Origin of the sequence: Sphaerisporangium melleum (assembly GCF_014646695.1) — a bacterium.
In the GTDB taxonomy this organism is placed as follows: Bacteria; Actinomycetota; Actinomycetes; order Streptosporangiales; family Streptosporangiaceae; genus Sphaerisporangium; species Sphaerisporangium melleum.
The window spans coordinates 1-57,226 of sequence record NZ_BMNT01000044.1 but is presented as its reverse complement, the minus strand read 5'-3'; the positions used below and the strand labels follow the sequence as shown (position 1 = coordinate 57,226).

Annotated in this window: 51 protein-coding genes (1 of these 51 cut by a window edge); 28 read left to right on the top strand and 23 right to left on the bottom strand. The window is 73.4% G+C overall.

Features of this window, described 5'->3' with window-relative positions:
• Window positions 1–360, top strand: partial view of a S8 family peptidase gene (locus IEY93_RS31245; protein ID WP_203968976.1) — the final stretch only. The gene continues 3,444 nt to the left of window position 1, outside the view; 360 of the gene's 3,804 nt are visible here — the last part of the coding sequence; its start codon lies off the left edge, out of view; the stop codon is at window positions 358–360.
• A 78-nt stretch (window positions 361–438) separates the two neighbouring features.
• On the opposite strand, the gene IEY93_RS31240 is transcribed toward IEY93_RS31245, so the two are convergent.
• Entirely contained in the window at window positions 439–951 is a 513-nt protein-coding gene (locus IEY93_RS31240) for a CGNR zinc finger domain-containing protein (protein ID WP_189166745.1), read from the bottom strand.
• 95 nt (window positions 952–1,046) lie between these two features.
• Between IEY93_RS31240 and IEY93_RS31235 the strand changes: the two genes are divergently transcribed.
• The 3 genes from IEY93_RS31235 (at window position 1,047) to IEY93_RS31225 (ending at window position 4,419) form a co-directional block, all read left to right on the top strand.
• Complete coding sequence (locus IEY93_RS31235) at window positions 1,047–1,931, top strand: alpha/beta fold hydrolase (protein WP_189166744.1); 885 nt, start codon at window positions 1,047–1,049, stop codon at window positions 1,929–1,931.
• Between the two features lie 206 nt (window positions 1,932–2,137).
• Window positions 2,138–3,070: an aminoglycoside phosphotransferase family protein gene (locus IEY93_RS31230; protein WP_203968978.1), complete on the top strand. Its 933-nt coding sequence runs from the start codon at window positions 2,138–2,140 to the stop codon at window positions 3,068–3,070.
• 623 nt (window positions 3,071–3,693) lie between these two features.
• Window positions 3,694–4,419, top strand: coding sequence for a fasciclin domain-containing protein (locus tag IEY93_RS31225; protein WP_189166743.1), 726 nt, complete (start codon window positions 3,694–3,696; stop codon window positions 4,417–4,419).
• A gap of 94 nt (window positions 4,420–4,513) precedes the next feature.
• Here the strand turns inward: IEY93_RS31225 and IEY93_RS31220 are convergent, their stop codons facing one another.
• The 7 genes from IEY93_RS31220 to IEY93_RS31190 form a co-directional block, all read right to left on the bottom strand.
• Complete coding sequence (locus tag IEY93_RS31220; RefSeq protein WP_189166742.1) at window positions 4,514–5,155, bottom strand: hypothetical protein; 642 nt, start codon at window positions 5,153–5,155, stop codon at window positions 4,514–4,516.
• A gap of 18 nt (window positions 5,156–5,173) precedes the next feature.
• Entirely contained in the window at window positions 5,174–6,688 is a 1,515-nt protein-coding gene (locus IEY93_RS31215; protein ID WP_189166741.1) for a hypothetical protein, read from the bottom strand.
• Window positions 6,689–6,796: 108 nt separating this feature from the next.
• Window positions 6,797–7,432: an SgcJ/EcaC family oxidoreductase gene (locus IEY93_RS31210; protein ID WP_189166740.1), complete on the bottom strand. Its 636-nt coding sequence runs from the start codon at window positions 7,430–7,432 to the stop codon at window positions 6,797–6,799.
• A 401-nt stretch (window positions 7,433–7,833) separates the two neighbouring features.
• Window positions 7,834–9,192: a M20/M25/M40 family metallo-hydrolase gene (locus IEY93_RS31205; protein WP_189166739.1), complete on the bottom strand. Its 1,359-nt coding sequence runs from the start codon at window positions 9,190–9,192 to the stop codon at window positions 7,834–7,836.
• A gap of 36 nt (window positions 9,193–9,228) precedes the next feature.
• Complete coding sequence (locus tag IEY93_RS31200) at window positions 9,229–11,100, bottom strand: S9 family peptidase (RefSeq protein ID WP_229691632.1); 1,872 nt, start codon at window positions 11,098–11,100, stop codon at window positions 9,229–9,231.
• Window positions 11,097–12,212, bottom strand: coding sequence for a C39 family peptidase (locus tag IEY93_RS31195; protein ID WP_229691631.1), 1,116 nt, complete (start codon window positions 12,210–12,212; stop codon window positions 11,097–11,099). The genes IEY93_RS31200 and IEY93_RS31195 overlap by 4 nt, the downstream gene beginning before the upstream one ends.
• A gap of 131 nt (window positions 12,213–12,343) precedes the next feature.
• Entirely contained in the window at window positions 12,344–13,063 is a 720-nt protein-coding gene (locus IEY93_RS31190; protein ID WP_203968981.1) for a carboxymuconolactone decarboxylase family protein, read from the bottom strand.
• A gap of 76 nt (window positions 13,064–13,139) precedes the next feature.
• On the opposite strand from IEY93_RS31190, the gene IEY93_RS31185 reads away from it, so the two are divergent.
• A complete protein-coding gene (locus IEY93_RS31185; protein ID WP_189166736.1) occupies window positions 13,140–13,778 on the top strand; it encodes a TetR/AcrR family transcriptional regulator in 639 nt (212 codons plus the stop codon).
• 323 nt (window positions 13,779–14,101) lie between these two features.
• Here IEY93_RS31185 and IEY93_RS31180 read toward each other — a convergent pair whose 3' ends face one another.
• The gene (locus tag IEY93_RS31180) at window positions 14,102–15,211 is read right to left on the bottom strand and encodes a DUF5925 domain-containing protein (RefSeq protein ID WP_229691630.1); all 1,110 of its coding nucleotides are present in this window, start codon (window positions 15,209–15,211) and stop codon (window positions 14,102–14,104) included.
• Window positions 15,212–15,461: 250 nt separating this feature from the next.
• On the opposite strand from IEY93_RS31180, the gene IEY93_RS31175 reads away from it, so the two are divergent.
• The 7 genes from IEY93_RS31175 to IEY93_RS31145 all read left to right on the top strand — a co-directional run bounded on the left by IEY93_RS31175 (window position 15,462) and on the right by IEY93_RS31145 (window position 25,655).
• The gene (locus IEY93_RS31175) at window positions 15,462–16,235 is read left to right on the top strand and encodes a peptidoglycan recognition protein family protein (RefSeq protein WP_189166735.1); all 774 of its coding nucleotides are present in this window, start codon (window positions 15,462–15,464) and stop codon (window positions 16,233–16,235) included.
• Window positions 16,236–16,458: 223 nt separating this feature from the next.
• A complete protein-coding gene (locus IEY93_RS31170) occupies window positions 16,459–18,276 on the top strand; it encodes a methylmalonyl-CoA mutase subunit beta (RefSeq protein WP_189166734.1) in 1,818 nt (605 codons plus the stop codon).
• Entirely contained in the window at window positions 18,273–20,462 is a 2,190-nt protein-coding gene (gene scpA / locus IEY93_RS31165; protein WP_189166733.1) for a methylmalonyl-CoA mutase, read from the top strand. Before IEY93_RS31170 ends, scpA begins: the two co-directional genes overlap by 4 nt.
• The gene (gene meaB, locus IEY93_RS31160; RefSeq protein WP_189166732.1) at window positions 20,449–21,429 is read left to right on the top strand and encodes a methylmalonyl Co-A mutase-associated GTPase MeaB; all 981 of its coding nucleotides are present in this window, start codon (window positions 20,449–20,451) and stop codon (window positions 21,427–21,429) included. Before scpA ends, meaB begins: the two co-directional genes overlap by 14 nt.
• Window positions 21,430–21,606: 177 nt before the next feature.
• Entirely contained in the window at window positions 21,607–23,688 is a 2,082-nt protein-coding gene (locus IEY93_RS31155) for a CehA/McbA family metallohydrolase (protein ID WP_229691629.1), read from the top strand.
• A 152-nt stretch (window positions 23,689–23,840) separates the two neighbouring features.
• Entirely contained in the window at window positions 23,841–24,140 is a 300-nt protein-coding gene (locus IEY93_RS31150) for a hypothetical protein (protein WP_189166731.1), read from the top strand.
• 57 nt (window positions 24,141–24,197) lie between these two features.
• Window positions 24,198–25,655, top strand: coding sequence for a bifunctional phosphatase PAP2/diacylglycerol kinase family protein (locus tag IEY93_RS31145; RefSeq protein ID WP_189166730.1), 1,458 nt, complete (start codon window positions 24,198–24,200; stop codon window positions 25,653–25,655).
• Between the two features lie 142 nt (window positions 25,656–25,797).
• Here the strand turns inward: IEY93_RS31145 and IEY93_RS31140 are convergent, their stop codons facing one another.
• Window positions 25,798–26,058, bottom strand: a complete 261-nt coding sequence (locus tag IEY93_RS31140; RefSeq protein WP_189166729.1) for a TFIIB-type zinc ribbon-containing protein — start codon at window positions 26,056–26,058, stop codon at window positions 25,798–25,800.
• Window positions 26,059–26,093: 35 nt separating this feature from the next.
• The gene (locus IEY93_RS31135) at window positions 26,094–27,116 is read right to left on the bottom strand and encodes an aminoglycoside phosphotransferase family protein (RefSeq protein ID WP_229691628.1); all 1,023 of its coding nucleotides are present in this window, start codon (window positions 27,114–27,116) and stop codon (window positions 26,094–26,096) included.
• 48 nt (window positions 27,117–27,164) lie between these two features.
• On the opposite strand from IEY93_RS31135, the gene IEY93_RS31130 reads away from it, so the two are divergent.
• Window positions 27,165–28,070: a TIGR03619 family F420-dependent LLM class oxidoreductase gene (locus tag IEY93_RS31130; protein WP_189166728.1), complete on the top strand. Its 906-nt coding sequence runs from the start codon at window positions 27,165–27,167 to the stop codon at window positions 28,068–28,070.
• Here IEY93_RS31130 and IEY93_RS31125 read toward each other — a convergent pair.
• Entirely contained in the window at window positions 28,067–28,846 is a 780-nt protein-coding gene (locus tag IEY93_RS31125; RefSeq protein WP_189166727.1) for an aminotransferase class IV family protein, read from the bottom strand. The genes IEY93_RS31130 and IEY93_RS31125 overlap by 4 nt on opposite strands.
• A gap of 120 nt (window positions 28,847–28,966) precedes the next feature.
• On the opposite strand from IEY93_RS31125, the gene IEY93_RS31120 reads away from it, so the two are divergent.
• Window positions 28,967–29,749, top strand: coding sequence for an HAD-IIA family hydrolase (locus IEY93_RS31120; protein ID WP_203968983.1), 783 nt, complete (start codon window positions 28,967–28,969; stop codon window positions 29,747–29,749).
• A gap of 86 nt (window positions 29,750–29,835) precedes the next feature.
• Complete coding sequence (locus IEY93_RS31115) at window positions 29,836–30,474, top strand: hypothetical protein (protein WP_189166726.1); 639 nt, start codon at window positions 29,836–29,838, stop codon at window positions 30,472–30,474.
• Between the two features lie 78 nt (window positions 30,475–30,552).
• Here IEY93_RS31115 and arfB read toward each other — a convergent pair whose 3' ends face one another.
• Complete coding sequence (arfB, locus tag IEY93_RS31110) at window positions 30,553–30,978, bottom strand: alternative ribosome rescue aminoacyl-tRNA hydrolase ArfB (protein WP_189166725.1); 426 nt, start codon at window positions 30,976–30,978, stop codon at window positions 30,553–30,555.
• 284 nt (window positions 30,979–31,262) lie between these two features.
• Between arfB and IEY93_RS31105 the strand changes: the two genes are divergently transcribed.
• The 4 genes from IEY93_RS31105 (at window position 31,263) to IEY93_RS31090 (ending at window position 34,878) form a co-directional block, all read left to right on the top strand.
• Window positions 31,263–32,123, top strand: coding sequence for an alpha/beta hydrolase family protein (locus IEY93_RS31105; RefSeq protein ID WP_189166724.1), 861 nt, complete (start codon window positions 31,263–31,265; stop codon window positions 32,121–32,123).
• A 10-nt stretch (window positions 32,124–32,133) separates the two neighbouring features.
• The gene (locus tag IEY93_RS31100; protein ID WP_189166723.1) at window positions 32,134–32,736 is read left to right on the top strand and encodes an HAD family hydrolase; all 603 of its coding nucleotides are present in this window, start codon (window positions 32,134–32,136) and stop codon (window positions 32,734–32,736) included.
• 96 nt (window positions 32,737–32,832) lie between these two features.
• Window positions 32,833–33,105, top strand: coding sequence for a GlsB/YeaQ/YmgE family stress response membrane protein (locus IEY93_RS31095; RefSeq protein ID WP_189166722.1), 273 nt, complete (start codon window positions 32,833–32,835; stop codon window positions 33,103–33,105).
• 192 nt (window positions 33,106–33,297) lie between these two features.
• A complete protein-coding gene (locus IEY93_RS31090; protein WP_189166721.1) occupies window positions 33,298–34,878 on the top strand; it encodes an alkaline phosphatase D family protein in 1,581 nt (526 codons plus the stop codon).
• Between the two features lie 197 nt (window positions 34,879–35,075).
• Here the strand turns inward: IEY93_RS31090 and IEY93_RS31085 are convergent, their stop codons facing one another.
• Entirely contained in the window at window positions 35,076–36,311 is a 1,236-nt protein-coding gene (locus tag IEY93_RS31085) for a beta-ketoacyl-[acyl-carrier-protein] synthase family protein (RefSeq protein ID WP_189166720.1), read from the bottom strand.
• A gap of 70 nt (window positions 36,312–36,381) precedes the next feature.
• On the opposite strand from IEY93_RS31085, the gene IEY93_RS31080 reads away from it, so the two are divergent.
• A complete protein-coding gene (locus tag IEY93_RS31080; protein WP_203968985.1) occupies window positions 36,382–36,975 on the top strand; it encodes a TetR/AcrR family transcriptional regulator C-terminal domain-containing protein in 594 nt (197 codons plus the stop codon).
• A gap of 246 nt (window positions 36,976–37,221) precedes the next feature.
• Here IEY93_RS31080 and IEY93_RS31075 read toward each other — a convergent pair whose 3' ends face one another.
• On the bottom strand, window positions 37,222–38,769 hold the full coding sequence (locus IEY93_RS31075; protein ID WP_189166719.1) for an FG-GAP repeat protein: 1,548 nt from the start codon (window positions 38,767–38,769) through the stop codon (window positions 37,222–37,224).
• A 241-nt stretch (window positions 38,770–39,010) separates the two neighbouring features.
• Between IEY93_RS31075 and IEY93_RS31070 the strand changes: the two genes are divergently transcribed.
• On the top strand, window positions 39,011–42,457 hold the full coding sequence (locus IEY93_RS31070) for a phosphodiester glycosidase family protein (RefSeq protein ID WP_189166718.1): 3,447 nt from the start codon (window positions 39,011–39,013) through the stop codon (window positions 42,455–42,457).
• A 9-nt stretch (window positions 42,458–42,466) separates the two neighbouring features.
• Here IEY93_RS31070 and IEY93_RS31065 read toward each other — a convergent pair whose 3' ends face one another.
• Window positions 42,467–42,679, bottom strand: coding sequence for a hypothetical protein (locus IEY93_RS31065; protein ID WP_189166717.1), 213 nt, complete (start codon window positions 42,677–42,679; stop codon window positions 42,467–42,469).
• A gap of 56 nt (window positions 42,680–42,735) precedes the next feature.
• The gene (locus IEY93_RS31060; RefSeq protein ID WP_189166716.1) at window positions 42,736–43,464 is read right to left on the bottom strand and encodes an ATP-binding protein; all 729 of its coding nucleotides are present in this window, start codon (window positions 43,462–43,464) and stop codon (window positions 42,736–42,738) included.
• A 250-nt stretch (window positions 43,465–43,714) separates the two neighbouring features.
• Between IEY93_RS31060 and IEY93_RS31055 the strand changes: the two genes are divergently transcribed.
• The 3 genes from IEY93_RS31055 (at window position 43,715) to IEY93_RS31045 (ending at window position 47,446) form a co-directional block, all read left to right on the top strand.
• Entirely contained in the window at window positions 43,715–45,085 is a 1,371-nt protein-coding gene (locus IEY93_RS31055) for a helix-turn-helix domain-containing protein (protein WP_203968987.1), read from the top strand.
• Window positions 45,082–45,993, top strand: a complete 912-nt coding sequence (locus IEY93_RS31050) for a phosphotransferase family protein (protein ID WP_189166715.1) — start codon at window positions 45,082–45,084, stop codon at window positions 45,991–45,993. The genes IEY93_RS31055 and IEY93_RS31050 overlap by 4 nt, the downstream gene beginning before the upstream one ends.
• 205 nt (window positions 45,994–46,198) lie before the next feature.
• On the top strand, window positions 46,199–47,446 hold the full coding sequence (locus IEY93_RS31045; protein WP_189166714.1) for a cytochrome P450: 1,248 nt from the start codon (window positions 46,199–46,201) through the stop codon (window positions 47,444–47,446).
• An 87-nt stretch (window positions 47,447–47,533) separates the two neighbouring features.
• Here the strand turns inward: IEY93_RS31045 and IEY93_RS31040 are convergent, their stop codons facing one another.
• Window positions 47,534–48,082, bottom strand: coding sequence for a TetR/AcrR family transcriptional regulator (locus IEY93_RS31040; protein ID WP_203968989.1), 549 nt, complete (start codon window positions 48,080–48,082; stop codon window positions 47,534–47,536).
• Between the two features lie 80 nt (window positions 48,083–48,162).
• On the opposite strand from IEY93_RS31040, the gene IEY93_RS31035 reads away from it, so the two are divergent.
• Together IEY93_RS31035 and IEY93_RS31030 are read left to right on the top strand one after the other, a co-directional pair.
• Complete coding sequence (locus IEY93_RS31035; RefSeq protein WP_189166713.1) at window positions 48,163–49,089, top strand: SDR family NAD(P)-dependent oxidoreductase; 927 nt, start codon at window positions 48,163–48,165, stop codon at window positions 49,087–49,089.
• Window positions 49,090–49,199: 110 nt separating this feature from the next.
• Window positions 49,200–49,583, top strand: coding sequence for a PPOX class F420-dependent oxidoreductase (locus tag IEY93_RS31030; RefSeq protein ID WP_189166712.1), 384 nt, complete (start codon window positions 49,200–49,202; stop codon window positions 49,581–49,583).
• Between the two features lie 48 nt (window positions 49,584–49,631).
• On the opposite strand, the gene IEY93_RS31025 is transcribed toward IEY93_RS31030, so the two are convergent.
• The 3 genes from IEY93_RS31025 to IEY93_RS31015 form a co-directional block, all read right to left on the bottom strand.
• Entirely contained in the window at window positions 49,632–50,609 is a 978-nt protein-coding gene (locus IEY93_RS31025; protein ID WP_203968991.1) for a TAXI family TRAP transporter solute-binding subunit, read from the bottom strand.
• Window positions 50,606–52,720: a TRAP transporter permease gene (locus IEY93_RS31020; RefSeq protein ID WP_203968993.1), complete on the bottom strand. Its 2,115-nt coding sequence runs from the start codon at window positions 52,718–52,720 to the stop codon at window positions 50,606–50,608. The genes IEY93_RS31025 and IEY93_RS31020 overlap by 4 nt, the downstream gene beginning before the upstream one ends.
• A gap of 165 nt (window positions 52,721–52,885) precedes the next feature.
• Window positions 52,886–53,296: a RidA family protein gene (locus IEY93_RS31015; protein WP_189166710.1), complete on the bottom strand. Its 411-nt coding sequence runs from the start codon at window positions 53,294–53,296 to the stop codon at window positions 52,886–52,888.
• A 202-nt stretch (window positions 53,297–53,498) separates the two neighbouring features.
• Between IEY93_RS31015 and IEY93_RS31010 the strand changes: the two genes are divergently transcribed.
• Window positions 53,499–54,017, top strand: coding sequence for a hypothetical protein (locus IEY93_RS31010; protein WP_189166709.1), 519 nt, complete (start codon window positions 53,499–53,501; stop codon window positions 54,015–54,017).
• 115 nt (window positions 54,018–54,132) lie between these two features.
• Here IEY93_RS31010 and IEY93_RS31005 read toward each other — a convergent pair whose 3' ends face one another.
• Window positions 54,133–55,089 (bottom strand): NAD(P)H-binding protein, encoded by a 957-nt coding sequence (locus tag IEY93_RS31005; RefSeq protein ID WP_189166708.1) that lies wholly within the window; start codon window positions 55,087–55,089, stop codon window positions 54,133–54,135.
• A 172-nt stretch (window positions 55,090–55,261) separates the two neighbouring features.
• Here IEY93_RS31005 and IEY93_RS31000 point away from each other — a divergent pair, with 172 nt between their 5' ends.
• Complete coding sequence (locus IEY93_RS31000) at window positions 55,262–56,398, top strand: aminotransferase class V-fold PLP-dependent enzyme (RefSeq protein WP_189166707.1); 1,137 nt, start codon at window positions 55,262–55,264, stop codon at window positions 56,396–56,398.
• Window positions 56,399–56,753: 355 nt separating this feature from the next.
• Here IEY93_RS31000 and IEY93_RS30995 read toward each other — a convergent pair.
• Window positions 56,754–57,226 (bottom strand): cellulose binding domain-containing protein (locus IEY93_RS30995; protein WP_229691627.1); only part of this gene is annotated, 473 nt, incomplete at its 5' end.

The following is a 57,226-nucleotide window of genomic DNA, read 5'->3' as shown; positions in this document are numbered from 1 at the left end:
AACTTCACCAGCGGATACGTCGAGACCGACCACACGCTGACGCTGCCGATCATCCAGGTGGACTACGACGTCGACCTGGACGCCGACGGCCGGGCCCACCGCAAGGCCGACCTGACGGTCACTCCCCGGCAGCTGCCGTACGCGGTGGACGCCGGGCCGATCAGCACCGTCACCGTCGAGCTCTCCTACGACGACGGCGCCACCTGGCGCAAGGCCCCGCTCACCCGGAGGGCCGGCGGGTGGACGACGCGGCTGGACGCCCCGCGCTCGGCCGGTACGGTGACCCTGCGCACCCACGCGGGGGACACCAAGCACAACACCGTCACCCAGACGATCGTGCGCGCCTTCGGCCTGAAGTGAGCCGGCGGCGAGCCCGATGACAAGAAGGCCCGGACCGCACGGTCCGGGCCTTCGCGCGTCCCGGCGCATGTCGCGGGGTCAGCGGTCCTGGGCTCTGGAGCGCTCGTGGTGGCGGCGGGCCTTCATCCGGTTGCCGCACACCGCCATGGAGCACCAGCGGGCGGTGCCGGCCTTGCTGTGGTCGATCAGGAACAGCAGGCACTCGTCGTTGGCGCAGGGCCGCAGCCGCCCGGGGTTGTGCTCGGCCAGATGAGCCCAGGTCAGGACCGCCCGTACGGCCAGCTCGCGGCCGGGCGGGGCCTCCAGTGACCAGCGGACGCCCTCGCCGGTCACCACCGGCACACGGGTGACGCCCGCCAGCAGGGGCGCCAGCGCGGTCGCCGGCTCCTGCCCGCGCACCACCGCCTGCAACGCCCGCCGCGCCGAGAGCACCGCGCCCAGCTCCTCCGCCGTGCCGCGGCCGCCCAGAGCGGCGAGGCGGGCGCGGGCCTGATCGGCGTCGGCGTACATGTCGCGGACCCGGCCGTCCACGACCGGGGTGCTGTTGAGCACCTCCAGCAGCAGATCCTCGTCCGGCGTCGTCTCCGCCATTCCCACTCCTAACCACATTCACTAACTTGACAGGTTACCCGACGCGATGCTTGGCTGTGTCTTGTAACCGGTGAAATGAGCCATGGAGGTTAGAAATGACCGCAGTCCACCACCGCTACGCCGACGTCCAGGGGCACCGGATCTTCTACCGCGAGGCCGGTCCGGCCGGCGCGCCCGTCGTCGTGCTGCTCCACGGCTTCCCGACCAACTCGTTCATGTTCCGTGACCTGATCCCGGCCCTGGCGCACCGCTACCACGTCATCGCGCCCGACCACCTGGGCTTCGGCCTGTCCGACGCCCCGCCGGTCACCGAGTTCGCCTACGGCTTCGACGCCCTGGCCGGCCTCACCGCCGGGCTGCTGGCACGGCTCGGCGTCACGCGTTATGCGATTTATGTCCAGGACTACGGCGCGCCGGTGGGATGGCGCCTCGCCCTGGACGACCCCGGGGCGATCACCGCGATCATCACCCAGAACGGCAACGGCTACGAGGCCGGGCTGGTCGAGGACTTCTGGCGGCCGGTCCGGGCGTACTGGGCGGATCGCAACGCCGAGACCGAGGCGGGCGTGCGGGCGGCGCTGACCCTCGACGCCATCAGATGGCAGTACCTGCACGGCGTCCCCGACCCGAGCCTGGTCAGTCCCGACACCTGGCTGCACGACCACGCCCTGGTCTCCCGGCCCGGCAACGACCTGGTCCAGCTCGCCCTGTTCGCCGACTACGCGACCAACCTCGCCCTCTACCCCCGGCTGCACGAGTACTTCCGGGCGAGCCGGGTTCCGCTGCTGGCCGTCTGGGGCCGCAACGACGAGATCTTCGGCCCGGACGGCGCCCGCGCGTTCGCCGCCGACCTGCCGGACGCCGAGATCCACCTGCTGGACGGCGGGCACTTCCTGCTGGAGAGCGCGGGGGAGGAGGTCGCCGCCCTCATGCGCGACTTCCTCGCCAGGAGTCTTCCCCAGGTGGCCGCCGCGCTCTGACGCCGCTCCGCCCGCGAGCCCGGCCACACGGTCCGCCCCTGGCGGACCCGGATGCCCGGATGCCCGGGTGGCGGGCGCGGCGCGCTCGCCGGCCGCGGCGGTGCGGCGGCAGTACGGGGCCGATGCGAGCATGAGGAGGACGGAGATGCGGGCCGCGCGCGAGCGCGGGCGTCCCGTGGCGTGCCGAGGAGTCCGGGGGACGACAGGTGACCGACGACCTCTTCCCGCCCACGCTGCCGATCATGGAGACGATGGCGCGGACCGGTGACGGGCGTTCCTGGCTCGCCGCGCTGCCGGCGCTGGTCGATGAGCTGCGGCGCCGCTGGTCGCTGGAGCTGGGCGCACCCTTCCACGGCGGAACCTGCTCGTGGGTGGCGCCCGCCCGGCTGCCGGACGGCGGCGCGGCGGTGTTCAAGGTGAGCTGGCCGCACCGCGAGGCCGCCGGCGAGGCCGAGGCGCTGCGCCGCTGGGACGGACGCGGCGCGGTGCAGGTGTACCGCCACGACCGGGACAGGTACGCGCTGCTGCTGGAGCTCTGCGAGCCGGGCGGCCCGCTGCGCGCGGCCGGCCACATCGCGGCGGAGGAACGCCTGCTCATCGGGGCCGAGGTGCTCGGCGAGCTGTGGTCGGCATCGCCGCCCGCCGAGACCGGCCTGGAACGCCTGGACGCGGTCACCGCCGAGTGGGCGGACCTCGCGGGGGAGCGGATGGACCGGCTGCGGCCCGGCTTCGACCCCGGCCTGGTCGCGCACGGTGTCCGCCTGCTGCGCGAGCTGCCCGGGACGGCCGCCCGGCAGGTCGTTCTGCACGGCGACTTCAACCCCGGCAACGTGCTCGCCGCCCGGCGCCGTCCCTGGCTGGCCATCGACGCCAAGCCGATGGTCGGCGACCCCGCCTACGACCCCTGGCCGCTGGTCGAGCAGATCGACGACCCCTTCCGCCATCCCGTCCCGCGGCCGGTGCTCGCCGCCCGCTGCGCGCTGGTGGCCGGCGCCCTCGGTGAGGACGCGCGGCGGCTGCAGGCGTGGGCGGTGGCCCGCGGCGTCGAGATGGCCCTGTGGATGGCCGAGCACGACGTCCCCGGCGCCGGCCTCGCCATGGCCAGGGTCCGCGTTTTCGCCGGCCTGGCCGGTCTGTGAACGCCCCGGCCGCCCGGGCGCGGGCGAGCGGGACACCGGCCGGGTAGCCGGCCGGCAAAGGGGAAATTGCCGCTTCCAAAGCCGTGTCCGGGTGTGCCGCGCGGAGGCGATGGGACGACAGGGGCTTGCCGGGGCGATGGGGCGGCGGGGGCGCGAGGGCCTCCCGTCATGGGAGAGCCTTGTCGGTTCGCGGTCGTCGCCTTGGGTGTAGGGGGAGGGGCCCCGGCGATAATGAGAGGGACGCTGTGTGCGAAGGGCCCGCCGCCACGATCGCGCACATGGCCGAGTTGATTGAGCGGGGGCCGCTCGGACGGCCCTCTCATAGGGGGCTCCTCGCCGCGGGGATTTCGCGGGGGACGAGGTCCGCCGGAGGGCGGGCCGGGAGCGGCGCCGAACCGCCGCGTCGCCGGTGTGAAGGGCCGGTGACCCCCCCCTCATGGCGAGCCGGGCCGTGATCGAGCTCCGATGATCAGGCCGGTCGCCCCGGCCGTCCCGGATCGCCACAGCCGTTCAGCCGATCTCCCATGCCGTCAGGCGCAAAGTCGAGGAAACCGCCGGTGACCGCTTTCGGTGGCCGCTGACCGGTGACCGCCCTTCCCTAGAACGCAAAAGGGGACAGATCCATGAAGACTCGTCTACTCGTCCTTCCGCTGGCAACGGCGCTCTCGTTCACCACCGCCTCCGCGACCGGAGCCGGCGCCACAACGAGCGGAGGCGGCACGGGAACCGGCGCGCTGATACCAGGAGCCGTCCGGACACCGGTCCCCTCACCCGGCTCCCCCTCGCCCGGCTCACCGTCGCCCGGCTCCCCATCGCCCGGTTCGCCCTCACCCAGCGGGTCGCCGAGCGAGATGTCGCCCTCGCCCGTGCCCACCGCCTCTCCCTCCGGGCCCGGCTGCGCGGCCCTGCCCACCTCCGGGCCGGGCAGCGTGGCGCAACTCGCCGGCCAGCCGCTCGGGACGGCCCTCTCGCAGATCCCGGACCTGTCCACGCTGGCCGACGTCGCCAAGCGCGGGAACCTGGTGGACACCCTCAACTCCGCCAAGGACATCACGGTGTTCGCCCCGGACAACTCCGGCTTCCGGAAGGTCCCGCAGGACCAGCTCAACCGCTTCCTGGGCAACAGGCACGAGCTCGCCCGGCTGCTGACCTACCACGTCGTCCAGGGCCGCAAGTCCCCGGCCGACCTGGAGAAGGGGCAGATCGCCACCCTGGAGGGCGGCAAGGTCACGGTGAAGCGCGAGGACGACACCCTCAAGGTGAACGACGCCAAGGTGACCTGCGGCCCGATCCAGACCAAGAACGCCACCGTCTACATCATCGACTCGGTGCTCAAGCCCCGAGGATGACCCGGACGGTCACGCGGCACCGCTCCACTCCCACGGGCATCGGCGGCCACGGCCGCGCCGGTGCCCGTGCGGCGCGCCGGCGGGCCGGGCGCGCTCAGCCCGGGGACCGGGGCCCGCAGATCGGCAGGCTGTGGTCGGACGGGGCGCACAGCGTGATGCCGAAGGGGACGCGGACGGTGCCCTCGGCACGGCCGGCGCTGTAGGTGATGACGAAGCCCGAGCTCGACGCGCTGACCGCCGCCGGGCGGGAGGTCTGCAGGACGACCTCGCTGAACTCGACCCGTGGCGAGCCGTCCGGAGCGCACACCTGGGTGACCGTGCGCAGGGCGGTGGAGACGCCGCGCCGGCGCAGGCTCCGCGGCTCGCCCCAGCCCACGCCGTCCTCGCCGAAGCCCCGGTAGAACGGCCGGAGCGCGAACTCCTGCACCGACAGCCCGCCGATGGGATTCTCGAAGTCGACGCGGGTCACCTCCACCGCCCCGGCCCGGTCCAGGCAGACGGCGAAGCCGCCGAAGAGGTACGGCGTGCCCTGCCTGGTCAGCCGCAGGGCGAAGGACTGCCGCCCGCCGTCGCCCGGCTCGACCAGCCGGGGGGCGGCCGCCTGCACGGCGTCCGCCGCGCGCAGGTGCGCGCACGCGGCCACCGCGAGCATCGCCAGGCCCGCCTGCACGCAGGCCGGCACCACCCGGCGCGCGGCGTTCTTCCCCGCCGCCGTTCTCTGCCTTTTGGTGGTCATCGTCCGGTCGGAAATGATTCAGCCCTTGTGCGCCTCGACGATGGCCGAAAGCCGTACTCCCACCCCTTTGTCGCCGCAGAGCCGGGTGAGTTTCTTCGGCCGGAACGACAGTTTCGAGCGCACATCGTATCCGCTCTGCGCCGAGGCGCTGAACCCCGCCACGCTGACGCCGCCGCCTATCACGATGTTGCGCGCCTGGTCTTTGTCCCATACCGAGGAATTGCCGTAGAGCGTTATGCATTGCGCCTTCAGCCGGGGGTGGTAGGCGCGGGCGAAGCGCTTGATCGGGTCGCCGAGGCTGAGCGGCACCAGGCCGCGCCGGCCGTCGCACCCGTTCGCGACCACCCCGTAGTTCACCGTCCCGATGGCCCAGGCGTCGGCGACCCGGGAGACGGTGTGGCTGTCGCCCGCCCGCACCGACAGGGTGAGCGAGCCGCTGGAGGACCACCTGCCCCGCCCGGCCGCACCGCCCACGCCGAGCGTGTGGTCGGCGCCGTCGGCCTGGGTCACCGTCGCGAGCGCACCCGACCAGGCGTAGACGCCCATGTAGGTCTCCTCGCGCCCGTTGTACCGCTTGACCACGCGCGGCAGGCACGGGCCGGGGGAGCGGCCGGCGGCCGCCAGCCGGCCCGCCGAGATCTGCGCCGCGGTCACCGCGCCGTCCCGCAGGGCGCCGGAGACGGCGGAGAAGGCCGGAGAACGGGGTACGACCGCCGTCCGGCGCGCCTCGCGGCCGGCGGCGCCCATCCGCGTGGACGGGGCGGGCGGCGGGCCGGCGGGCGGCCGCCACCCGGCCCCGCCGGGCACGGGGGTCACCGGTTCCCCGGCCGGCGCGGTCATCCAGGCGGCCGGGTCGTCGTTGGCGTCGGCCACCGACGGATGGCCGCCGAGGTCGGCGACGAGCTGCCGGGGGACCGACACCCCGGCCGTCTCGGCGGCGGCGGTCGACCACACCGGCACCACCGGCCGTCCCTCCGCCGTGCCGACCAGGACGACCAGCCGCTCCGACCCGCCCGCCGCCGGCAGGACGTAGACCGGGTCCCCGGGGTCGCAGGCGCGCGGTGTGCCGGCGCCGCACCGGGCCGCCCGCCCGCCGATGGGCACGGCGTGCTCGGACCGGACCGCGGTGGTCATCCAGCGCACCTCGCGCGTGCCGTCGGTGATCGCCACCTCCAGGTGGACCCGTCCCCGCTCGTCGACGTAGGGCGCGGGCAGCGCGGAGGGGTCGAGGGCGACCGAGAACCGCCCGCGTGCGTCGGTGCCGGCCGCTCCGGCGACGACGGTGCCGAGCGAGCCGCCCTCGGGGACGTCGAGCGCGTCCCCCGCCGGGTAGGCGATGGCCAGGACGGCCGCTCCCTCCAGCGCGGCGCCGTCCCGGGTGACCACACCGCTCACCGCGGTCAGACCGGTCATCCCGGACACCGGGAAGGCGGCGTCCGCGGCCCCTCCGCCGGCCGGGGCCGCCCCGGAGGCGCTCGCCGCCAGCGCGGCGACCGCGCACAGCCGTGCCCGCGCGCGCGTATGCGCCCCCACGCCGTTCTCCTCCCTGCCCGGGCCGCGAGGCCGGGCGTCATCGCGTCGTCCATCGCGCCGCCGTCCCTGCGCCGGTGGTCACCGGCGCAGGGACGGCCGAAGCGGAGGTCAGCTCCGGCCGGGCGGGCGGACCAGGGTGTTGTGGAACGAGGTGAGCAGCCACTCGCCGCCGCTTTTCACCGCGACGGAGGTGTTGACCGACAGGGTGTCCGCGCGGCACGCCTTCTCCGCGCCGTAGAGCACGCATCCCTTGCGGACGATGACCGCTGTCACCGGCGACACGAAGCGCACCGTCTCCTCGGTCACAAGCGGCCGGGTGTGCCGCAGGCTGGTGCGGAAGTAGCGTTGCAGGGCGGTGGCGATGCCCTCGCGGCCGTGCAGGTGCTCGCCGAGGATGTTGACCAGGTCGGCCTCGGGCGCGTACTCCGCGGCGTACGCCCGGCCGTCGCCGCGCACCCAGGCGCTCTCCTGCCGGCTGCGGATGCGGGCCAGCGCCGTGAGGTCCGCCGGAGTCCCGGCCGACGCCTGGACGGAGTCCGCCGACACCGGGGAGGACGCCTTGGCCACGTCGGTGGACGACGGGGTGGCGGGGGAGATGACGGCGGAGGCGCCGACGGCCACCCGCGTCATGAGGTCGGCGGGCGAGGCGGTGGCGGCCGGGGCGGCGGCGCCGATCGAGGCGGTGCCGAGGCCTGCCGCAAGAGCCAGGCGCATCGTCCTGCGCCCGTGTCGATGATTGCGCATCGTGTGCTCCCGTCCGAATGTCGATCTGCAGCAAACGTAACCGCGCGTCGTCCGGCCGACGGTGAAAGCCGTCACGTGTCCTCAGTCGGTCCTCGGCTGATGCCCGGGATGTACGGGCATGGGGATAAGTGGCCGCCGGACGGCCGCGTGCCGCCGGAATCTTCGGAGATCTCCCGGGAAATGGGACGGCAGACGGTTCCCGGGGCGAGGTATTCGAGGTATACGAGGTATTTCGAGCGTTCGACTTCTTCGGAGTGGCACGCCGTGCACGAAACGTGCCGCACGAAGCCCTCTTTATAGGGATCTGATAGCAGTATTCCCCGTAAGTCCGACATAACCACATTTTCCGGGCGGGCGGCTTGGGAGTCACCCCCACCGCCCGCGGAGCCGCGCGGGGCCGGTCAGGCGGCGGAGGAGGCGAGAAGGCGGTCCAGCACGCGGACCCCGAACTCCAGCCCGGCCACCGGCACCCGCTCGTCCACGCCGTGGAACATGCCGAAGTAGTCCAGCCCCGGGTCCAGCAGCAGGGGCGCGAAGCCGTACCCCCGGATGCCGATCTTGGCGAACGACTTGGCGTCCGTTCCCCCGGTCATCACGTACGGCACCGGGCGTCCGGCCGGGTCCTCGGCCAGCAGGGCCGCGCGCAGCTCGTCGAAGAGCCCCGCGGTGGGGGAGGCGACGCCGTGGTCGAGCTGGACCAGCTCCCGGGTGATCTTCGGGCCGAGCAGCCGGTCGATCGTCTCGAAGAACTCCTCCTCGAACCCGGGCAGGAACCTGCCGTCCACGTGTGCCCCGGCCGTGCCCGGGATCACGTTCACCTTGTAACCGGCGTCCAGCATGGTGGGGTTGGCCGAGTTGCGGATCACGCCCTTGAACAGCGTGCCCGCCCTGCCCAGCCGCTCGGCCTCCTCGTCCAGCCGGTCCAGGTCGATGGTCGTGCCGAGCGCACGCCCGAGGCCCTCGATCAGGGCGGCGACCGCCGGGGTGAGCCGCACCGGCCAGCGATGGTCGGCGAGCCGGACGAGCGCCCGGCACAGCTCGGCCACCGGGTTGTCGACCGGCGGCTTGGAGCCGTGCCCGGCCACACCGTGCGCGGTGACCTTCATCCAGGCCGTGCCGCGCTCGCCGACCGCCACCGGGTAGAGCCGCAGCGCCTCCCCGGCCGCGCCGCCGGCGCGCGGGACGGTCACGCTGAACCCGCCCGACTCGCTGATGGCCTCGGTGCACCCCTCGAACAGGTCACGGTGCCGGGTGACGACATGCCCCGCGCCGTACTCGCCGGTGGCCTCCTCGTCGGCCAGGAACGCCAGGACGATGTCGCGCCGGGGCCGCACGCCGCGCCGGGCCCAGTCGCGCACCAGGGCCAGCGTCATGGACAGCGAGCCCTTCATGTCCACCGCGCCGCGCCCGTTGACGCACCCGTCGTCGACCTCGCCGGAGAACGGGTGCATCCGCCACTCCGCCGGGTCGGCGGGGACGACGTCCAGGTGCCCGTGGATCAGCAGCGCGTCCGGGCTGTCGCCGGGGATGCGGGCGACCACGCTGGTGCGCCGCGGCGCCGACTCCAGCACCATCGGCTCGATGCCGGTCTCGGCCAGCAGCCCGGCGACGTACTCGGCGGCCGTGCGCTCGCCCGGCCCGTCCAGCGTGCCGTCGTTGGTGGTGTCGATGCGCAGCAGCTCCGAGCAGATGGCCGCGGCCTCGGCGCCGCTCACTTCCCCGCCGCTCGCCCGGTCGCCGTTCCCGTCCGTCTTGCCCATCCGTCGCTCTCGCCCTCGTCGCTCACGGTCTGTGGATCATTTGCGGCCCCGCAGCTCCAGCGGCGGCACCTCGGGGGTGGGGAAGCCGAAGACGAGCCCGTAGAAGGCGAGCTCGGCCTCCAGCGCCGTGACGATCGTCTCCTCCCTGCGCCAGCCGTGCTGTTCCCCGGGGAAGGTGAGATACGCCCACCGGCCGCCGTGCTCGTCGAGGGCGGCGATGAACCGCCCGGCCTGCCCGGGGTCGACGATGGCGTCCTCCAGGCCGTGCATGAGCAGCGCGGGCCCGGACGCCTTGCCGGCGTGCAGGGTGGGGGAGCGGTCCAGGTAGCGCTGCCGGGTCTGCGGCAGCGGGCCGATGAGGCCGTCCAGATAGCGCGACTCGAAGTCGTGGGTCTCCCGTGCCCAGCCCTCCGGGTCGGTGATCGCGTAGTGCGCCACCGCGCCGCGGAAGACGTCGCTGTGCACCAGCGCGGCGACCGACGTCCAGCCGCCGGCACTGCCCCCGCGGATCGCCACCCGCTCCGGGTCGGCGAGCCCGGCCGCGATCAGCCCGCGGGCGACCGTCTCGCTGTCTTCGACGTCCACCACGCCCCAGTTGTGGCGCAGGCGCTCGCGGTAGGCCCGGCCGTACCCGGTGGAGCCGCCGTAGTTGACCTCGGCGACCCCGATGCCGCGGCTGGTGAAGTAGGCGATCTCCAGGTCGAACACCATCGGGCTGGACCCGGTCGGGCCGCCGTGCACGAAGATCACGTACGGTGACGGGGCGCCCGGCGCGGCGCCGGCCGGCTCGTACACGTGCGCGTGCACCCCGCCGAACTCCATCGCGCGCGGCGTGGGCAGCACGGAGGGGTCGGGCAGCGGCTTGGGGCGGGAGAGCACCTCGTGCGCCCCGGTCGCGAGATCCACCCGGACCACCTCGTACGGCCGGTGCGGCGACCCGCCGACCGCGACGACCGAACGGCCGTCCGGCGCCACCGAGAGGGCGGGGGCCCAGTACGTGTAGGAGCCGCCGACATCGGTGATCTCACCGGTGCCCGGGTCGAGCACCCCGAGCCGTTTGCCGTCGGCCGTGCCGTGCATCGCCACCAGGCGGTCGCCGGCCAGGGCGAACCACTGGTAGCCGAGCTTCCACGCCGCGTCGCCGAACTCCTCCGCCCTCGGGGTGAGGTTGCGGGGCGGGGCGCCGTCCAGCGGGACCAGGTGGAGGTTCCACCAGCCGGACGGGTCGGTGACGGCGTACAGCGCGCCGTCGTCGCGCCACTCGGCCTGCGCCACGGCCTCGGCGGGCCCGCCGGCCACCACGCGGTACGGCCCGGCGGTGCCGTCCTCGCGCAGCGGCGCCACACACAGCGACGTGCCGTCCCAGGGCATGGCGGGGTGGTCGTACCCGATCCAGGCAACCTGGCCGCCACCGGGGGAGACCCGCGGGTTGAAGATGAAGTGCTGCGCCCGGACCACCACGCGCGCCGGGCCGCCGTCCAGCGGCACGGCGACCAGGTCGCGCACGTCGCCGGTCTCGCGCACGCACCACACCTCCCCGCCGTGGACCACCAGGTCGGCGTACCGCGCGGAGCCGGGCGGGGTGAGCGGCACCGGCTCCGCGCCCGGGCGCAGGAGGTAGAGCCGCTGGTCCTGCCAGTTGGTGAAGACCAGGCCGCCGCCGGGGACCGGCCGCCACGACCGGCCGCCGTACTCGATCACCCGGTTGCGGGCGTTCCACCCCGGCGGCAGGACGTCGTGGACCGAGCCGTCCGGGGCGCGCCGCACGACGCAGCGCCGCCCGCCCTCGGCCGGGCGCGGCTCGTCCCACCAGACCTCCTCGCCTCCGGCGGCGGGCACCACCTCCACCCAGAACGGGCGGTCGTCCACCCGGGCGACGTCGACGGCGCTGATAGGAGACCGGATCACCAGTTGCCCTCCGAGGATGGGAGTGGGATGTCGTGCGGGTGCATGACATGGACGATTCCCCCGCTGCTGGTGCTGCGCAACCAGACGTTCTCGAACGCGGCCCGGGGATACACCCTCTTGACCGTGTCGTCGGAGGCGCCCGCCGGATCATTGGCGATCACATCGCCGCCGGCGGTGAAGCCGGTGACCACCATGAGGTGGCCGCGGGTGGAGTAGCCCGAGCCCGGCAGCTCGTGCTCCTTGAACGACTGGGAGGTGATCAGGGGGATGCCGGCCCGGATGAAGCGCTCGGCCTCCGCCAGCGACCGCAGGCGGGTGACGAAACCGCTCAGCCCGTACCGGCCCGCGTAGGCGACGCCGAAGGGCCAGTTGCCGGTGCCCTGGTAGCTGTGGTCGTACATGTCCCGGGCGGCGTGGTCCACCGCCGGGCACGGGTCGGACGGGTCGACGAACAGCAGCTCCTCCGGCGCCGGGCCGCGTCCCCAGTACTGCAGGACCATCGTCGTCGAGGCCGGGCTGCACCACGCCTCGCCGCCCCCGCCCCACTCGGGGTGGTGGCCGGCGTGCGTGCGCTGTGAGCGCGGCGGCACGTCCAGCGCGACCCCGGCGGCCTCGCCGCGCGGGCTCGCGGTGACGTGGCCGCGGGTGGGCAGCGCCGAGGTCATCACCCCCACCGACCGGACCTCCGCCCCCGGGCCGTGCAGGGTGACCCGCACCTGGTAGGCCGAGACCGGCCGCCGGGCGACGTAGGTGTCCACGGCCACGTCGCCGTCCTCGTCACCCTGCCCCGGCAGCGAGGTGCGGTGGATGTCGCCGCCGCCCTCGGCCCAGCGGCCCATGTCGTACCACTTGGTCAGGCCGCCGGTGACCGTCCGGGCCCGCAGCTCGACCCGCAGCCAGGACCCCGGCGGCGCGGCGGCCGTCCACGAGGGCACCAGCTCGGTCGCGGGGAAGCCGATCTCGCGTTCCTCCGACGTCCAGCGGCGGTAGGCCCACGTGGTGGCGGCGCCGCCGAACGGGTCGAGGTAGGACGTGAAGCCGCTCTCCGAGGGGACCACGCCGGTCCATCGGTGCAAGGCCACGGGGATCGTGTCGGCGGACGGCTTGACCACGCTGCCGATTGTGGTTTCGCCCGCAGTGCGGCGCATCGGATGGTTTACGTATCTGACACATCACCACGCCGTGTCCTGGAATCCGGCGGCACATGCCGCCCGCCGGCCTCCCCGAGTCAGGTGAGGGCCGGTCAGCGAGTGGGCGTGAGCTCGGCGAGGTAGGCGTTGAGCGCCTTCCACGCCTGCCACGCCCGTGTCACCCCGAACTGCGCGGTGAAGCGCAGCACGGCGCGCACATCGTCGTGCGACGCGCCGGCCCCGAGAGCCCGGCCCGTGTGGATGCGGAACGTCTCGTCCAGTGTCTGGTAGTGCACGTCGACGCTCATCGTCGTGAACGCCCGCTCCCGGATGGTGAGCGTGCCCGGTCCCTGAACCGAACGCATGCGCGACTGCAGGTCGAAGTACTCCAGGAAATACGGGTCGAGGTCGCTCAGCAGAGCGCGCACCGGTTCCGGCAGCGGGGTGGGGGCCGAGCCTGGCCCGGTCTTCAGCAACTCGGGGGGCAGTGGCTCCGCGGCCGGGCGGGGCAGCCCGGCCGCGGCCTCGATCTCGGTGAGCCGGTCCATCGCGGCCAGCGCCGCGGCGTACCCGCTGTCGTAGGAGATCAGGCGCAGCAGCGCGCGCATGTCGGCCGTGGACACGCCGCGCCGCAGGCCCGCGCGGACGTGCATCTCGAACGGGAGACCGAGGGCCGGCTGGCAGACGTCGGCGACCAGGGCGAGGAACACCTTCTCCCGGTCGCTCAGCTCGGGCACCGCCCAGCAGTGCGCGACGCTGGTGGCCGCCATCTGGGCGAACACCGGGTCCATCTGGGTGATCGCGTCGAGATCCGTCGAGGCGTGGAGGGTCACAGGAATCACTCCTTGAGTGAACGGCTGTAGCGCTACGACTGTAGCGCGATCGGTCTCCTCGTACAATGGGCCTGTCATGGAAGCCGCCACGCCCCCGCCGCCCGCCGCCCGCCGCCGTCCGAACGCACGGGGGCAGGGCGAGCGGCTACGCGAGGAGATCATCGCGGCGGCCATGCGCATGCTCGACGACCTCGCCGACGACGAGGCACTGTCGCTGCGGGCCGTGGCACGTGAGGTGTCGATCGCGGCAACCTCGGTGTACCTGCACTTCCCCGACCGCGACGCGCTCGTGCTCGCGGTGCTGCGGCGCTGTCACGAGGAAGTGGTGCGGGCCGGCGACGAGGCGGATGCGGCGCACGAGCACCCGGCGGCGCGGCTTCGGGCGCGCATCCTCGCGCAGGCCGCCTGGGCCCACGAGCACCCGGGCCTGTACAAGGTGATGCACGAGAGCGGGGTCCACCGGCGGCTCGGCATGCCGTTCAAGGAGGTGCTGGTCGCCCGGACCACGGAGGCCGTGCGGCGGTGCATGGACGCCGGAGTCGCCCCGCCCGATGACGCGGCAACCGTCGCGATCGACCTGCGCACCGCCGTGAACGGCATGCTGGCGCAGCGGATCAACGAGCCCGACCTGTCCTGGCCGCCCGCCGAGGAGCAGCTCGACCGCTTCCTCGCCAAGCTCGTCGGCCTCCCCCCAAGGGGCGGTTCGGCGGCATAGCAGAGCGCTTCACGATCCCGGGAAGCCATGCCTGGGCGGGCCGGGGGCATCGGGGCCGCTCGGGGCGGGTAGGTCCTGCGTATGCGCGATCTTGCCGACGCGCGGGTTCGTCTACCGGCGGTTCGCCGAGCGGGGAGAGCCGCCCTCCCCGGAGGAGGTGGCCGCCGAGTTCGTGCTGCACCCGGCAGGAGCCGTGGAGGCGCTGCCGGCCCCCGGTGGTAGGCCGGGCGGCTCACCAGGGAGTACCGCCGGCGCGGCGCCGACGAGGCTCGGGCCCTGTTCCAGGACCTCGGCCTCGTCGGCCCGTTCTGGGGAGACCCCGGTCAGAGGTAGAGACCGGTGTGCTCGGCCGGAGCGGCGGGGGCCACGGGCGCGCGGCCCGCGCGCAGCGCGAACAGCTCCGCGAGCGTCGCGCCCGCGGGGGAGACGCCCTCGGAGGTGCCGAGCCAGGCGGTGGCCTCCTCGGCCGACAGCCGGCCCGCCTCCACCTGCGACAGGCAGCGCCCGGGGCGGACGACCGCCGGGTGCAGCCGGGCGAGGTCCTCGTTGGTGGTCACCGCCACCAGCACGTCCCTGCCCTGGCCGAGCAGCCCGTCGGTCAGGTTGAGCAGGCGCGACAGGCCCTGGCCGGTCGCCTCCTTGGCCTCGGCGCGGATCAGCTCGTCGCAGTCCTCCAGCACGAGCAGCCGCCACCGGTGCGCGTCGTCGTCGCCGTCGTAGCCGACGGCGACCTCCATCAGGTAGCCGGGGTCGCCGAACAGCCGCTCGGGGTCCAGCACGCAGTCGACCTGGCACCACGCCGACCACTCGCGGGCCAGGGCGCGCAGGGCCGTGGTCTTGCCGGTGCCGGGCGGTCCGTTCAGCAGGATGAGCCGCCCGCTGATCTCGGCCGGGGTGACCGACATCAGCCGTCCCAGGCTCTCGCCCGCCTCGCGTGAGTAGTTCCCGCGGATCGCCTGCCAGCGCGGCGCGGTGATCGGGCGCTGCGTGCGGCGGGGCCCGTGGGCGCCGACCCACCAGAACCCCATGTCCACGTGGTCGGCGTCCTGAGGTGGCGGCTCGACGGCGTCGCGGGTGCACTCCTCCAGCACCGAGGACGCCAGCTCGTCGCTGACGGCGGTGACGCTGACCAGCGCGCTGCGGTTGCGGAACCGGACGACGCGCAGAGTCCAGCCGTCGCCGCACGCCAGGCGCGACTCCCGGCCGTCCTCCTCCTTGGCGGAACGGGTCAGCCGGGCTCCGGCGGGCATGAGCGCGGCGTCGGCGCGCACGCGTTCCAGGTTGGCACTGCGCGCCCAGGGCTGGTCTCCCGTGGCGAACGGGGACAGCGCGAGCGCGTCGATGACATCGACGGGTGAGTCGCCGTCATCGAGCCACACCTTCATGGGCAGGGTCTCGGCGGCGGGGAAACGGACCTCCTCCACAACGGACATGTACTCATGATTCCGGCTGCCTGGCACCCGGTCCATGGATTTTCCAGCCGGGCTGCAGCCGGCGAGGGGGACCGCGGGCACATCGAGCCGCATGCGTAATTGGTAAATCACGCCATGTGGTCATCTGTAGGTCGTTAGGGTGTGCGTACGGATTTGTGGCACTGGACGGGCTTGGGGCTGTTTGGCGGCTCTGGGGATGGACAGTGGCCCTTCGAAGTCCGAGACGTGTACGTACCCCCTGGAGTAGTCCGTGGCCATCGACCTCGTGTCCCGCGCAGCCTGGGGTGCCCGCGCCCCGCGCGGCGCCTATTCGACGTTGTCCTCCACCCTCGGTGTCAAGGTGCACTACACCGGCGGCCGGGTCGATCCCGCCATCGTGAACGACCACGCCAAGTGCGTCGCCATGGTCAAGTCCATCCAGAACTTCCACATGGACGGCAACGGCTGGATGGACATCGGCTACAGCATGGTCTGTTGTCCCCATCGCAAGGTCTTCGTCGGGCGCGGCCCCCGCCACCTGCCCGCCGCCAACGGCGCCGGGCTGAACAGCGGCCACTACGCCGTGCTCGGCCTGGTCGGCAACGCCGGCCTGGTCCAGCCGAACGACGACCTGCTGCACGGCATCCGCGACGCCATCGAGTACCTGCGGCAGAACGGCGGCGCCGGGACGCAGATCAAGGGGCACCGCGACGGCTACTCCACCGACTGCCCCGGCGACGCGCTGTACGCCTGGGTGAAGAAGGGCGCGCCCCGGCCCGGCGGCGCCGACCCCGTCCCCGACCCTGAGCGGCACCCGGAGTGGCCGGGCCGGCTGCTGCGCTACCCGCCCGTCATGCGCGGCGACGACGTGCGCGCCTGGCAGGCCCAGATGGACAAGCGCGGCTGGACCATCGACGTGGACGGCGCCTACGGACCGGCGTCCAAGCAGGTCTGCCAGGACTTCCAGCGCCAGCAGAAGCTGGAGGTCGACGGCGTCGTCGGCAAGGTCACCTGGGACGCCGCCTTCGAGGCCCCCATCCCCTGACGAGAGCTGCCGGGTCGGCCTGACAGGGCGGCTTCCAAGAGACACCCCTGCGACGTCTGACCCACCCGTGCCCCCCGGCGCGGCCCGCGAACCGGTCCGGAAGGCGTCCGGACCGGTGAGTAGAGCCCCGCAGGGCCGCGTCGATCGCCACTTGATCACGGTGTGGTGGCGGAGTGACCTCCCACCGTGAATCCGCCGCGCGGCACGGCCTACGATCCATCACATGACGGTGCACGCTGAGGAGTTCCACCCCGGGGCCGGTTTCCCACCGGGCACCCGGGAGGAGTGGCGGCGGCTGGCGCTGGAGGTGCTGCGCAAGTCGGGGGCCGAGGTCGCCTCCCCCGAGGAGGCGCTGGCGTACGCGACCTACGACGGTGTGACCGTCCGGCCGCTGTACGACGCCTCCGACCTGCCCGCCGACCCCGGGCCGCCGGGATTCCCGCCCTTCGTCCGCGGCACCCGCGCGGTGGGGGGCGCGCTGTCCGGCTGGGACGTGCGCCAGCGCCACGCCCACCCCGACCCCGCGATCACCCGCGAGGCCGTGCTCGCCGACCTGGAGAACGGCGGCACCTCGCTGTGGCTGGTGCTCGGCGAGGGCGGGCTGGACATCGCCGCGCTGCCCGAGGTGCTGGACGGCGTCTACCTCGACCTCGCCCCGGTCGTGCTGGACGCCGGCGCCGGCACCGCCCGCGCCGCCGACGCCTACCTGCGGCTGGCCGACGCGCGCGGCACCGCCCCCGCGGGCGGCAACCTCGGCGCCGACCCGATCGGCCTGCGGGCCAGGACGGGCGCCCCGGTCCCGCTCGACGAGGCCGTCGCGCTCGCCCGGCGCGTCCGCGAGATCCCGGCCCTGCGGGCGATCACCGTGGACGCCACGCCGTACCACGACGCCGGCGGCTCCGACGCCGAGGAGCTCGGCTGCTCCCTGGCCACCGGCGTGGCCTACCTGCGCGCCCTGACCGACGGCGGCCTGAGCGTGCAGGAGGCGCTCGGCCAGGTCGAGTTCCGGTACGCCGCCACCGCCGACCAGTTCCTCACCATCGCCAAGTTCCGGGCCGCGCGGCTGCTGTGGGCCCGCGTCGCCGAGGCGTGCGGGGCCCCCGGCCACGGCGGGCAGGTCCAGCACGCGGTCACCTCCTCGGCGATGATGACCGCCCGCGACCCGTACGTGAACATGCTGCGCACCACGCTGGCCTGCTTCGGCGCGGGCGTCGGCGGCGCCGAGGCGATCACCGTGCAGCCCTTCGACGCCCGCCTCGGCCTGCCCGACGCGTTCGCCCGGCGCATCGCCCGCAACACCCACGCCCTGCTGGTGGAGGAGGCCCACGTGGCCCGGGTCGCCGACCCGGCCGGCGGCTCCTGGTACGTCGAGCGGCTCACCGCCGACCTCGCCGCCGCGGCGTGGGAGTGGTTCCAGGCGATCGAGGCCGCGGGGGGCGCCGAGGCGGCCCTGGAGCGGCTGATCCCCGAGCGCCTGGCCGCCACCCGGGACCGCCGCTCCCGCGACATCGCCCGCCGCACGTGGCCGATCACCGGTGTCAGCGAGTTCCCCCTCCTCGACGAGCGCCGCCCCGTCCGGCGGCCGGCGCCCGAGCCGGCCACCGGCGGCCTGCCGCGCATCCACTACGCGCAGGGGTTCGAGGCCCTGCGCGACCGCGCCGACCGGGCTCCCGAGCGGCCCCTGGTGTTCCTGGCGACCATCGGCCCGGTGGCCGCGCACACCGCCCGCGCGACCTTCGCCGCCAACCTGTTCCAGGCCGGGGGCATCGCCACGGTCGCGGGCGGCGCCACCACCGACCCCGCCCAGATCGCCGAGGCGTTCACCCGCAGCGGCGCCGCGGCCGCCTGCCTGTGCTCCGGCGACAAGCTGTACGCCGAGCACGCGGCCGCCGTCGCCGCGGCGCTGGCCGGCGCCGGGGCGAGGAAGGTCTGGCTGGCGGGGAAGGGCCACTACGAGGGCGTGGACGCCACGCTGTACGCCGGCTGCGACGCGCTCGACGTGCTGCGCACCACCTTCGACGACCTGGGGGTTGCCCCGTGATTCCCGACTTCACCAAGGTGCCGCTGACCCCCGCCGGGCGGGACGGCGACCGTGCCGGCCACGCCCGCTGGGCGGGGGCCGTGCGCGAGCAGGTCGGCAAGGACCCCGCCGACCTGGTGTGGGACACCCCCGAAGGCATCGGCGTCAAGCCGCTCTACACCGCCGAAGACCTCCAGGGCGTGGAGTTCCTGTCCACCTATCCGGGCATGGCGCCCTTCCTGCGCGGCCCCTACCCGACGATGTACGTCAACCAGCCCTGGACGATCCGCCAGTACGCCGGGTTCTCCACGGCCGAGCAGTCCAACGCCTTCTACCGGCGCAACCTCGCCGCCGGGCAGAAGGGCCTGTCGGTCGCCTTCGACCTCGCCACCCACCGCGGCTACGACTCCGACCACCCCCGGGTCGCCGGGGACGTCGGCATGGCGGGCGTGGCGATCGACTCGATCTACGACATGCGGCAGCTCTTCGACGGCATCCCGCTCGACCGCATGAGCGTGTCGATGACCATGAACGGCGCGGTGCTGCCCGTGCTGGCGCTCTACATCGTGGCCGCCGAGGAGCAGGGGGTGGCCCCCGAGCAACTCGCCGGGACCATCCAGAACGACATCCTCAAGGAGTTCATGGTCCGCAACACCTACATCTACCCGCCCGGGCCGTCGATGCGCATCATCTCCGACATCTTCGCCTACACCTCCCAGCGGATGCCGAAGTTCAACTCCATCTCGATCTCCGGCTACCACATCCAGGAGGCCGGGGCCACCTGCGACCTGGAGCTCGCCTACACCCTCGCCGACGGAGTGGAGTACCTCCGCGCGGGCGTGGGGGCGGGGCTGGCCATCGACGCCTTCGCGCCGCGCCTGTCGTTCTTCTGGTGCATCGGCATGAACTTCTTCATGGAGGTCGCCAAGCTGCGCGCCGCGCGGCTGCTGTGGGCCACCCTGGTCAAGGGCTTCGGCGCGGCCAACCCCAAGTCGCTGTCGCTGCGCACCCACTCCCAGACCTCCGGCTGGTCGCTGACCGCGCAGGACGTCTACAACAACGTCGTGCGCACCTGCGTGGAGGCCATGGCGGCCACCCAGGGCCACACCCAGTCGCTGCACACCAACGCCCTGGACGAGGCGCTGGCGCTGCCCACCGACTTCTCGGCGCGCATCGCCCGCAACACCCAGCTGCTGCTCCAGCAGGAGTCCGGCACCTGCCGGGTCATCGACCCCTGGGGCGGCAGCTCCTACGTCGAGCGGCTGACCCACGAGCTGGCCCGCGCCGCCTGGGGGCACATCCAGGAGGTCGAGGCGGCCGGCGGCATGGCCAAGGCCATCGACGCCGGCCTGCCCAAGCTGCGCATCGAGGAGGCCGCAGCCCGCACCCAGGCGCGCATCGACTCCGGCCGGCAGCCGGTGATCGGCGTGAACAAGTACCGCGCCGGCGCCGACGAGGACATCGAGGTGCTCAAGGTCGACAACAGCGCCGTGCGCGCCCAGCAGATCGACAAGCTGCGCCGCCTGCGCGAGGAGCGCGATGAGCGGGCCTGCCAGGACGCGCTGGACGCTCTCACCCGCGGCGCCGCCGGCGGGGACAACCTGCTCGCCCTCGCCGTCGAGGCCGCGCGGGCCAAGGCCACGGTCGGTGAGATCTCCGACGCGCTGGAGAAGGTCTTCGGCCGGCACGCCGGGCAGATCCGTACCATCACAGGTGTGTACCGCGAAGAGGCGGGCGACACCGCCGGCGTCGAGAAGGTCCGGGCGGCCTGCGCCGCGTTCGAGCGCGAGGAGGGCCGCAGGCCGCGCATCCTGGTCGCCAAGATCGGCCAGGACGGCCACGACCGCGGCCAGAAGGTCATCGCCACGGCCTTCGCCGACCTGGGGTTCGACGTGGACGTGGGCCCGCTGTTCCAGACGCCGGCCGAGGTCGCCCGCCAGTCCGTCGAGGCCGACGTCCACGTGGTCGGCGTCTCGTCCCTGGCCGCCGGCCACCTGGCGCTGGTTCCCGAGCTGCGCGAACGCCTGGCCGAGCTCGGCCGCGACGACATCATGATCGTCGTGGGCGGCGTCATCCCGCCCGGCGACTTCGCCGCGCTGCGCGAGGCCGGGGCCGGCGCGATCTTCCCGCCCGGCACGGTCATCGCCGACGCGGCGCTGGACCTGCTCCGCGAGCTGTCCGCCCGGCTGGGCCATGCCGGCGCTTGAGGACTACCTCCAGGGGGTCCGCGCGGGGGCGGTCGGCTGGGTCGCCCGCGCGATCACCCTGGTGGAGTCCACCAGGGCCGACCACCGGGCGCTGGCCCAGCGGCTGCTCGTCGAGCTGACCCCGCTGTCGGGCAAGGCCCGGCGGGTCGGGGTGACCGGCGTGCCGGGCGTGGGCAAGTCGACGTTCATCGACGCGCTCGGGGTGCACCTGACCGGCGAGGGGCACCGCGTCGCCGTGCTGGCCGTGGACCCCTCCTCCACCCGCACCGGCGGCAGCATCCTCGGCGACAAGACCCGCATGGCCCGCCTGTCGGTTGACCCGGCCGCCTACATCCGGCCCTCGCCCACCTCCGGCACCCTCGGCGGCGTCGCCAAGGCCACCCGGGAGGCCATGGTCGTGGTCGAGGCCGCGGGGTACGACGTGGTGCTGGTGGAGACCGTCGGCGTCGGCCAGTCCGAGGTCGCCGTGGCCGAGATGGTGGACACCTTCCTGCTGCTCACCCTGGCCAGGACCGGCGACCAGCTCCAGGGCATCAAGAAGGGCGTGCTGGAGCTGGCGGACGTCATCGCGGTCAACAAGGCCGACGGCCCGCACGAGATGGACGCGCGCAAGGCCGCCCGCGAGCTGTCCGGCGCGCTGCGGCTGCTGCGGTCCGGCCGAGGAGACTGGGACACCCCGGTGCTCACCTGCAGCGCCCTGGAGGGCGCCGGCCTGGCCGAGCTGTGGCGCACGATCATCCGGCACCAGGACCAGATGGCGGCCACCGGCGAACTCGCCGCCAAGCGCCGCCGCCAGCAGGTCGGCTGGATGTGGACCCTGGTCAGAGACCGCCTGCTGGCCCGCCTCAAGGACGACCCCGGGGTGGCCGCGCTCACCGGCCGGCTGGAGCGCGAGGTCCTCGACGGCACCATCACCCCTGACCTCGCCGCCGACCGCATCCTCGCGGCCTTCACCCACACCACCTGACGCGCGGCCCGGCCGAGGGATCCGATCTCCGCCGGAACGGTCTTTTCCGCGCACGGGTATGGACCTCCCCTCGAAGTGGAAGAAACCTCGCCCTCCGCGCGAAGCTCTCCGGTGCGCCGGACATCGCGGATGTGAGCATGGCGTCACATTCCGTCATAGGAGGCCCGGGAGGTCCAGGTGTACAACGATCCGATGCTTCCGCCGCCGGTGGCCGAGGCGCTGGAGCGGTACCGCAGGGCGCTGGCCGAGCACGGCATGAGCTGGGGCGAGCCCGCGACCCCGTACGTCAGGACGATGAGCCTGTCCCGCTTCGTGGACGACGAGGCGTTCTCCCGCGCCGCCACGGCGAAGGTCCGGGCCGCGTGGCCGGACGCGGGCCTCGCCGAGCGGGAGTCCCGTCTGGCCGGACTCGACTTCGACGAGGTGTTACGCGACGCGCTCGCCCCGCTCACCGATCCCGCGGCGGAACTGAGCAGCGGCCTTCCCGAGGGGCTCGCCGTGCTGCGGCTGACCTCCACGGGCCACCGGCTGTACGGCGGGTCGCGGGCGGTGCTCGACCGGCGCCCGCTGCCACTGGCCCTGCTGGTGGACAATGCCAGGACCTCGCCCGCCGAGGTCCACGCCGCCGGCCGCGCCCACCGCCTCGCCCCCGGCGGCGCACGGCTCATCGACCTGGACACCGCCGCCGAGATCACCATCGGCCCGGCCGGCGCCGTACCCGACGGTGCCGTCGCCGGTGTCGATCTGTCCGCCCTCATCCGCCCCGTGCGCGCCGGACGGCTGCGGCTGCGGGCGGGCTTCCCCTGCCGGTGGAGCGTGTGGAGCGACCTCGACGGACAGGGCTGGTACCCCGAGGGCGCGCCGGCGCGGCGCGACCACCACGGCGTCCCCTACTTCCACGGCGACGACCTCGTGCTCGACGTGCCGGCCGAACCGCTGACCGTCCGGGTGACCCGCGGCATGGAGTACGGCTCCGCCGAGACCGCGACGACCCCCGCGCCCGGCGAGGTGACCCTGGTCCGGCTGGTGCCCGAGCGGCTGTACGACGCGGCGGCGGACGGCTGGTACGGCGGCGACCTGCACGTCCATCTCAACTTCTCCGGTGACCTCGTCGCGGACCCCGCCATGGCCGCGGCCGCGCAGCATGGCGAGGACCTGCACGTGCTGAACCTGCTCGCCGCCAACGTCACCGGCACCCGCGTGCTGGACCGCGAGGCCCTGGAGCACTGGGCCGGACGGGACCTGCCCTGGTCGGACGCCACACACCTGGCCCGCATGGGCGTCGAGTACCGCAACGACCTGCTGGGGCACCTGCACGCCTTCGGGCTGCAGGCCCCGCCGGCCCGGTTCCACAGTGGGTTCGGCGGCGCCCCCGACTGGCCGCCCAGCGCCGCCGCCTGCGAGGAACTGCGCGCGCTCGGCGCGATCGTCGGCTACGCCCACACCTTCAAGGGGCCGGTCGAGGCGCCCGCGGACATCTTCGGCACCGGACGGCCCCAGTGCTCGGCACGCGCGCTCGTGGTGGACGCCGCCCTCGGCCTGGTCGACGCCATGGAGATCCTGCACTACGCCTCCGCGGCCGGGTCGGCGGCGGTGTACCGGCGGCTGATCGGCGCCGGCAACCGGCTCGCCGCGGTCGCGGGCACCGACTCGATGCTGTCGTTCACCCGGCAGCGCATGGAGATGGTGGCGAGCCCGCCGGGATGGGAGCGCACGTACGCCAGGGTGGCCGGCCCGCTGTCGGCCGGCTCCTACGCCGAGGCGGTGCGGCGCGGACGGACCTTCGCCACCACCGGCCCGTTCGTCGAACTCCTGGTGAACGGGCACGGGCCGGGCGACACCGTGGACCTCGCGCCGGGCGACCCGGTCACGGTGACGGTTCGGGCGATCGGACCGGAGGTCGAGCGGCTCACGATCCGGACGGCCGCGGGCGTGCTCGCGCAGGGCCCGCCCGGTGAGCCGCTCTCGGCGGAGTTCGCCGCGGGCGCGCCCACCTACATCGTCGCCCTCGCCGAGGGCGGCCCGCACCCCCGCTCGCTCTACACGAGCGTCTTCGCCCACACCAGCCCCGTCTATGTGGACGTGCGCGGCCGGCGGGTGGCGCGGGAGGACGACCTGCGCTGGTGCCTGTCGTGGCTCGAACTGCTGGAGAGCCTGATCCGCGGGCGGGCGCGCCTGGACGGTAAGGAGCAGCTCGCCGACCACCTCGACCTGATCGACGAGGCCCGGCGCGTCTACCTGTCCCGCCTCCCACGCTGACCGGCCGGACCGGCGTCCCGGCCGCGGGATTACGTCCATGGGGACGGCGATCACTCGCGGTGGAAGATTTCTCTTCCTTGTGGAGCCGTTCGGGAGCCCGGCCGGTTCGTTGGTGTCACCATAGCGGCACACAGAGTGAACGGGAGGTGCGGATGAGCACTGATCCGACGCGGCCGGAGGGCGGGCCCCGGGTGCCCGGGGAGCGCCGGTCGCCGATGCGGGACGCCACGAGCCCCGGGGGGCCGCCGCCGCTGTACGTCAGAGTGGTGAACCTGTGCCGGCTGCTCGGCGAGGAGCGCTTCTTCCGCGCGGCCTTCGACGACGCCGGAGTGCACCCGCGGGAGGCCGCCGCGGGTGAACGCACCCGCGTCCTGGAGATCGACGTCGAGGAGGTCGTGCGCGCCGCGCTCGGCGCGCACGGTGCCGAGGCCGCCCCTCCGCGCCGCGGGTGACTGGCCGCCGCCAGGGTGGGCACTAAGCAAGGCATGTGGAACGCCGGCTCCAGCGAGATGACCATCAGAAAGCGGCTCGGCGGGCTCGACCGGCGGCTGTTCAGGTCGGTCGCCGATGCCCACCTTCCCGGCTTCGACCGCGTGCTGCCGGGCCTGTCGCGCGCAGCGGACAACTCGCTGCTGTGGGCAGCCGTGGCGGGCGGGCTCGCGCTCACCGGGCGCAGGCGCATGCGCCGGGCCGCCACCCGCGGCCTGCTGGCGATCAGCCTGGCGAGCCCCGTGGTCAACCTGCTCGGCAAGCAGGCGTTCGCGCGGGCCCGGCCGTCCATCGTCGACTTCCCGCTGGCCCGCCTCGGCCGCATCCCCTCCTCGCATTCGTTCCCCTCCGGGCACTCGGCCTCGGCCGCCGCGTTCGCCACCGCCGTCGCGCTGGAGGCCCCGGCCCGCATCGCCGTGCCCGTCGCCGTGGCCGCCGGCGCCGTCTGCTTCTCCCGCGTCTACACCGGCGTCCACTATCCCGGGGACGTCCTCGCCGGCTCGGCGCTCGGGGTGGCCGCGGCGCTGGTCACCCGGCGCCTGTGGCCGGGCGCGACGGTGGACGTCGAGGCCAGGGGCGCCGTCACCGCGCCGCTGCACGACCTCGACCCCGACGGCGCGGGAGTGGTGGCCGTGGTCAACAACGGGGCCGGGCACGACCCCTGCACCGCCGCCGCGCTGCGCAAGGCGCTGCCCGCGGCCGAGGTCATCGAGACCGGCCCGGGCGAGGACCTGCTGACGCGGCTCAGACAGGCCGCCGAGCACGCCCGGGTGCTGGCCGTGGCGGGCGGCGACGGCACGATGAACTGCGGTGCGCAGGCGGCTCTGGAGCGCGGCGTCCCGCTGCTGCCGGTGCCGGCCGGCACGCTGGACCACTTCGCCCGCACGCTCGGCCTCGAGACCATCGAGGAGGCCGCCGACGCCTACCGGTCGGGCCATCTGGTCGCCGTGGACGTCGGCGAGGTGGCCGGCCGGGTGTTCCTGAACACGGCCAGCATCGGGGTCTACCCGCTGCTGGTCGACCGCCGCCGGGTCTTCGAGCCCAAGATCGGAAAGTGGCCGGCGCTGGTGCTCGCCATGGCCGGCGTGCTGACCGGCGACCACCGGCCGCTGGAACTGGTCGTGGACGGCGTACGCCGCAAGGTGTGGCTGCTGTTCGCCGGCAACTGCGCCTACGCCTCGCGCGGCGTCGCGCCGACGCACCGCGACCGGCTGGAGGACGGCGTGCTGGACATCCGGATGCTCACCGCCGCCACCCGGCTGCCCCGGCTGCGCGCCGTCGTCAGCATGATCGCGGGCGCGGCCGGGGTGTCCCGGCACTACCTGCACTGGCAGGCGGACACCCTGCGCGTCGCCGCGCCCGCACACCCGGAGGGGGAGATGCGGCTGGCCCGCGATGGGGAGACCTTCACCGCGCCCGGCCCGCTCGTCCTGGGCAAGCGCCCCCGCGCCCTGCTGGTCTTCCGCCCCGCCGGCTGAACCGGCGCACCGGCTGAACCGGCGCGCAGGCGGAGCCGGCGGTCCCGGGCCTTCTTCCGCTGTGCGGGAGCGCGACCTCGCCGCCCTCCTAACGCGCGTCGTGGCGTGACCGCTCACCCCGGACGGGGGCCTTCGCTTGGGGTCAGCTCGAGAAGAGCATGCCCACCCAGCTGCGCTGGTGGCGGTGGTGGCCGCCGTGGTGCGGGGCGCCCCAGGCCGGGCCACCGTGCGCCGGAGGCGGCGGGGAAGGGTAGTGCTGCTGGGACCACTGGCTCTCGACGCGGGTCAGGGTCTCAAGCTCGCCGTAGTCGAGGAAGATGCCGCGACAGTTCTCGCACTGCTCAATGTGGACGCCGTTGCGGTCGTAGGTCCGCATGTTCCCGCTGCACTTCGGGCAACGCATCGAGTCGATCTCCTTAGGACGGTCTCACGGCGACCCTACTGCGGCGCGGCGGCCCGCGCGATCCTCCCGCAGGAGGAGACGAGGGCCTGCTCGACCTCGTCGAGCGGACGGCCCTCCGCGCCCGCCGCGGCCACCGCGGTGGCCGCCAACTGGACCGTCAACGCGCGGGCCGGCGCGTCGAGTTCCCGCCACGGATCGGCCGCGGACACCGCCGGGCCGGCCGCCGCCAGATAGGCCGACAGGAAGCGTTCCCACAGCCGCGGGGACAGCAGCCCCGAGGCGTACCAGGCCGCCGGGCGGGCCAGATCCCAGGCCGGGACGCCGGCGCCGAGGTCGTCGACGTCGATCAAGAGCCACTCGCCCTGGTAGCGGATGATCTGCCCGAGATGGAAGTCGCCGTGGGCCGGCCGTCCCGCGGTGAGCGGACGGACCCCGCCGGCCGGGGCGGCGGCTCCGGCTTCCGCCGGGCCGGGTCGCACCTCGGCCGGCAGGGACCGGAACGCCGCGAGAATGGTCGCGACCGATCCGTTCCTGCCGTCGAAGCCGCTCCCGGGGTCCGGGCCGGGCGCGCCGTGGAGTTCGCGCGGGCCGGACAGGCCGGACAGGTCGGACAGCCGGGCGACGGCCCCGGCCAGCCGGGCCGGACCGCCCGCCGGGGGGAGCGACAGGGCGGCCGCCTGGGCGGTGTGCAGGCGGGCCAGTAACAGCGCCGCGGTCTCCCACGGCGCCCCCTCCGGGTCGGACGGGTCCACCGGCTCGCCGGCCGGCCACACCGTCACGAGCCGCCCGTCCAGCCGTTCGGGACGCTCGGCCAGCGGGGGAAGCAGCACCCCCGGAAGCGTCCCGGCCACGCGCAGGCGCGCGATCAGCGCGGTCTCGTCGGTCTCCGGCGGGTACGCCTTGACCACCACGTCGCCGGCCCGCACGACCGTCACCCGCGTGTCCTTCAGCACCCGCGCCCGCCCCGTCCCGCCGTACGCCCGCGCGAATCGCGCCAGCCGCCCGGTGAGGCCCGCCGCCGTGCCGTCGGTCGCCTCATCCTCGCCGCGCACCGTCACCGGACCAATCTACGGGCCCGCCGGCCGGCCCGGCATAGGGTGGGAGGCATGAGGATCGGCTTCGGAGTGCCCGTCTCGGGCTCGTGGGCGACACCCGCCAACATGCTGCGCGTCGCGCGTCGCGCCGAGGATCTCGGCTACGACTCGCTGTGGACCTTCCAGCGGCTGCTCTACCCGGTCGGCCAGGACCTCGGGCCCTCCTACCACAGCGTTCAGGACCCCGTCGTCACCCTGGCCTACCTCGCCGGGGTGACCGAACGCGTCCGGCTCGGGGTCGCCGTGCTCAACATGCCGTTCTTCTCGCCCGCCCTGCTGGCCAAGCAGCTCTCGACACTGCAGCAGGTGTCGGGCGGGCGGCTGGACGCCGGGCTGGGCCTGGGCTGGCTGCCCGAGGAGTTCACCGCCTCCGGCGTGCCCCTGGCGGGCCGGGGCCGCCGCGCCGTGGAGTACCTCCAGGTGCTCCGGCGGTTCTGGCACGACGACATCATCAGCCACAAGGGCGAGTTCTACGAGGTGGCCCTCTCCCACCAGGACCCCCGCCCGCATCCCGCGCCGCCGGTGCTGCTCGGCGGGACGGCCGAGGTCGCGCTGCGCCGGGCCGGCGAGCTGGCCGACGGCTGGATCAGCTCCAGCCGGGCCGATCTGGCGACGATGGACCGGCAGATCGGGATCATCAAGCAGGCCGCGAGGGAGGCGGGCCGCGACCCCGAGGCGCTTCGCTTCATCTGCCGGGGCGCCACCAAGGTGCGCGAGCCGGGGCTCGCCGACCGTCCGGCGCTGACCGGATCGCTGGAGGAGATCCGCTCCGACGTGGTGGCGCTGGCCGGCGCCGGGGTCACCGAGGTCTTCCACGACCTCAACTTCGACCCCGAGATCGGCAATCCGGACGCCGACCCCGCCATCTCGATGCGCCGCGCCGAGGAGGCACTGGAGGCCCTGGCCCCGGGCGCCTAGATCGGCTCCCAGGGGTTGCTCTCGTACGCTTCGCGCACCCTCGCCATCGGATCGGCCATGCCGGGAAAGGTCACCTCGCCGATCCGGCCCACCGGCATGATCCCCCAGGAGTTGGTGAGGAAGGCCCCGCGGAAGGAGCCCAGGTCGGCAAGACGCAGCGGCCGTCGGCGGACCGGCACGCCCAGCGCGGCGAGCCCCCGATCGAGGAGCATCATGGTGATGCCGGTCAGCATCGGCGCCTCCGGCCAGACGACGGCCTCGCCGTCCCAGAAGCCGATGTTGGTGATCGCCCCCTCCGCGACCGTGCCGTCCTGCGCGACGAGCAGCGCCTCGTCGAAGCCGGCCCGCTCGGCCGCACGGCCCGCCCAAGACTGGCCGAACCCTCCGACGTGCTTGAGGTGCGCCGCCGGCCGCTGGTAGGCGACCGGCAGCAGGCTCTGCGGCGCGGCCGGGGGCTCGTGCGGCGGAGCGACGCTCACCAGGATCGACACCCCGCCGCCGCGGGCCTCGTCCCGGGGGAACACGTAGACCCGCACGGAGGCGTCGCGGGCGCCCCCGGCGAGGGCGTGCCGGACGCGGTGGCGCACGAGGTCGCCGTCCAGGCCCTGGCCGAAGAGCTCGGCGGTGGCGGTGTCCAGCCGGCGCAGGTGCAGGTCGAGCCCGCGTGTCGCGCCGTCGCGCACCTGCATCGCCGTGAAGTGCCCATAGTTGCGCAGCGCCGGGCGCAGGAGATCTTCCACCGTCGGCGGGTGTCCATCGATCACGACTCTTTCCATGCCCGCGGATGCTAGGGCACACAGTGCTACGTCGGGATATGGCGGTCGTTAGTGAAATGACCGCTGGGTACCTGTCATTCTGGTCTGGTACGTAGGTCAGGCCCGGAACGCGGGGGAACGGTGAACGAGCGCAAGCCGATCGAATGCTGGCTGTCGGACATGGACGGCGTCCTCGTCCATGAGGGAAGCCCGGTGCCGGGAGCGGAGGAGTTCATCCGCAGGCTCCGCGACTCCGGCAAACGCTTCCTCGTCCTGACCAACAACTCCATCTACACGCCGCGCGACCTGTCGGTGCGGCTGCGCGGCGCCGGGCTGGAGGTGCCGCCCGAGTCGATCTGGACCTCCGCGCTGGCCACGGCCCGGTTCCTGGACGACCAGCGGCCCGGCGGGTCGGCGTACGTGATCGGCGAGGCGGGCCTGACCACGGCCCTGCACGAGATCGGGTACGTCCTCACCGACACCGCCCCCGACTACGTGGTGCTCGGCGAGACCCGCACCTACAGCTTCACCGCGATCACCCGGGCCATCCGGCTCATCGGGGCCGGTGCGCGGTTCATCGCCACCAACCCCGACGCGATCGGCCCGTCCAACGAGGGCGCCCTGCCCGCGTGCGGCGCGGTGGCCGCCATGATCACCAAGGCGACCGGTGTCGAGCCCTACTTCGTCGGCAAGCCGAACCCGATGATGATGCGCAGCGCCATCAACGCCATCGACGGGCACAGCGAGAGCACCGCCATGATCGGCGACCGGATGGACACCGACATCGTGTCCGGCATGGAGGCCGGGCTGCACACGATCCTCGTCCTCACGGGAGTGACCACGAAGGACCAGATCGACCGCTACCCCTTCCGTCCCTCCCGGGTCGTCAACTCGGTGGCCGACCTCATCGACCTGGTGGACTGACCTCGGGCAGGTGTACCGGCGCGATCCGGTGGAAGGGCGGGGGAGGACCGCCGGGTCCTGTCAGGCTTCACGGGGAGGATGACCGCATGACGGACGTTTACCTGGAGATCGGAGCCAAGAAGGTCTTCGCCTGCGCCCTCGACTGGCCCGGCTGGTGCCGGGCGGGCAAGGGGGAGGAGGCCGCGCTGGAGGCCCTGGCCGAGTACGTGCCCCGCTACCGCGTGATCGCCGAACGGGCGGGGCTGCCGTTCGATCCGGACGCCCTCACCGTCGTGGAGCGGGTGCCGGGCGGCACGACCACCGACTTCGGCGCGCCACAGGCGATCACCGGCATCGACGCCCACCCGGTGGACGCCGCGACCGCCGAGCGCGACACCGCGCTGCTGCGGGCCGCGTGGGAGGTCTTCGACGAGGTCGCGGCGGCCTCCCCTGAACACCTGCGCAAGGGCCCGCGCGGCGGCGGGCGCGACCGCGACAAGATGGTGGCGCACGTGGTGGAGGCCGAGCGCTCGTACGCCCGCACCATCGGCGTGCGGCACAAGCCGTTCGCCGCGGACGACCTCCCGGCGCGCGCCGCACTGCGCGACGACATCGTGAGCGTGCTGTCCAAGCCCTCCGACGGCACCCCGCCGGCCGGCAAGGGCTGGCCGCCGCGCTACGCCGCCCGGCGGCTGGCCTGGCACGTCATCGACCACATCTGGGAGATGGAGGACCGCCGCTCCTGACCGTCCCGCCCGGGGCCGCGGCCCCGGTTCCGATTCCGGAAGGCGGCTCCTCGGTGGGCGGCCGGGGGCCGGGCGGGTTCAGCCCTCGTCGGAGCGGCGCAGGCGCTTGACGTCGGAGCGGTGCTTCTTGGCGGCCAGGCGGCGCTCGACCGAACCCCGGGAGGGCTTGGTCGGCCGGCGTCTTTGGGGCGGGGGAGCCACCGCCTGGTCGAGCAGGCGGGTGAGACGCAGCCGGGCGGCCTCGCGGTTGCGCAGTTGCGAGCGGAACTCCGAGGCGGTGATGGTGACGACCCCGTCGACCAGACGGGAGGCCAGCCGCTCCAGCGCGCGGGCCTTGAGCGGCGGCGGCAGGGCCTCGGTGGCCGCCAGGTCGAAGCTCAGCTCGACCCGGCTGTCGGTGGTGTTGACCCCCTGGCCACCCGGCCCGGAGGAACGCGAGAAACGCCAGGTGAGCTCGGCCTCCGGGATGACGACCGAGCCGCGGACGAGCAGGGGACCGGGCATTCCTCCAGCGTAGCCGCCCGCCCCCACTACCGATCAACCCGTTTTACCGCGCCTGCCGCTTTCGTCCCGGCGGTCTCCCGCAGGCCGGGCGCCGGCCGCGGGTGACCGGTTTCCGTGCCGGCCGTCGCCCGACGTCCCCGTACCGGCCGTGGCGATCCGGTTGCGGAGATCGCGGGCCTGGAGGACAGTGTCCCTGTACTCCAGGGCCGTAGCGGTCGGCCCTTTCGTCCAAAGGCCCGGCCGGCGCGCCGGGGCGCCGCGTCACGACGTGGGGAGGCCGTGCGGTGGCGAGCATCGTGGGGGTTCACGGCATCGGCAAGTACCACTACTTCCTGGACGCCGGGTCGGCGCGCGGGGCCGCCGAGGCCATGCGCGCCAAGTGGGACCGCTATCTGCACCAGGGCCTGACCCGCGGTGCCCCGTACACCGGGCAGTCCTACGTCAGCGAGGTGGCCTACTACGCACACCTGCTGCGCGAGGAGAAACCGTCGGCGGCCAAGCGCGATCTGCGCAAAATGGATCCCGCCTCCCAGCTCGTGCTGGCCGGCTGGATGGAGCAGGTGGACGGCGTCGGGGCGAGGGCGGGGGAGACGCTCACCGGGCTGATCCACCGGTTCGCCGAGTGGCTGCTGGCGCGGCTCGGTCCCAAGGCCAAGGACTTCGCCGAGGACTTCTGCCCCGAGGTCGCGGCCTACCTCGCCGGCGCGGACGCCGCCGCGCGGGTCAGGTCGCGCGAGGCCGTGGCGGACACGATCCGCCGCAACCGGCCCAAGGTGCTCATCGCGCACTCGCTGGGCAGCGTGGTCGCCTATGAGGCGCTGTGCGCGCACCCCGACCTTTCCGTCGAACTGTTCGTCACCTTAGGCAGCCCGCTGGCCATGCGCAACGTCGTGTTCGAGCGGCTGCAGCCGCTGCCCGTCGCCGGCCGCGGGCGGCGCCCGGCGGGCGTCGGCCGCTGGGTGAACATCGCCGACAAGGACGACATCGCGGCGATTCCCGGCACGCTGGCGAAGTTCTTCGACGGGGTGACCCGCGACGAGAGCGTGAACATCGACTGGGCCGACTTCCACACCGCGCGCAACTATCTCGGCTGCGGCGCAGTGAACGAACATGTGCGTCCCTACCTGACGTCCCGGGTCGGATAGGATCGCGATCATGAAATGGGTGCTCTTCGACTACGGGGAAGTGCTGTGCCACGCGCAGCCCGAGGCCGACCGCGAGCGCTTGGTGGAGGCCGCGGGCATCGACCCCGACCGGTTCTGGCGGGGCTACTGGGAGCACCGGCTGGAGTTCGACCGGGGCACCCTCACCCCGGGCGCGTACTGGTCGGAGGTGCTGGACCGCCGCGCCCGGGACGCCGAGGTCGAACGGCTCGTCGCGCTGGACGTCGCGAGCTGGACCCACGTCAACGACGCCGCCGTCGCGGTCATGCAGGAGCTCCGCGACTCGGGCCGCCCGGTCGCGCTGCTGTCCAACGCCCCCGCCTGCGTGGCGGAGGGCATCGAGCGCCTGTCCTGGATCCCGGCCATGCACGCCCGGTTCTACAGCGGGCACATGGGCCTGGTGAAGCCCGACGCCGAGATCTACCTGCGGGTCGCCACCGCGCTCGGCGCGCCGCCGCAGGACGTGGTGTTCGTCGACGACCGGCTGGTGAACGTGCACGGCGCCGAGGCGGCCGGCATGAGCGCCGTCCACTTCCGCGACGCCGGGACGCTGCGTGACGACCTCAAGCTCATGCTGTCGATGCCCTCCGCCTGACGACCACCGGATGATTCCGCTCTGACCTGCGGCGACGACGCATCGTATGCCCCTGTAGCGGGCATACGCCTAGCAAGCGGAATCACGGAGGGTGACATGCATGTCGGCGGCATCATCAGCGCGATCATCGTCGGTCTGGTGATCGGGGCGCTCGCGCGGCTCATCATCCCCGGGCGGCAGAAGATCCCGATCTGGCTCACCATCGTCATCGGCATCATCGCCGCCCTCATCGGCACGGCCATCGCCGGCGGCCTCGGCGTCGCCGACACCAGGGGCATCGACTGGATCGAGCTGATTCTGCAGATCATCCTGGCCATCATCGGGGTCCTGATCGCCTCCGCGCTGTACGGGAAGCGCAGGATCACCTGACCACGGGCTCGCGGCCACCCTCCGCCCGTCCGGTCCGCGCCCGCTCTTCGCGTGGAATGCCGCGAGCCGTCGCCTGCGCGTCGGCGGGCGTTCAATCACCGTGGGTAATCCGCACTCCTGTCCCCGAGCTGTTCACGCCGGCGACATCGGGCACTCGCCTGCAGGCCAGCCCGGTCGTCTGCACTTGCAGGCGTGGAGCAGAACCCGTCACGCAGAGCGTTCCTGATCGCCGCCGCCGCCGCGGGGGCCGGCGGCCTGCTGTCGCCCGCGTCCGCCGGCGCGTCCACTCCCCGGCAGGCGCCCGCGGGGCGCACCGCCGCCGACCCGTTCAAACTCGGCATCGCCTCCGGCGACCCGGCGCCTGACGGGTTCGTGCTGTGGACCCGCCTCGCGCCCGACCCGCTCACCCCCGACGGCCACGGGGGCATGCCGTCCCGGGACGTCGAGGTCGGCTGGCAGGTCGCCGAGGACGAACGCTTCCGCACGGTCGTACGCGACGGAACCGCCACCGCCCGTCCCGCGGCCGCGCACTCGGTGCACGTCGAGCTGGACGGGCTGAAGCCGGGCCGTGAGTACTTCTACCGGTTCCGCGCCGGCGGCCACCTGTCCGAGGCCGGCCGCACCCGGACGACTCCCGCGCCCGGCACCACCGAGACGGCGCTGACGTTCGCGGCGGTCTCCTGCGCGCAGTACGAGCACGGCTACTACACCGCCTACCGGCGGATGGCCGAGCAGCACCCCGACCTGGTCGTCCACCTCGGCGACTACATCTATGAGTACTCCGGCGGCGTCTACACCGCCGCGCAGGGCAACGTGCGCGAGCACGCGGGCGGCAAGCTGCAGACCCTGGCCGACTACCGGGTGCGCCACGCGCAGTACAAGACCGACGCCGACCTCCAGCTCGCCCACCTCACCAGCCCGTGGCTGGTCATCTTCGACGACCACGAGGTGGAGAACAACTGGGCCGGCGACAACCCGGGCACGCTCGCCCCCGACTTCGCCACGCGTAAGGCGGCGGGCTTCCAGGCGTACTACGAGAACATGCCCCTGCGCCGCTCCGCCGTCACCCGGGGCCCGGGCATCCGGATCAACCGCCGGGTGTCCTGGGGGTCCGTCGCGACCTTCCACCTGCTCGACAGCCGCCAGTTCCGCGACGACCAGCCCTGCGACGACGGGATGCGGTCGAGCTGCGACGAGCGCCTGGCGCAGGAGCGGGTCATGCTCGGCGACGACCAGATGAAGTGGCTGGCCGGCGGCCTGGGCGCGGCGCCCGCCGCCTGGAACCTCATCGCCCAGCAGGTGATCGTCGGCCAGCGCGACTACCACCTCGGCCCCGGCCGCGAGCTCAACGTGGACGCCTGGGACGGCTACGCCGCCGAGCGTGACCGCCTGCTGCGCACCCTGGCCTCCGCACGGAGCGCGGGAAGCGGAGACCCGGTCGTGCTCACCGGCGACGCGCACGTCGCCTCGGCCTCCGACCTGCTCGCCGACTTCGACGACCCCGACTCCGAGCGGGTCGGCGTCGAGCTGGTGGCGACCTCCATCTCCAGCGACGGCGACGGCTACCACGACCCGGCCAGGGACGCCGCCCTGCTGATGGAGAACCCGCACCTGAAGTTCGTCAACGAGCGCCGCGGCTACATCATGTGCCGGGCCACCCCCGACGAGCTCACGGCGGACTTCCGCACCCTGGACTACATCAGCCGCAGGGGCGCCCCCGCCCGCACCGCCGCCACCTTCACCATCCCCGCCGGCGAACAGACCCTCACCTGAGGTCCCCGCCGCGGGCAACGGCGCCCGCAGCGGACCTCGTCCACGTCCCGGATCGCGAAGACGTGGCGCGAAGGCCTCCGGCGGCGAGACCACGATGGCGACGGCGCGGCGGCGTCCGGTGGCGCGATCACCGAAGCGGCGTCGGCACCCATCCAGCGGCCGGGAGGCGCAGGGAGCCCGCCCTGGGTCAAGGAGCTTCAGAGAGCGGTGAAGAGCAGGGAGACGTTCTGCCCACCGAACCCGAAGGAGTTGGTGAGCGCCGCGCCAAGGTGCTGTTTGCGAGGCTCGCCGCAGACGACGTCCAGCTCGACCTCGGGTGCCTTGTGTTCGAGGTTGAGGGTGGGCGGGATGACACTGTTGACGACCGACAGAAGAGTGATGACGGCCTCGACGGCGCCGGCGGCGCCGACGAGATGGCCGATGCTGGACTTGGGCGCGGTGATGACGACGTCGTTTCCGAGTGCCCGCCGGATGGCGGCCGCTTCACCCACGTCGCCCACGACGGTGGACGTCGCGTGGCAGTTGACGTGGCCGACGTCCGCGGGCTGGAGTCCGGCGTCCGACACGGCCTTGCGGATCGCCCGGATCTGGCCGGCGCCGGTCGGGTCCGGGCCGGTGATGTGGTGGGCGTCCGAGGTGATGCCGAAGTCGGCCAGCCGCCCGATCGGGCGAGCGCCCCGTCCGGCCGCGAAGTCCGCACGCTCCAGGATCATGATGCCGGCGCCCTCGCCGAGTACGAAGCCGTCGCGGCCGGCGTCGAAGGGCCGTGAGGCACGTTCAGGGTCGTCGTTGCGCTTGGACAACGTGCGCGCCTGGGCGAAGCCGGCGATCGTCAGCGGTGTGATGGCGGCCTCCGCACCGCCGGCGATGACGACATCGGCCTGGCCGGATCGGATCAGCTGGACGGCGAGAGCGAGGGCCTCGGCGCCCGACGCGCACGCCGAGACGGGTGTGTGGACGCCGGCGCGGGCGCCGTACTCCAGGCTGACCCAGGAGGCCGGTCCGTTCGGCATCAGCATGGGGACGACGAGAGGAGAGATCCGGCCGGGGCCTTTCTCTTCCATGAGGTCGTCCTGGTTCAGGAGAGTGTTGAGGCCGCCGATGCCGGTACCGATCACCACCGCGAGGCGGACCGGGTCGACCTCGGGCGCGCCGGCATCGGCCCATGCCTGCCGGGCGGCGACGAGCGCGGCCTGCTGGCAGCGGTCCATGCGCCGGCTCTGCACACGGGGCAGCACGTCGTCGGGAGAGACGGCCATGGGTGCGGCGATCTTCGTCGGCAGCTCGTCGGCATGACCGAATGACGCCACCAGGTCGTCGATCCGGCGTACGCCCGAGCGGCCGGCGAGCAGTCCTTCCCACAGGGAGTCGATGTCGCCGCCGAGTGGTGTGGTCGCACCCAGTCCGGTGACGACGATGTCCTGGACGCTCATGCTGATCTCCTCACGGCGGAAGCGGTGTCCGGGGCTTGCGCCCCGTAGTTGTATCGCATACAAATATCGCGTGTCCACGAGCGAACCGCCCCGCAGCCGCGGCCGGCACACCCGCGCGCGGCTTCTCGAGCAGGCCGTGACGCTCTTCGCCGAGCGTGGCCTCGGCTCGGTGAGCGTGGCCGAGATCGCTGCGGCGGCCGGCGCCCATCCGAACCAGATCACCTACTACTTCGGATCCAAGGACGCGTTGTTCGTCCACGCGGCGTTCCTGATGCTGCTGCGCGACGCCGAGCGGCTCGAACCGATCGGTCACCGGCAACGCACCCCCAAGGCGTTCCGCGAGGCACTGGCGCGCACGGCGCTGGCCCTGCCCGCGGTGCCGATCGCCGTCCAGGCGATGTCGATCACGCGTCACCGCCCCGAACTGCAGCCGCTGGTGCGGCAGAACCTCGGTCTGCTGTTCCGGCAGGCCCAGCGCTACCTCACCGCGGTCCTCGAACGCCATGACTGGGTCATCGACCGGCCCGCCGACACCGAGGCGCGAACCTTCTGGAGTGCCGTCCTCGGGGCGCGACTGATCTCGGAGTCCGGTTTCGCCGGCCGTTCCAGCGACATCGACCTCGCCGGAGTGCTCACGGTCCGCGCCAGGCCGGCAGGTGAATGAGCGGCCCGGCCACACGATCGCCCGTTGGGGACGTCGGCGCCGGGCGCGCAGATGAGTACGCACGATATGAGGTGGCCCCGACCGCCGTTCGGCCGAGCGCCGATCTCCATCGGCCTCTCGTGGACGTCGTGGGGAGTCACCGAGGACGTGGGTTCGTCGTTCGGTCGATCCCTGGCCGCGTGGAGTACGTGGGTCACGCCCGCCCCGATGATCTTCTGGAGACCGTCCGAGCGCCGGGGAACGCTGTCAGGAGGTGAGGGAGAAGCCGAAGAGGGCCGGCTTCGGGGCGGTCAGGGTGGTGGTGTTCCGGGGGTGGAGGCCGGTGTAGGAGCCCTTGCGGGTGGTGGCCGGGATGAGGGTGACGCGTCCGGCGCCGGGGGCTCCGACGGCGAGGCCTGCGTCGTTGATCGTCACGGCGGAGCCGTAGAGGTCGCCGGGGTGGCCCGGCCGGCCGGTGAGGATGACGGCGTGGTTGGCGGTGAGGCCGCCGGTGCGGGTGCCGGCGAGCACCAGGACGCGGTTGCCGCCGGGCAGGCCGATGGCCAGCTCGGCGTCGCCGTCCCCGTTGAGGTCCCCGGCGGCGAGGGCGGAGCCGAGCCGGTCGGTGTTCAGGCTCTTGCCGCGGATGCCCTTGGTCTTGCGCGACCAGAACTCGCTCCCGATCGCGGTGAGGCCCCGGCGCGTGCCGTACAGGACGTGGACGGCGCCGTTGCCGTACATCGGGCCGTCCTGGAAGGCGTCCAGGCCCTCGCCCGGGGTGCCGATGGCCAGGTCGTCGCGGCCGTCGCGGTCGAAGTCGCCGGCGGCGAGGGCGGCGCCGAAGGAGTCCCACTTCTCGGCCTCGCCGGGGACGCCGGGGCTGTTCTGGGTGTACATGCCGGCCTGCCGCCTGCGCACGTCGGCGATGGTGACCGAGCCGCCGCCGGAGGTGGTCGGGCCGACCGTGTCGCCGGGGGCGCCGATGGCCACCTCGGCCCGGCCGTCGCCGTCGAAGTCGCCCACCGCGACCGCGGCGCCGAACTGGTCGCCCTCGATGTGCTCCTGCGCGACCCAGGGGGTGGCCTGGGTGACGAGCGTGCCCTTGGCGCGCAGGTCGCGGCCCTTCATGCCGAACACGCCCACGCCGCCGCCTTCGGACAGACCGGGGATGCCGACGACCAGCTCGTCGTCCCCGTCGCCGTCCAGGTCGCCGGACGCCAGCGCCGCGCCGAACCGGTCGGTGTCGCGCGGGCGGCCGAGGCGGGTCACGTCCAGCGTCCCGGCCGGCTTCAGGCCGTCGGCGGAGCCGCGCAGGAGCTGGACGATCCCGTTGCCGTCGGCGCCGTCGGGGACGGGCGTGCCCGCGAACTCCTCCGACACGCCGATGGCCAGGTCGCCGCAGCCGTCCCCGTCGAAGTCGCCGGAGACGACGGCGGAACCGAAGGAGTCGCCGCGCTCCGGGCTGCCGGGGATGCCCGCCGAGCCCTGGGCGAGGACGCCGATCTCGCGCGTGCCCCGGTACAGCGTGACCGCACCGGCCCGCGCCTGCCCGTCCACGGTCGCGTACGGCGCGGCCACCACCAGGTCGGCGGCGCCGGCGCACGCCGCCCGGTGGGAGTTCCCCCTGGCGTGGCTCCGGGTGCCGGCGGTGGTGGCCATGGCGGCGCCGGTGGACGCGGCGACGCGGGTGAGGGCCGGCGGGCGACGGTGCGGGGTGGCCGCGGCGTGGGCCGCCGCGTGGGGGAGGAGGGCGACGATGGGGGCGACCGCGAGGGTCGCGGCGGCGAGCAGGCGGGGCGCGCGCGGGGCACTCATGCTCCGGATGGTCCTCGCCGACCTGGACGTCCGCCCCACCGCAGCGTGAAGTCCCCGCGTCGGGCTTCTTAACGGCGCGTCCACTGATCGAAAATGTGATCGTCAGGAGGGGCGGTGCGTCGCATCACCTGATCGTCATGATGTTCGGCGAGATGTCATCGGCGCGTCACGGCACGGACCGAAGATCGGCCGCGGGTGTGTCTACCTTCACTCTGTTCGTTTCGTAGGTAAAGAGGTAGATATGCGTACTTTGGCGCGCGCGGTCGCCGTCGCGCTGGTGATCGCCCTTCCCGGCACCGCCCAGGCGGCGTACGCCGAGGTCCCGGTGTACGCGCCGGCGAAGGCCCACGGGAACGGCGGTGGCGCAGGGCACGGCGGGGCCGGGGGAGGGCAGGCGCGGCCCGGTTATCAGACGGCAGTCCCGGGCGAGTCGGTCGAGGCCACGCGCACCGACCGCACCGTCGCCCCCGGCATCGTGCTGACCTCCTTCGACACCTTCGGGCGCGACGGCTGGACCAGGGCGCACGTCCTCAACGCCGACCTGTCCGGCCCCGGCGTGGACGTCGGCCTGGTGGGAGGCGCGCTGACCGAGATCGCGCCGCTGTCGAAGTCCGCCGACGCTCGCGGCGCCGTCGCCGCCGTCAACGGCGACTACTACGAGATCAACAACACCAACGCGGTCATCGGCCCGGAGGTCAGGGACGGCGAGCTGCGCAAGGCCACCGACCAGTCCCGCACGGTCGCCGCCGTCGGCGAGGACAAGGTCGCCCGGCTGGCGAGCGCCCTGCTGGAGGGCACCGTCACCGTGGCCGGGGCCGCGCACCGGGTCAACGTCCTCAACTCGCCCTCCTTCCCCGCCAACGGCGTCGCCGTCTTCACCGGCCAGTGGGGTCCCGCCGCGCGCACGCTGATCGGGAACCCCGGCCCGGTCACCGAACTGGTCGTCGCCGGTGGCGCCGTCACCGCGGTCAACACCGCGATCACGGCGGCCCCGGTGCCGGCGGACGGGCTGGTGGTCGTCGGCCAGGGCAGCGCCGCGGCCGCGCTGGCCGCCGCCAAGCCCGGCGACCGGGTCACCCTGGACGTCGGCCTGCGTACCGACTCCCCGGCTGGGCTGCGCACGGCCCTCGGCAGCGGCGAGGTGCTCGTCCGCGACGGCCGGGCGATCGACTTCCCGCCGTCCACCGGCAACGACGCGCCCAAGCCGCGCACCGCCATCGGCTGGCAGGAGGGCGGCAAGAGGCTGCTGCTGGTCACCGTGGACGGCTCGGCCAACTTCTCCGCCGGTCTGAGCTTCGACGAGACCGCCAAGCTGATGGTGCGCCTGGGCGCCCGCGAGGCGTTCATGCTGGACGGCGGCGGCTCCTCCGACCTCGTGGCCCGCGCCCCCGGCGACGGCCGGGTGAGCGTGGTGAACACGCCGTCCGACGGCGGCGAGCGGCCCATCCCGAGCGGCATCGGCCTGTTCACCGCCAAGGGCTCGGGCAGGCTCACCGGTCTCGCCGTCCGCACCGGCGCCGCCCGCGTGTTCCCCGGCCTGACCCTCACGGTGTCGGCCGCCGGGCACGACGAGACCCTCGCCCCGGCCGCGCTGGGCGGCGCGCGCGTCACCTGGGACGCGGGCCGGCTCGGCGAGGTGCGCGGCGGACTGCTGCGCGCCGCGCGCTCCGGCCAGGGCGCGGTCAGCGCCCACGCGGGGCGGGCGCGCGGCGAGGCGAAGGTCCGCGTGCTCGGGGAACTGGCCACCGCCCGGTTCACCTCCGCGAGCCTCACCCTGGAGAGCGGCGAGTCCGCGGTGGTCGGGGTGCGCGGGTACGACGCCGACGGCTTCGACGCGCCGGTCGCCGCCCGCGACCTGCGGCTCGACCACGACTCCTCGGTCGTCAAGGTCGAGCCGCGCGACGACGGTTCGCTCGCCATCACCGGCCTGGACGCCCCCGGCGGCACGGCCACGGTCGTCACCGCCACCGTCGGCGGCAAGACGGCCCGCCTGCCCGTGGTGGTCGGCCTCAAGCGCCGGTCGCTCGCCGAGTTCGAGCCCGGCGAGCAGTGGGGCGTCTCCACCGCCCGCGCGACCGCGTCGGTCGCCGTGGTGGACGCCCCCGACCGTCCCGGCGCCCCGGCCGGCAACCGGGCGCTCGCGCTGCGGTACGACTTTTCCGGCACCTCCGGGACCTCCGCCGCGTACGCGGTGGCCCAGCCCGCGGCGCTGACCCTCCCGCACGGCACCCGGCGCATCGGCGTGTGGGCCTACGGGGACGGCAGGAGGCACTGGCTGCGTGCCACCCTGCGCTCCCAGGGCACCACCAACGTGCCGTTCACCTTCGCGACGCTGGTCGACTGGACCGGCTGGAAGTGGGTGGAGGGCACCCTGCCCGCGGGCTTCTCCGAGCCGATCACCCTCACCAACCTATACGTCGTGGAGACCTCCAACCTCGCCAAGGACGCGGGTGAGATCAGGTTCGACGGGCTGACCGCGCTCGTCGGGGAGGAGGTCACCGCGGACGCCGAGATCGGTTCCGACCCCTTCGTCCTGATGCAGGACGGCATCGGTCCCGGCCGCTGGCGCTTCGCGATCATGTCGGACCTGCACGTCAGCGCGGCGGCGGGCCCGTCGTCGTTCCCGGCGCGGCAGGCGGCGGCGGCGCTGCGGCAGGCCGTCGCCGCCCGTCCCGACTTCATCGTGGTCAACGGCGACTTCGTGGACAACAACCTTCCCGCCGACATCGCCTTCGCCGAGCGGATCCTCACCGACAACGTGCCCGCCGGCCTGCCGGTGTACTGGACGCCCGGCAACCACGAGTCCGGCGCCACGGCCACCGGCACCCTGGACGCCTTCCTGGCCACCGGCCGGCCGGCCCGCCAGGTCTTCGACCACAAGGGCACCCGCTTCGTCCTGCTGAACACCACGCTCGGCGGGCTGCGCGCCTCCGACTGGTCACAGATCCCGGCCCTGCGCGCCGAGCTGGACAAGGCCGCGAAGGACCGGTCGGTGCGGTCGCTGGCCGTGGTCTTCCACCACCCGCCGCGCGACCCGTCGGGCGCGGGGAGCTCGCAGTTCGCCGACCGGCTCGAGGCCGGGCTGGTCGAGCGGTGGCTGGCGGAGTGGCGCGAGAGCGCCGGCAAGCCGGTCGCGCTGTTCTCCGGGCACGCGCACACCGCCGCGGTCGGCCGGGCCGACGGCGTCGCCGAGATCACCACGCCCCCGGTCGGCAAGACGCCGTACAGCTCCCCCGACAAGGGTGGATTCTTCGGCTGGATGCTGGTCGGCGTCGACCCCGCCCCCGGGAAGGTCGAGGCGGGTCTGCCGAGTCCGCGCTCGCGCGACTGGCTGACCGCCAGGGTCAACCCGCTGCTCGACACGATCACTCTCACCGCGCCCGGTACGCTCGCCGCCGGGGCGAGCGCGCAGGTGTCGGCCACCGGTGGCACGACGGCCTTCGGCCTGACCTTCCCGCTGCGATACCCCGCGAGCGTCACCTGGAGCGGCGACCGGGCCCTCGCCGTCGCGGCGGACGCGGCAGCGGCCAAGGCCGCGGCCCGCGGGCACGGCGTGGTGGCGGTCCTGGACCTGTCCAGCGGCCGGCTCACCGCGGTGCGTCCCGGCCGGGCCACCCTCACCGTCACGGCCGGGGACCGCGCCGCCTCCGCGCAGGTGACGGTCACGGGGGGAGCGGCCTCCCGCTGACCGGCCCGCTCAGGCCGAGGAGGGTTTCTCGTACCCCTCGTCCCCGCCGTGCACGCCGGTGTCCGGGTCGAGTTCCGGCTGGTTCGCCGGGTCGGTCGGCGAGGGGGCGAACTCTTCGGCGAAATCCGGTTCGTCGTGGACGTCCTGCTGCTCCGCCCGGCGGTCCGCCAGCGGGACGTCCTCGTCCTCGCGATCTTCGCGCCGGGATCCAGGCTGCGACATGCTTCCCCCAGGGCACTCGTCGTCCGAAACCGGCTCCGTACCCGGGAACGGCCAGGTCAACCCCAGGTCGGCGCGGGGCGGGGGGCCGGAGGGGCCATCTCGGGCCGGAGGGCCGGTGCGGCGGTGGCGGCGGGGGCGGGCAGGGCGAAGGCCACGGCCTTGCCGGACCCGCCGCCGGCCGACATGGTGGTCGGGTAGGCGTAGCAGTGCCCGTTCGACAGCCGGTGGGCCAGCAGCAGCCCCCGCCCGCTCTCGGCGAGCGACGCCGCGTCGAGCAACTCGTCGAGCAGACCGTCGATCTCGGTGTCGATCGCCGGACGGGCCGGTCCGGCGGCGCCGGAGTCGTCCGGCCCGCGGTCGCTCTCCTGCAGGCGGGTCAGGATGGCCGCGATGGCGTCGGCGTCCTGGCCGCCGTCCACCACCTCACACCACATCGGAATGCCGCTCAGGCAGTGGACGCGCAGCTCGTACGGGCCGCGCGCGTGCGTCTCGGAGTTGGCGGCCAGCTCGGCCACGATGATCTCGGCGTCACCGATGTCGCTCTCGGCGACCCCGGCCCCCGCCAGGGCGGCCCGCAGCACCACCCGGCCACACCGCGAGGCCGACCCCGGCCGCAGCGTCGTCACCAGCACCCGGAAGGCGCCCGCGACGAGGGCCGCGGCCGACTCCTCGCCCGTCCACCGCTCCTGCGCCGGCACTCCCGCACCTCCCGCCTGGCCGTGCGGCCAGGCCGGCGCCCCGGTGCTCGGGTGAGCCTCCTGCTGAACGGGTTGCTCGGCGCGCATGGGTGACCACTCCTTGGGCTTGTCGACGCGATGGGCCGGCGGAGGAAGCGCGCGGTGATCCCTCCGGGGTTGGATCCATGCTGCGCGTGCGGCGCTCAGAACGGCCAGACGCCTCACCGATACCCATCTCGGGTCTGCGGCGATCGGCCGAGCCGATAGGCCCGGGCGATCGGTCCAACCGTTATCGGCCACGGGGACCACGGTGACCTGGTTACCTGAGAGGCCAGCGAGTTCACCGTGGAAGGTCGGCATGAACGTCACTCATGCGAACGAGCAGGCGATCAGCTTCGCGGTCTGGGAGCGGCCGGCGATGCGCCAGGCGCTGGGGGCGCGCGACATCGCGACGGTCTACCTGCTCCTGCAGCGGGTCGGCATCTCCCAGCGGCGTATCGCCGCCCAGACCGGGCAGTCGCAGTCGGAGATCTCCGAGATCCTCAACGGGCGCCAGGTCATGGCCTACGACGTGCTGGTCCGCATCGCCGACGGGCTCGGCGTGCCGCGCGGCTACATGGGGCTGGCCTACGACGACGCGGCCCCGGCCGCCGATGGCCCGGGCCGGCCCGGGCAGGAGGACGAGGTGGACGAGGACGAGCAGGTGCGGCGGCTGCTGGCGCACGCCGCCCAGGTCACCATCGGCGCCCTGGCCGTCACCGACGACGACTGGCGCCGTCCGATGGCCCGGGCCGACACCCCCGTTCCCGGCAGGATCGGCGAGGCCGAGGTGGAGCAGGTGGAGATGGTCACCCAGTCGTTGCGCGCACTCGACTACCGCTACGGCGGCGGCGTGTGCCGGGACGCCGTGGTCGCCCAGCTCGCCTGGTCGCAGCGGCTGCTGCGCGCGGCCTGCTCCGAGCAGGTCGGGCGCCGCCTGCACCGCGCCCTGGCCGACCAGCACAACCTCGCCGGTTGGACGTCCTTCGACGTCGGCCTGCACGGTGCCGCGCGTGTCCACCTGGCCCGCGCGCTGGAGCAGGCCAAGCACGCGGGGGACCCGTCGCTGGCGGCGAACATCCTGTACCGGATGGGACGCGTGCACCTGCACCTGTCCCGGGTGCAGGACGCATTACGGTTCTTCCAACTCGGGCAGATCTGCGCCCAGGACGCGAGCTGCGAGCTCACCGTGGCGATGCTGTGCGCCAACGAGGCGTGGGCGTACGCGCTGCTCGGCGACGAACGGCTCGCCATGAAGTCCATCAACAGGGCCTACGACGAGTTCAACCGGGCCCGTCCGGAGGAGGCGCCGGGATGGGTGCGCTTCTTCACCGAGGTCGACCTGCAGGCCGCGAGCGGCGTGGCCCACGCATCCCTGGCCGAGGTGAACGCGGGGCGCCATCTGCCGAAGGCGGCGGAACTGCTGGCGACCAGCGTCCAGCGGCGCGAGTCCGACATGGCGCGGAGCAAAGTGTTCGAACTAATCGGCCTCGCCACGGTGCGGCTGAAACTAGGAGAGGTGGAACAAGGCGTGATAGACGGGCACGACGCCGTCACGCTGATCACTCAGATCAGGTCCGTGCGGACGATCGACCGCCTCAGCCCGCTGGAGGTGGCCGCTGAGGACCGTCCCAACGATTCCGGCGTGCGAGACCTGCTCCGGCGCATCGCGGAGCTGCGGGCCGGATGAGCGTCACCACGATCGACCCCTCCGGCGGGCTGACCAGGGACAACCTGCACTTCCTGCTCGGCGCGGTCTGCGCAGGGACGGGCCTGGACCCCGCCGGCGCCGAGCTGATCAAATTCACCAACAACGCCGTCTTCCGGCTGCGCGCGGCCCCGGTGGTCGTCCGCATCGCCGGGTCCACCGCCGCTCGCGAACGAGCCGGGCTCGTCGTGCGGGTGGCCCGCTGGCTGGAGGGTCACGACTTCCCGGCCGTGCGGCTGCTTCCCGGGTTCGACCAGCCCATCCTGCTGCACGGCCAGACCATCACCCTGTGGCGGGAGGTTCCAGATCGCGCGCGCCGTCCGGACGGCGCCGACCTGGCCCGGCTGCTCCGGCGCCTGCACCGTCTTCCCGGGCCTCCCGCGGGCCTGCCGCCGTGGCGGCCGATGGACGAGGTGCGCAAGCGGCTGTCGGAGCCCGAGGAGCTCGACCCGGCCGACCACGCGTTCCTGACCCGCGAGTGCGACGAGGTGGAGGAGCAGCTCGCCGGGCTGCGGTTCGCGCTGCCCCGCGGGCTCATCCACGGGGACGCCTTCCTCGGCAACGTCATCGCCGGGCCGTGCGGGCCGGTGCTGTGCGACTTCGACGGGACGGGCATCGGCCCGCGCGAGTGGGACCTCGCCCCGGTCGCGGTCGGCCGGCTGCGGCTGGACTACCCGGCCGACGACCATGCCCTGATGGTCGAGCACTACGGGGTGGACGTGACGGCGTGGGAGGGATTCCCGGTGCTGCGCCGCCTGCGTGAGCTCAAGCTCGTCACCAGCGTGCTGCCCGTCCTGCGCAGCAACCCGGCGGTCCGGGGCCAGTGGGAGCACCGCATGCGCACCTTCCGCGCCCGCGACCTCACCACCCGCTGGCAGCCGTACCGCTGACGCCGGCCCTGTCCTGTCCTGCCCTGTCCCGATCCTGGTGCGGGTGCTTCCACCGTTGGCGTGTCCATCACGGCGCGCCTTGACGTGGCCCGGACACCCCGGGAGCCTGCCACGGCGGACGGGGCACGGCAGGTCCTCCTCTCCGGAGGGACAGGGATGGTCCGGGCGGGGAGCGGGGGCCGGCGGGGCGTGCCAGGATAGGACGGTGACAACGGCGGTGGACACGGGCATCGACCTGGCTGATCTGGCGTTCTGGCGCAGGCCGCCGAGCGAGCGCGAGCGTGACTTCGCCCGGCTGCGCGGCCTGCCGCACCCGGTGTTCTTCCCCGAGCGCCGGGTGCCCCTGCTCCGCTCGGGCAAGGGTTTCCACGCCCTGGTGAAGCACGCCGACGTGGTGGAGGCCAGCCGCAACGCCAAGGTCTTCTCCAGCGAGCCCGCCGTGACCAACCCCGAGCCGCCCGGGTGGGTCAAGCACGTGTTCGGCGACTCGATGGTCAACCTGGACGATCCCCGGCACGCCCGGCTGCGCCGCATCGTGTCCCGCGCCTTCTCGCCGAAGATGCTGAGCAACCTCAACGACGACATCGCGGCCGCCGCCGAGCGCATCGTGGACGACGTCGTGAAGGAGGGGCCGCGCGACTTCGTGTCCCAGGTCGCCGCCCGGCTGCCCATCCACGTCATCTGCGACATGATGGGCATCCCTCCCGGCATCCGCGCCAAGGTGCACGAGCACGTGGACGTCTCCACCGCCTACACCGGCGTGCGCATGAGCCTGCCCCGCACCGTCGCCATGGCCGGCCGCAACATGGCCGCGCTGTTCGCCCTGCAGCGCATGGTGATCGCCCTCGGCCGTGAGCGGGAGCGCGACCCGGGTGGCGACCTGGTGTCCGCGCTGGTCACCGCCAACGTGGACGGCGAGCGGCTGACGCCGAAGGAGCTCGGCTCGTTCTTCACCCTGCTGCTGGTGGCCGGCAACGAGACCGCGCGCAACACCATGGCGCACGGCCTCAAGCTGCTGACCGACAACCCGGGCGAGCGTGAGCGGCTGGTGGACGACTTCGACGGCCACATCGCGGGCGCCATCGAGGAGACCGTCCGGTACGTCTCGCCCATCATGCAGTTCCGGCGCACCGTCACCGAGGAGTACGAGATGCGCGGGGTGCGGCTCGCGCCGGGTGACAAGGTCGTGCTGTTCTACGGCTCGGCCAACCGGGACGAGGAGGTCTTCGACGCCCCCGGCCGGTACGACATCACCCGCAAGCCGAACCCGCACGTCGGCTTCGGCGGCCCCGGCCCGCACTTCTGCCTCGGCGCCAACCTCGCCCGCCAGGAAATCAAGATCATGTACCGTGAGCTGTTCACCCGTCTCCCCGGCATCCGCGCCACCGGCGAGCCCGAGCTGCTGCTGTCCAACTTTGACAACAGCGTCACCGCCCAGCCCTTCACCTTCTGACCGGCCGCCGGGCGGGTTCGCCGAGGTGATCGGCGCACGAGGCCCCGCGCCGGCGAGATGTGCGATCCGCCGGCCGGGCCGGCGCGGCTACGGCCGCAGGCCCCGCAGCAGGATGTCCAGGTAGCGGTCGATCGCGGCGTCATCGTCGTCGCCACTGCGGATGGCGTGCTGCAGCCCGCACGTCAGCCTGCGTACGTCGTCCGGCACGATGTCGGGGCGGATGACCCCGGCCGCGCGGGCACGGTCGAGCACGCGCTCCGACAGCGTCAGCAGCTCGCGGGCCAGGGCCAGGATCTCGGCGTCCTGGGACTCGGGCGCCGACAGGATCGCGGCGAGCGCGGGATCGGCGAGCTGGTGGTTCAGGCCGGCGCGCAGCAGGTTGCGCAGCCCGTCCGCGATGTCGGGGTTGTCGGCGGCCGCCGCGGCGGCCGCGACCAGCTCCCGGAAGCCGTCGGACGCCAGTGACTCCAGCAGCGCCTGCCGGTCGGCGAAGTGGCGGTAGACCGTGCCGACGCCGACGCCGGCGTCCTTGGCGATGGCGTTGAGCGGGAGTTCGAGATCACCGGCGGCGATGCGTGCGCGCGCGGCGGCCAGCATCCGTTCCCGTACCCGTGCGGAGTCGGCGCGCAGTGTCACGTTGAGAGGATAAACCATCCGCTGCTGTGGTACCGTTCGAGCTGAACGGATAAATTATCCCCTAAGCTGGGACGGCGAGCATGGCACTGGCATGGTCCTACGACGACATCCCCGACCAGACCGGACGGACGACACTGATCACCGGCGCGAGCAGCGGCCTCGGCCTCGTGGTCGCCGGGCAGCTCGCCCGCCGCGGCGCGAGCGTCATCATGGCGGTACGCGACCCCGCCAAGGGCGAACGCGTCCGCGCCGAGCTGACGGGCGACCTCGAGGTGCGCCAGGTCGACCTGGCCGACCTCGACTCGGTACGGCGCTTCGCCGACCGCATGCACGCCGACGGGCGCCACATCGACGTGCTGATCAACAACGCGGGCATCGGCACCACGGCGCCCGACCTGACCCCGCAGGGGTACGAGCGCGTCTTCGCCACCAACCACCTGGGCCCGTTCGCGCTCACCGGCCTGCTGCTCGACCTGTTCCGTCCCGACCACGACCCGCGGGTGGTCGCCGTCGGCTCCAACCTCTACCGCCGCACCCGCCCCCGCACCGACTTCGAGGACCTCGCCGCCGAGCGCCCGATCTCGCACGGCGTCGCCTACGTGAAGTCCAAGACCGCGGCCCTGCTCTTCGGCGCCGAACTCGACCGCAGGCTGCGGCGGGCGGGCAGCCCCGTCCGCAGCTTCCTCGCCCACCCGGGCATGGCCTCCACGCCGATGCACGACCAGGCCCAGAGCCTGGCGCAGAAGGCGCTGCTCGCGGTCGCCAAGCCGCTGTTCAGCCGTCCGATGGAGCAGGGCGGGTTGCCACTGGCGTTCGCCGCCACGAGCCCCGCCGCGCGAACCGGGCAGTTCCTCGGCTTCGCCGCCCGCCGCACGGACCTCCGCGTCCACTTCGACGCGCTCGTACCACCCGCCGACGACCTCGCCCTGGCCGAGCGCCTCTGGCGGCTGTCGGAGGAGGCGACCGGCGTCCGCTACCTGGACGCCGAACTCGCCGAAAGCGCCTGACCGGCCACGGCCACCCCGGCCGGCGTCGTCCGGTGAGCCCGCTTCGGCGCGGAACGCCGCGACCGGTCCGGCTTGACCTCCACCGCTGTTGAAGTTGCACACTGCGGCACATGATCTTCACGCGAGCGGAACTCGACTATCTGGCCACGCAGCGTCTCGGACGGCTGGCGACCGTCTCCCCGGACGGGCAGGTGCAGAACAACCCGGTCGGCTTCTTCCTGGACGCCGGCACGATCGTCATCGGCGGGCACGCGCTGGGCGGATCCAAGAAGTTCAGGAACATCCAGCACGGCAGCACGGTCGCGTTCGTCGTGGACGACCTGGCGACGATCGATCCGTGGACACCCCGGGGCATCGAGATCCGGGGCACGGCGGTGGCGCTGACCGACCACGAGCCGCCCCTGCCGTACTTCTCCCGGGAGATCATCAGAATCACCCCGGCCAAGGTCATTTCCTGGGGTCTGGGCGGGCCACAGGAGAGCCGCAGGGTGTGAAGGGAGATCACCCGCCGCACCGTGCGGACCGTGGTGCGGCGGCCGTGGTCAGCCCCCGGTGAAGTACTTCTTTGCGCCGTCGTGCAAGGGGACGGGGGCGGTCTTCGGGGCGTCGGCCTTGCTCATATTCCCGGCCTCCGGATGCACCTTGACCAGCTCCTGCTGGTGGTCGAACAGGATGCGCGCGAGGTCACCGGCCAGGCCCGCGGGCATCTTGTCCGAGACGACCAGGAGGTTCGGGACCGCGATGGTGGCGACGTCGTCACCGGTGCCGTAGACGGCCTTGCCGATCGAGCCGGCCTGGTACACCTCGCCGTACTCCGACCGCAGCTTGGGCAGCAGGTCGTCGAGCGGGACGAAGACCACGTCCTGCTTAAGAGTCGTCACCAGGTCGGTGACGCCGCCGGTCGGCAGGCCACCGGACCAGAACAGCGCGTCCAGGGTGCCGTCCTTGATGCCCTGGACGGTCTCCGGCAGCGACAGCGCCTGCTTGCGCAGGCCGGTGTCCGGGTCGACGCCCGCGGCCCGCAGCAGGCGCAGCGCGATGTACTCCGTGCCGGAGTTCGGGGAACCGGTCGAGACGCGCTTGCCCTTCATGTCGGCCACCGAGCGGATGCCCGCGTCGGCGCGCGCGATGACATGGGTGTAGTTGGTGTAGATGCGGGCCAGCGCCCGGATGGGCTGCGGCGCGGAGAACGCGCCCTTGCCGGTCGCCGCGTCCCCGGCGGCGTCGGCCAGGGTGAAGGCGATGTCAGAGTCCCCGCGCACCACCCGCTGGATGTTCTCGACCGAGGCGCCGGTCGCCTCGGCCGTGACCTGGTAGCCGGGCAGGTTCCTGCCGATCAGGTCGGCGTACCCGCCGCCGAGCTGGTAGTACACGCCGGTCGTGTTACCGGTCGCGATGGACAGCCGGCCGCCCTTGTACACGCCTTCTTCGTCGGCGGTCCGGCGTTCACCGCCGCAGGCCGCGAGCGCGAGGACCAGGCCGACCGCCACGGCCGCCAGTCGGGTGAAGGATCGCGTCAACTTCCCTCCTCGGATGGGGCGGACACCGGCCCGTGGTCACGGCCGGGGCGCCGCAGGACGACGTGCACCAGGAACGCGACGGCCAGGAGCGCCAGGCCGGCCGCGACGCTCGCGGGTTCCAGATAGAGCAGGATCAGCGCCGACGCCCCGCACAGCAGGCGTTCGGGCCATCCCGCGCGGCGCAGCATCCAGCCGCCGGTCGCCGCCGCGAGCGCCGCCACGGCGACCGCGGACACCGCGAGCGCGGCGAGCACCTGCGGCCACGGGCCCTGCCACAGCAGTGCCCGGCCGGGCGGGGCCAGCACGAACGCCATCGGGACCAGGAAGGCGGGCAGGGTGTACTTCCAGGTCATCATCATGGTGGTGAACGCGTTGCCACCGGTGATGGCCGACGCCGCGACCGCGGCCAGCGCCGTCGGCGGCGTCACCTCCGAGAGCACCGCGTAGTAGAAGATGAACATGTACGCCGCCACCGGCGTCACGCCGAGCACCTGCAGGGCGGGCCCGATGATGACGGCTGCGATGATGAACGACGCGGTGACCGGGACGGCGAGCCCCAGCAGCAGCACCGCCAGCGCCGCCACCACCGCGGTCATGGCCAGCCCGCCCCCCGACAGGTCCACGATGATGCGCGAGGCCTTCAGGCCGAGGCCGGTGAGCGTGACCACCGCGACGATGATCCCGGCGGCGGCCGTGGTGGCCGCGACCGGCAGGACGCCGAGGGTGCCCACCGACAGGGCCTTGGCCGCCCGGCGCGGACCGAGCCGCCTCTCCGGGTCGAGGAACGACAGGGCGAAGGCGATGACCGTGGCGTAGACGACCGCCCGGAAGGGCGAGACGCCCAGCGCCATCAGCACCACGATCGCGATCAGCGACGAGAAGTGGTATCCGAAGCGGGTCAGCAGGCGCCGGGTGGAGGGAACGTCGCGCTCCACCTCGCGGGCGCCGAACCTGCGCGCGTCGATCTCGACGGCCAGGATGATCCCCAGGTAGTACAGCAGGGTCGGCACGACCGCGTACAGCAGCACCTGCAGGTAGGACACCTTGAGGTACTCGGCGATGATGAACGCCGCCGCGCCCAGCGTCGGCGGGGAGAGAATGGCGCCGATCCCGGCCGCGGCCAGCACGCCGCCGCCCTGCGCGGGCGCGTAGCCGGCCCGCCTGAGGATCGGCCAGGCCACGCTGCCCAGCGACACCGCGGTCGCCGTGCCCGACCCCGACACCGTGCCCAGCAGGAACCCGGCCAGGGTCACCGTGCGCCCCGGCGCGGCGGCCGAGCGGCGGAACGCGGCGAAGGAGATGTCCAGGAAGAACCGGCCCGCGCCGGAGTACTCCAGCACCGCCCCGTAGATCGTGAACAGCACGATGTAGGTCGCCGCCACGTCCAGCGGCACCCCGAACAGCCCTTCAGTGCCCATGTAGAGCTGGACCAGGATGCGGCCGAGGTCGTAGCCGCGGTGCCCGATGCTCCAGTCGACCGGAAGGTAGCCGCCGTAGTAGGCGTAGGCGACGAACGCCAGGCAGATCGCCGGCAGGATGGCCCCGACGGTACGCCGCGTCGCCTCCAGCACCAGCAGGGTGCAGCCGGCCGCCATGACCAGGTCGAGCGCCGACGGGTCGAAGGTCCGGCGGATGAACGCGTCGAAGGCGAACAGCGGGTACGCGCAGACGACCACGGAGAGCGCGGCCAGCGCCCAGTCCACCACCCCCGGCCGATCCCGTCCCGGCTTCGTCCCCGCGTCCGGCCCTGTGCCGCGCGCCGGGTCCGTCTCGGCATCCCGCGCCGGATCGGGTTCCCCGTTCCCGTCCCGAGCCGCGACCCGTGCCCGGCGCGGCAGGCCCGGCCGGTACACCAGGAACGTGAGCGCCAGCACCAGGGCCAGGAAGCTCATCCGGTACGGCAGAACGGGCAGCGGGTCGAACACCACGTACAGCGCGTAGAGCGACACGCACATCGCCACCACGCCGACGGCACGGCCCAGGACGCCGGTAAGGTCGCGGGCGGGCTTCTCGGCGTCGTACTCGGCGATGAGCCTGCGAGCGTCGGAGGCCTCGTCGCCCCCGTCGCCGGCCGGGGACGGCGACGCGGTGCCGTGCGCGGTGGTCGACACGCCTACCTCCCGGCTCCTCGGCCCCATCGGGCACCTGACGCAACAAGGAACACGACGTCCATGTAAACGTAGGTGTTGAGCGCAAACTTTTAAAGGTCATTCACCCGATGTCCGCAACCGTGAACCCGGGACCGGGTGTTCGGCGCCGGTCCCGCGGGTGGACGGCTACGCGGGCAGGGCCGCTGTGAGGTCGACCTCGATCAGCTGTCCTGCGAAGCCGAGCCGGGCAACGCCCAGCAGTGTGCTCGCGGTGGTGAACGCCGGTCCTAGAGCCGATCCGGTCAGACGCCGCCAGGCGGCGCCCAGGACCGCGCCATCGTCGCTGACGACATAGATCACTGAGCGGACGACATGTTCCGGACGGGCGCCCACCGCGCTCAGGGCGGTGACGGCGTTGGCCGCCACCTGGTCGATCTGGGCGTCGAGATCATCTGGACCGACGAGCTCCCCTGAACGGTCGAGTGGGCACTGTCCCGCCAGGAAGGCCGTCCGGCCCGCCTCAACGACGGTGACGTGGTGATATCCCGGCGTCTCATGGAGCCGGGCGGGATTGATGCGTGTGATCTGCGAAGCCATGCGCGCGAGTCTGGCGACTCGGCCGACTCACCGCACCAGGTTTTTCAGCGGACCCACCCCACCCCGGCCGGGAGGGCCCGCAGCGTCCCGGCGTCGGCACCGGCCCGCGTCCGGCCCAACATAATCCTGATCGCAGAATATGCCGATCATAAAAGTGGGCCAGAGTCACACGAATTCGGCTGGTGACGGGAGAGTCTCGCCGATGGCCGGTCGTAATGATCGGGAACATGTTCTTCCGCAGTGCTCGGCACGCGAAGTTAACAACCTGGCGCGAATCATCAACGACATTTGGCTCTGTTTCAGCAACGATTTTAGATGTACGAAGTCGAAGGCAGGACAGATTCGAAAGGGTGGTCCAGACGTGATGAAAAAGTACGTGATCGCGGGGGTGCTGGCGGCCGGTGGCCTTCTGGCGGTGGCCGGTCCCGCGGGCGCCGGCACGGGAGATCCCGTTCAGCCGTTCGGGTCCTGTGGCCAGGTGGTCAACAACGTGAGGGTCAGTGGGGCTCAGGCGAGCTGGTCGCATTCCTGCTCGAATGGGAACATCCGAGTCTCGGGCTGGGTCAAGGACACCAGCGCTGATGGAAAGTGCGCGCAGGTGAAGGCCGAGTACTCCAACGGTACGCAGTGGAGCGCCAAGGCGTGCCCGAAGGACCAGGTCAAGTATTTCGATTTCAACGGTCCCGGGAGCAGTGTTCCCGTCTACCTGTTCACCGTCTGAGAACGGTCGGCGAATAGAGTCGCCGAGTTCTTCGAGGTGATGGAGACGGTCCGCGCGGCGGTGGGGCGGTTGCGATCCAAAATTCGTGACAGCCCCACCTGGCGGGGCAGGCGGGTCAGCCGGGGTTCGGTGGCTGGAAGAGGGGGGCGTGGGAGGTGACGTACTCCTCGATGGTCTGGCCCGGAGTGCCGGTGATCTCTTCGACCGTGCGGGTCAGACGGTCGTACCTGCCCTGCCGGTGCAGGCGGGCCATCGTGGCGATGTGCTGTTCGACGTACGGGTGCAGGCCGGCCGGGGCCAGCACCTCCTCGGCCCAGACGTCCAGCGGGACGTCCTCGTGAGTCACCGGCCTGCCCAGCGCGCGGGAGAACTCCGCGGCGACGCCCGCCATGTCCTGCGACCGCGGGCCGGTCAGCTCGTACACGCGTCCGATGTGCGGGGCCGGGTCGGCCAGCACCGTGGCGGCGACCCGCGCCACGTCGCGGGCGGCGATAGGTGAGGAACGCCCGGTGCCGAACGGGAGCCGGATGACCCCGCGCTCGGCGATCGTGCGCGCCGCCAGCGTGGTGAACAGCGGATTGTCCAGTAAGACCGTCGGGCGCAGGTGCACGACCGGCAGCCCGGACCAGTCCAGCACCTGCTCGGCCAGCCAGTGCAGCCGCTGCTGGTCGGACTCCTCGGTGCTGGTCACGCCCATCTGCGACACCGTCATCTGCGACACGTCGACCAGGACCTCCAGGTTCCCGGTCGCCCGCGCCACGGCCGCGACCGTCGCGGCGGCGACCAGGTACGACGAGGACACCCCCATGCCGAAGTACACCCTGCGGGTGCCTTCCAGGCACCGCGCCACCTCGGCGGGCAGGGTCAGATCGCCGGTGACCACCTCGGCGCCCAGCTCGCGCAGCGACTTGGTGCGCTCGTCCTCCCGGTGCACCATCGCGCGCACCGGCAGGCCGCGTTCGCGCAGCAATGCCACCACTGTCCGGCCCACGCCGCCGACGCTCCCGCCCGCTCCGGTCACCAGAATCGGCGCGGGCGCCGAGGCCCCGTCCCCGGGCGTGCCGAAGGCCATCCCGTCATCTCCCTCCGGTGTCCGCCCAGGTCAAGCGGGTGATTCCCAGGCTGGTGGCAGGTCAAGCGGAGAACAACGGAAAGTTGACGCAACTGGAGAGGGGGCACGTGGGCGGGCTCGCACGGGGCAGTGCGGGGGTGTCCGGGATCGGGCGGTTAAGGTCCGAAGTGTGATGAGCATCGACGACTTCGCGCTGGATCCGTCCGTCACGCACCTCAACCACGGGTCTTTCGGCGCGGTGCCCCGCCGGGTGCTGGAGAGGCAGGACGAGCTGCGCCGGGAGGTCGAGCACGCCCCCGATTCCTTCTTCGCCACCATCCTGGACCGCATCGCCAAGGCCCGGGACGAGGTGGCCGCCTTCCTCGGCGCCGAGCCCGAGGGCATCGCGTTCGTGTCCAACGTCACCGAGGGCGTCGCCATCGCGCTGAACGGCCTGCCGCTGCGGCCCGGGGACCAGATCCTGGTCAGCGACCACACCTACGGCGCCGTGGAGATCGCCGCGCGCGTCGCCGCCCGGCGGGCCGGGGCCGAGGTGGTCGTGGTCACCCTGCCGGGCGGGCGGGACGGGGTGTGGACCGGTGAGGAGGCGGCGCAGGCGTACTTCGCGGCCGTCACCCCCCGCACCCGGGTGGCGATCTTCGACCACATCACCTCGGCCACCGCGCGCCTGCTGCCGGTGCGCCGCCTGGTGGACGGCTTCCGCGAGCTCGGCGTGACCACGATCGTGGACGCCGCCCACGCGCCCGGCATGCTGGAGGTGGATCTCGGTGCGCTGGGCGCGGACTTCTGGACCGGCAACCTGCACAAATGGGCGTACGCGCCGCGGCCGACCGGGGTGCTGGCGGTCGCCCCGCCCTGGCGCGAGCGGGTCGAGCCGCTGATCCCGTCGTTCTACCAGCAGGACGGCTTCCCCCGGAGCGTGGAGTTCCAGGGCACCCGTGACCACACCGCCTGGCTGGCCGCCCCGTACGGCCTGCGCCTGTTCGATGAGCCGGCGATGCGCGGCGTCCGGGAGCGCAACGCCGCGCTGGTCGCCCGGGGCAGGGAGATCGTCGCCGAGGTGTCCGGGCTGCCGGCCTGGCCCGCCGACCCCGAGCTCGCGATGTGCGTGCTGCGGCTGCCGGACGGCGTCGCCGAGACCCACCTGCGCGCCGAGGCGCTGTCGGCCGAGATCCTGCGCAGGTACCGCTGCCGGGCCGGCATCAGGTTCCGTCCCGGCGGCGGCCTGCTGCGCCTGTCCGCCCAGGTCTACAACCGGGAACAGGACTACGAGCGCCTCGCCGCCGCCATGCGCGAACTGTTCGCCTGACCGGAGATGCCCGATCCGTCCGGCCGGACCGGGGCGTGCCCGGAGTTCTGACCACCGGGAGACCGGTCCGCCCGCACGCGCTGCGCACGCCGACCGGCCGGGCCGCCTTCGCCGTGGTCTCACGCCTCCGGACGGCCCCGGCGCAGGTGATGGTCACCGAGAACCCGCCACGTCGGACCGGACCATGTTCCGCACCGGACCGCGGGGGATGTGCATCGGCGTGGACCGTGTGGGATCGGACTCGCCCGGTCCGGTGCAGCCTGCCGGAGCCGGGGGAGCCCGGCGCCACGGTTCGGAGCGTCGCGCGATCGTGGCCGCTTCGCGAGGTGGCGCCGGACTCCTGGCTAGCGCGTCGTCACGGGCTCGTGCAGCTCACGCCGGTCGGGGCGCTCGCGCCGCTGCCGTTGGCCGTGTAGCCGAACGTCGTCGACCCGTTGGGGGCGAGGGTGCCGTTGTAGGCGGCGTTCTTCACGGTGACCGCGCCACTGGTGCCGGTGTTCACGCCGTTCCACAGGCTGGAGATGGTCTGCCCGCCGGCCAGTGTCATCCGCACCGTCCAGCCGTTCAGCGTGGAGGAGCCGGAGTTGGTGACGGTCACCTCGCTCTGGAAGCCCGAGCTCCAGTCGTTGACCAGCCGGTAGGTCACCGAGCAGCCGCCCGGCTGCGGAGTCGGGGTCGGGGTCGGCGTGGGAGTCGGAGTGGGGGTCGGGGTCGGGGTCGGCGTGGGGGTCGGGGTCGGCGTGGGGGTCGGGCCGCCGCTGACGCGGTAGACGACGGTGCCGTGTGCGGGGACGCTGGCGGAGATGGCGCCGGTGGTGGTGCTGGTGG

Bases quoted from the DNA above. Each gene is read 5' to 3' on its own strand.
- IEY93_RS31095 (WP_189166722.1), top strand. From the start codon at position 32,833: ATGCATGTCGGCGGCATCATCAGCGCGATCATCGTCGGTCTGGTGATC.
- IEY93_RS31035 (WP_189166713.1), top strand. From the start codon at position 48,163: ATGGCACTGGCATGGTCCTACGACGACATCCCCGACCAGACCGGACGG.
- IEY93_RS31225 (WP_189166743.1), top strand. From the start codon at position 3,694: ATGAAGACTCGTCTACTCGTCCTTCCGCTGGCAACGGCGCTCTCGTTC.
- IEY93_RS31055 (WP_203968987.1), top strand. From the start codon at position 43,715: ATGAACGTCACTCATGCGAACGAGCAGGCGATCAGCTTCGCGGTCTGG.
- IEY93_RS31065 (WP_189166717.1), bottom strand. From the start codon at position 42,679: ATGTCGCAGCCTGGATCCCGGCGCGAAGATCGCGAGGACGAGGACGTC.
- IEY93_RS31140 (WP_189166729.1), bottom strand. From the start codon at position 26,058: ATGCGTTGCCCGAAGTGCAGCGGGAACATGCGGACCTACGACCGCAAC.
- IEY93_RS31240 (WP_189166745.1), bottom strand. From the start codon at position 951: ATGGCGGAGACGACGCCGGACGAGGATCTGCTGCTGGAGGTGCTCAAC.
- IEY93_RS31070 (WP_189166718.1), top strand. From the start codon at position 39,011: ATGCGTACTTTGGCGCGCGCGGTCGCCGTCGCGCTGGTGATCGCCCTT.
- IEY93_RS31210 (WP_189166740.1), bottom strand. From the start codon at position 7,432: ATGCGCAATCATCGACACGGGCGCAGGACGATGCGCCTGGCTCTTGCG.
- IEY93_RS31220 (WP_189166742.1), bottom strand. From the start codon at position 5,155: ATGACCACCAAAAGGCAGAGAACGGCGGCGGGGAAGAACGCCGCGCGC.
- IEY93_RS31235 (WP_189166744.1), top strand. From the start codon at position 1,047: ATGACCGCAGTCCACCACCGCTACGCCGACGTCCAGGGGCACCGGATC.
- IEY93_RS31130 (WP_189166728.1), top strand. From the start codon at position 27,165: ATGAGGATCGGCTTCGGAGTGCCCGTCTCGGGCTCGTGGGCGACACCC.
- IEY93_RS31125 (WP_189166727.1), bottom strand. From the start codon at position 28,846: ATGGAAAGAGTCGTGATCGATGGACACCCGCCGACGGTGGAAGATCTC.
- IEY93_RS31180 (WP_229691630.1), bottom strand. From the start codon at position 15,211: ATGTCCGTTGTGGAGGAGGTCCGTTTCCCCGCCGCCGAGACCCTGCCC.
- IEY93_RS31100 (WP_189166723.1), top strand. From the start codon at position 32,134: ATGAAATGGGTGCTCTTCGACTACGGGGAAGTGCTGTGCCACGCGCAG.
- IEY93_RS31000 (WP_189166707.1), top strand. From the start codon at position 55,262: ATGAGCATCGACGACTTCGCGCTGGATCCGTCCGTCACGCACCTCAAC.
- IEY93_RS31015 (WP_189166710.1), bottom strand. From the start codon at position 53,296: ATGGCTTCGCAGATCACACGCATCAATCCCGCCCGGCTCCATGAGACG.
- IEY93_RS31030 (WP_189166712.1), top strand. From the start codon at position 49,200: ATGATCTTCACGCGAGCGGAACTCGACTATCTGGCCACGCAGCGTCTC.
- IEY93_RS31150 (WP_189166731.1), top strand. From the start codon at position 23,841: ATGAGCACTGATCCGACGCGGCCGGAGGGCGGGCCCCGGGTGCCCGGG.
- IEY93_RS31050 (WP_189166715.1), top strand. From the start codon at position 45,082: ATGAGCGTCACCACGATCGACCCCTCCGGCGGGCTGACCAGGGACAAC.
- IEY93_RS31060 (WP_189166716.1), bottom strand. From the start codon at position 43,464: ATGCGCGCCGAGCAACCCGTTCAGCAGGAGGCTCACCCGAGCACCGGG.
- IEY93_RS31010 (WP_189166709.1), top strand. From the start codon at position 53,499: ATGGCCGGTCGTAATGATCGGGAACATGTTCTTCCGCAGTGCTCGGCA.
- meaB (WP_189166732.1), top strand. From the start codon at position 20,449: ATGCCGGCGCTTGAGGACTACCTCCAGGGGGTCCGCGCGGGGGCGGTC.
- IEY93_RS31145 (WP_189166730.1), top strand. From the start codon at position 24,198: ATGACCATCAGAAAGCGGCTCGGCGGGCTCGACCGGCGGCTGTTCAGG.
- IEY93_RS31085 (WP_189166720.1), bottom strand. From the start codon at position 36,311: ATGAGCGTCCAGGACATCGTCGTCACCGGACTGGGTGCGACCACACCA.
- arfB (WP_189166725.1), bottom strand. From the start codon at position 30,978: ATGCCCGGTCCCCTGCTCGTCCGCGGCTCGGTCGTCATCCCGGAGGCC.
- IEY93_RS31075 (WP_189166719.1), bottom strand. From the start codon at position 38,769: ATGAGTGCCCCGCGCGCGCCCCGCCTGCTCGCCGCCGCGACCCTCGCG.
- IEY93_RS31115 (WP_189166726.1), top strand. From the start codon at position 29,836: ATGACGGACGTTTACCTGGAGATCGGAGCCAAGAAGGTCTTCGCCTGC.
- IEY93_RS31005 (WP_189166708.1), bottom strand. From the start codon at position 55,089: ATGGCCTTCGGCACGCCCGGGGACGGGGCCTCGGCGCCCGCGCCGATT.
- IEY93_RS31170 (WP_189166734.1), top strand. From the start codon at position 16,459: ATGACGGTGCACGCTGAGGAGTTCCACCCCGGGGCCGGTTTCCCACCG.
- IEY93_RS31205 (WP_189166739.1), bottom strand. From the start codon at position 9,192: ATGGGCAAGACGGACGGGAACGGCGACCGGGCGAGCGGCGGGGAAGTG.
- IEY93_RS31185 (WP_189166736.1), top strand. From the start codon at position 13,140: ATGGAAGCCGCCACGCCCCCGCCGCCCGCCGCCCGCCGCCGTCCGAAC.